This window comes from Streptomyces sp. NPDC007901 (genome assembly GCF_042959465.1).
Taxonomy (GTDB): domain Bacteria; phylum Actinomycetota; class Actinomycetes; order Streptomycetales; family Streptomycetaceae; genus Streptomyces.
This window is the reverse complement of record NZ_JBIBKW010000011.1, coordinates 1-57,671: the sequence shown is the minus strand read 5'-3', so window position 1 is coordinate 57,671 and position 57,671 is coordinate 1. Positions and strand designations below refer to the sequence as shown.

Annotated in this window: 47 protein-coding genes; 35 read left to right on the top strand and 12 right to left on the bottom strand. The window is 71.8% G+C overall.

The features are described 5' to 3' along the window. The first annotated feature begins 50 nt into the window (after positions 1-50). Genes ACFZDK_RS31775 through ACFZDK_RS31760 form a run of 4 tightly spaced genes read left to right on the top strand, consistent with a single transcriptional unit; the run spans position 51 to position 7,193 of the window. Complete coding sequence (locus ACFZDK_RS31775; protein WP_390977367.1) at positions 51-2,243, top strand: 1,4-beta-glucanase; 2,193 nt, start codon at positions 51-53, stop codon at positions 2,241-2,243. Then, on the top strand, positions 2,240-4,246 hold the full coding sequence (locus ACFZDK_RS31770; protein ID WP_390977366.1) for a beta-galactosidase: 2,007 nt from the start codon (positions 2,240-2,242) through the stop codon (positions 4,244-4,246). The genes ACFZDK_RS31775 and ACFZDK_RS31770 overlap by 4 nt, the downstream gene beginning before the upstream one ends. After that, complete coding sequence (locus tag ACFZDK_RS31765; protein ID WP_390977365.1) at positions 4,243-6,444, top strand: glycoside hydrolase N-terminal domain-containing protein; 2,202 nt, start codon at positions 4,243-4,245, stop codon at positions 6,442-6,444. The genes ACFZDK_RS31770 and ACFZDK_RS31765 overlap by 4 nt, the downstream gene beginning before the upstream one ends. Before the next feature lie 35 nt (positions 6,445-6,479). Next, positions 6,480-7,193 carry a hypothetical protein gene (locus ACFZDK_RS31760; RefSeq protein ID WP_390977363.1) on the top strand — a complete coding sequence of 238 codons (714 nt, stop codon included), beginning with the start codon at positions 6,480-6,482 and terminating at the stop codon, positions 7,191-7,193. Between the two features lie 60 nt (positions 7,194-7,253). Here the strand turns inward: ACFZDK_RS31760 and ACFZDK_RS31755 are convergent, their stop codons facing one another. From ACFZDK_RS31755 to ACFZDK_RS31745, 3 genes are all read right to left on the bottom strand, one after another. Further along, positions 7,254-8,441 carry a sulfotransferase gene (locus ACFZDK_RS31755; RefSeq protein WP_390977362.1) on the bottom strand — a complete coding sequence of 396 codons (1,188 nt, stop codon included), beginning with the start codon at positions 8,439-8,441 and terminating at the stop codon, positions 7,254-7,256. 129 nt (positions 8,442-8,570) lie between these two features. Next, positions 8,571-10,628, bottom strand: coding sequence for a TIM-barrel domain-containing protein (locus ACFZDK_RS31750; RefSeq protein WP_390977361.1), 2,058 nt, complete (start codon positions 10,626-10,628; stop codon positions 8,571-8,573). A gap of 102 nt (positions 10,629-10,730) precedes the next feature. Further along, the gene (locus ACFZDK_RS31745; protein ID WP_390977360.1) at positions 10,731-11,744 is read right to left on the bottom strand and encodes a substrate-binding domain-containing protein; all 1,014 of its coding nucleotides are present in this window, start codon (positions 11,742-11,744) and stop codon (positions 10,731-10,733) included. 232 nt (positions 11,745-11,976) lie between these two features. On the opposite strand from ACFZDK_RS31745, the gene ACFZDK_RS31740 reads away from it, so the two are divergent. The 3 genes from ACFZDK_RS31740 to ACFZDK_RS31730 all read left to right on the top strand — a co-directional run bounded on the left by ACFZDK_RS31740 (position 11,977) and on the right by ACFZDK_RS31730 (position 14,749). Further along, positions 11,977-12,297 (top strand): hypothetical protein, encoded by a 321-nt coding sequence (locus ACFZDK_RS31740; protein WP_390977359.1) that lies wholly within the window; start codon positions 11,977-11,979, stop codon positions 12,295-12,297. Further along, positions 12,258-12,668, top strand: coding sequence for a hypothetical protein (locus ACFZDK_RS31735; protein ID WP_390977358.1), 411 nt, complete (start codon positions 12,258-12,260; stop codon positions 12,666-12,668). Before ACFZDK_RS31740 ends, ACFZDK_RS31735 begins: the two co-directional genes overlap by 40 nt. A 146-nt stretch (positions 12,669-12,814) precedes the next feature. Further along, positions 12,815-14,749: an acyl-CoA dehydrogenase family protein gene (locus tag ACFZDK_RS31730; RefSeq protein WP_390977357.1), complete on the top strand. Its 1,935-nt coding sequence runs from the start codon at positions 12,815-12,817 to the stop codon at positions 14,747-14,749. A gap of 4 nt (positions 14,750-14,753) precedes the next feature. Here ACFZDK_RS31730 and ACFZDK_RS31725 read toward each other — a convergent pair whose 3' ends face one another. Further along, positions 14,754-15,212, bottom strand: coding sequence for a lamin tail domain-containing protein (locus ACFZDK_RS31725; protein WP_390977356.1), 459 nt, complete (start codon positions 15,210-15,212; stop codon positions 14,754-14,756). Between the two features lie 184 nt (positions 15,213-15,396). Here ACFZDK_RS31725 and dxr point away from each other — a divergent pair, with 184 nt between their 5' ends. The 6 genes from dxr to ACFZDK_RS31695 all read left to right on the top strand — a co-directional run bounded on the left by dxr (position 15,397) and on the right by ACFZDK_RS31695 (position 22,842). Continuing rightward, on the top strand, positions 15,397-16,668 hold the full coding sequence (dxr, locus tag ACFZDK_RS31720; protein WP_390977355.1) for a 1-deoxy-D-xylulose-5-phosphate reductoisomerase: 1,272 nt from the start codon (positions 15,397-15,399) through the stop codon (positions 16,666-16,668). 8 nt (positions 16,669-16,676) lie between these two features. Next, positions 16,677-17,969: a site-2 protease family protein gene (locus ACFZDK_RS31715; protein WP_390977606.1), complete on the top strand. Its 1,293-nt coding sequence runs from the start codon at positions 16,677-16,679 to the stop codon at positions 17,967-17,969. Positions 17,970-18,139: 170 nt separating this feature from the next. Next, positions 18,140-19,297 carry a flavodoxin-dependent (E)-4-hydroxy-3-methylbut-2-enyl-diphosphate synthase gene (gene ispG / locus ACFZDK_RS31710; protein ID WP_390977354.1) on the top strand — a complete coding sequence of 386 codons (1,158 nt, stop codon included), beginning with the start codon at positions 18,140-18,142 and terminating at the stop codon, positions 19,295-19,297. A 234-nt stretch (positions 19,298-19,531) separates the two neighbouring features. Continuing rightward, positions 19,532-20,380 carry a GNAT family N-acetyltransferase gene (locus tag ACFZDK_RS31705; RefSeq protein WP_390977353.1) on the top strand — a complete coding sequence of 283 codons (849 nt, stop codon included), beginning with the start codon at positions 19,532-19,534 and terminating at the stop codon, positions 20,378-20,380. A 136-nt stretch (positions 20,381-20,516) separates the two neighbouring features. Then, positions 20,517-21,047, top strand: coding sequence for a GNAT family N-acetyltransferase (locus tag ACFZDK_RS31700; protein WP_390977352.1), 531 nt, complete (start codon positions 20,517-20,519; stop codon positions 21,045-21,047). Between the two features lie 88 nt (positions 21,048-21,135). Beyond that, positions 21,136-22,842 carry a proline--tRNA ligase gene (locus ACFZDK_RS31695; RefSeq protein WP_390977351.1) on the top strand — a complete coding sequence of 569 codons (1,707 nt, stop codon included), beginning with the start codon at positions 21,136-21,138 and terminating at the stop codon, positions 22,840-22,842. Positions 22,843-22,938: 96 nt separating this feature from the next. Here the strand turns inward: ACFZDK_RS31695 and ACFZDK_RS31690 are convergent, their stop codons facing one another. Next, on the bottom strand, positions 22,939-23,361 hold the full coding sequence (locus ACFZDK_RS31690) for a hypothetical protein (RefSeq protein WP_390977350.1): 423 nt from the start codon (positions 23,359-23,361) through the stop codon (positions 22,939-22,941). A gap of 21 nt (positions 23,362-23,382) precedes the next feature. Between ACFZDK_RS31690 and ACFZDK_RS31685 the strand changes: the two genes are divergently transcribed. The 4 genes from ACFZDK_RS31685 to ACFZDK_RS31670 are packed head-to-tail and all read left to right on the top strand — an operon-like array spanning position 23,383 to position 26,342. Continuing rightward, positions 23,383-24,351, top strand: a complete 969-nt coding sequence (locus tag ACFZDK_RS31685; RefSeq protein ID WP_390977348.1) for an FAD:protein FMN transferase — start codon at positions 23,383-23,385, stop codon at positions 24,349-24,351. Further along, positions 24,348-24,923: a ferric reductase-like transmembrane domain-containing protein gene (locus ACFZDK_RS31680; protein ID WP_390977347.1), complete on the top strand. Its 576-nt coding sequence runs from the start codon at positions 24,348-24,350 to the stop codon at positions 24,921-24,923. The genes ACFZDK_RS31685 and ACFZDK_RS31680 overlap by 4 nt, the downstream gene beginning before the upstream one ends. After that, positions 24,923-26,140: an NADH-ubiquinone oxidoreductase-F iron-sulfur binding region domain-containing protein gene (locus tag ACFZDK_RS31675; RefSeq protein WP_390977346.1), complete on the top strand. Its 1,218-nt coding sequence runs from the start codon at positions 24,923-24,925 to the stop codon at positions 26,138-26,140. The genes ACFZDK_RS31680 and ACFZDK_RS31675 overlap by 1 nt, the downstream gene beginning before the upstream one ends. A gap of 1 nt (position 26,141) precedes the next feature. Then, the gene (locus tag ACFZDK_RS31670) at positions 26,142-26,342 is read left to right on the top strand and encodes a ferredoxin (RefSeq protein ID WP_355720756.1); all 201 of its coding nucleotides are present in this window, start codon (positions 26,142-26,144) and stop codon (positions 26,340-26,342) included. A gap of 60 nt (positions 26,343-26,402) precedes the next feature. On the opposite strand, the gene ACFZDK_RS31665 is transcribed toward ACFZDK_RS31670, so the two are convergent. The 3 genes from ACFZDK_RS31665 to ACFZDK_RS31655 all read right to left on the bottom strand — a co-directional run bounded on the left by ACFZDK_RS31665 (position 26,403) and on the right by ACFZDK_RS31655 (position 28,401). Next, a complete protein-coding gene (locus tag ACFZDK_RS31665) occupies positions 26,403-27,296 on the bottom strand; it encodes an aminoglycoside phosphotransferase family protein (protein ID WP_390977345.1) in 894 nt (297 codons plus the stop codon). A gap of 71 nt (positions 27,297-27,367) precedes the next feature. Then, the gene (locus ACFZDK_RS31660; protein ID WP_390977344.1) at positions 27,368-27,856 is read right to left on the bottom strand and encodes a DUF4439 domain-containing protein; all 489 of its coding nucleotides are present in this window, start codon (positions 27,854-27,856) and stop codon (positions 27,368-27,370) included. Then, positions 27,853-28,401 carry a hypothetical protein gene (locus tag ACFZDK_RS31655; RefSeq protein ID WP_390977343.1) on the bottom strand — a complete coding sequence of 183 codons (549 nt, stop codon included), beginning with the start codon at positions 28,399-28,401 and terminating at the stop codon, positions 27,853-27,855. Before ACFZDK_RS31655 ends, ACFZDK_RS31660 begins: the two co-directional genes overlap by 4 nt. A gap of 247 nt (positions 28,402-28,648) precedes the next feature. Here ACFZDK_RS31655 and rimP point away from each other — a divergent pair, with 247 nt between their 5' ends. The 9 genes from rimP to ACFZDK_RS31610 all read left to right on the top strand — a co-directional run bounded on the left by rimP (position 28,649) and on the right by ACFZDK_RS31610 (position 40,780). Further along, positions 28,649-29,158 (top strand): ribosome maturation factor RimP, encoded by a 510-nt coding sequence (rimP, locus tag ACFZDK_RS31650; RefSeq protein ID WP_390977342.1) that lies wholly within the window; start codon positions 28,649-28,651, stop codon positions 29,156-29,158. 2 nt (positions 29,159-29,160) lie between these two features. Further along, entirely contained in the window at positions 29,161-30,147 is a 987-nt protein-coding gene (gene nusA / locus ACFZDK_RS31645) for a transcription termination factor NusA (protein ID WP_355720742.1), read from the top strand. A 147-nt stretch (positions 30,148-30,294) separates the two neighbouring features. Further along, entirely contained in the window at positions 30,295-30,564 is a 270-nt protein-coding gene (locus tag ACFZDK_RS31640; RefSeq protein WP_359216149.1) for a YlxR family protein, read from the top strand. A gap of 154 nt (positions 30,565-30,718) precedes the next feature. Further along, entirely contained in the window at positions 30,719-33,844 is a 3,126-nt protein-coding gene (gene infB, locus ACFZDK_RS31635; protein ID WP_390977341.1) for a translation initiation factor IF-2, read from the top strand. Positions 33,845-34,084: 240 nt separating this feature from the next. Beyond that, positions 34,085-34,378: a DUF503 domain-containing protein gene (locus tag ACFZDK_RS31630; protein WP_046732584.1), complete on the top strand. Its 294-nt coding sequence runs from the start codon at positions 34,085-34,087 to the stop codon at positions 34,376-34,378. Positions 34,379-34,424: 46 nt separating this feature from the next. Further along, a complete protein-coding gene (gene rbfA, locus ACFZDK_RS31625; RefSeq protein WP_390977340.1) occupies positions 34,425-34,883 on the top strand; it encodes a 30S ribosome-binding factor RbfA in 459 nt (152 codons plus the stop codon). Beyond that, the gene (truB, locus tag ACFZDK_RS31620) at positions 34,880-35,785 is read left to right on the top strand and encodes a tRNA pseudouridine(55) synthase TruB (RefSeq protein WP_390977339.1); all 906 of its coding nucleotides are present in this window, start codon (positions 34,880-34,882) and stop codon (positions 35,783-35,785) included. Before rbfA ends, truB begins: the two co-directional genes overlap by 4 nt. A gap of 248 nt (positions 35,786-36,033) precedes the next feature. Further along, a complete protein-coding gene (locus tag ACFZDK_RS31615) occupies positions 36,034-39,711 on the top strand; it encodes a trypsin-like peptidase domain-containing protein (protein ID WP_390977338.1) in 3,678 nt (1,225 codons plus the stop codon). Between the two features lie 118 nt (positions 39,712-39,829). Then, the gene (locus tag ACFZDK_RS31610) at positions 39,830-40,780 is read left to right on the top strand and encodes a bifunctional riboflavin kinase/FAD synthetase (protein ID WP_390977337.1); all 951 of its coding nucleotides are present in this window, start codon (positions 39,830-39,832) and stop codon (positions 40,778-40,780) included. 67 nt (positions 40,781-40,847) lie between these two features. Here ACFZDK_RS31610 and ACFZDK_RS31605 read toward each other — a convergent pair whose 3' ends face one another. Continuing rightward, positions 40,848-44,381, bottom strand: coding sequence for an SCO5717 family growth-regulating ATPase (locus ACFZDK_RS31605; protein ID WP_390977336.1), 3,534 nt, complete (start codon positions 44,379-44,381; stop codon positions 40,848-40,850). A 554-nt stretch (positions 44,382-44,935) separates the two neighbouring features. Between ACFZDK_RS31605 and ACFZDK_RS31600 the strand changes: the two genes are divergently transcribed. Continuing rightward, positions 44,936-46,396: a PQQ-binding-like beta-propeller repeat protein gene (locus ACFZDK_RS31600; protein ID WP_390977335.1), complete on the top strand. Its 1,461-nt coding sequence runs from the start codon at positions 44,936-44,938 to the stop codon at positions 46,394-46,396. 57 nt (positions 46,397-46,453) lie between these two features. On the opposite strand, the gene ACFZDK_RS31595 is transcribed toward ACFZDK_RS31600, so the two are convergent. Beyond that, on the bottom strand, positions 46,454-46,747 hold the full coding sequence (locus ACFZDK_RS31595; RefSeq protein WP_359216168.1) for a DUF397 domain-containing protein: 294 nt from the start codon (positions 46,745-46,747) through the stop codon (positions 46,454-46,456). A gap of 266 nt (positions 46,748-47,013) precedes the next feature. On the opposite strand from ACFZDK_RS31595, the gene rpsO reads away from it, so the two are divergent. The 5 genes from rpsO (at position 47,014) to ACFZDK_RS31570 (ending at position 52,505) form a co-directional block, all read left to right on the top strand. Then, positions 47,014-47,301, top strand: a complete 288-nt coding sequence (rpsO, locus tag ACFZDK_RS31590) for a 30S ribosomal protein S15 (protein WP_033529274.1) — start codon at positions 47,014-47,016, stop codon at positions 47,299-47,301. 358 nt (positions 47,302-47,659) lie between these two features. After that, complete coding sequence (locus ACFZDK_RS31585; protein ID WP_390977334.1) at positions 47,660-49,882, top strand: polyribonucleotide nucleotidyltransferase; 2,223 nt, start codon at positions 47,660-47,662, stop codon at positions 49,880-49,882. After that, positions 49,879-51,258 carry an insulinase family protein gene (locus tag ACFZDK_RS31580; protein WP_390977333.1) on the top strand — a complete coding sequence of 460 codons (1,380 nt, stop codon included), beginning with the start codon at positions 49,879-49,881 and terminating at the stop codon, positions 51,256-51,258. The genes ACFZDK_RS31585 and ACFZDK_RS31580 overlap by 4 nt, the downstream gene beginning before the upstream one ends. A 26-nt stretch (positions 51,259-51,284) precedes the next feature. Further along, positions 51,285-52,037, top strand: a complete 753-nt coding sequence (gene dapB, locus ACFZDK_RS31575; protein ID WP_390977332.1) for a 4-hydroxy-tetrahydrodipicolinate reductase — start codon at positions 51,285-51,287, stop codon at positions 52,035-52,037. A 15-nt stretch (positions 52,038-52,052) separates the two neighbouring features. Then, positions 52,053-52,505 carry a hypothetical protein gene (locus tag ACFZDK_RS31570; RefSeq protein WP_390977331.1) on the top strand — a complete coding sequence of 151 codons (453 nt, stop codon included), beginning with the start codon at positions 52,053-52,055 and terminating at the stop codon, positions 52,503-52,505. Between the two features lie 45 nt (positions 52,506-52,550). On the opposite strand, the gene ACFZDK_RS31565 is transcribed toward ACFZDK_RS31570, so the two are convergent. Then, complete coding sequence (locus tag ACFZDK_RS31565) at positions 52,551-53,105, bottom strand: hypothetical protein (protein WP_390977330.1); 555 nt, start codon at positions 53,103-53,105, stop codon at positions 52,551-52,553. A gap of 93 nt (positions 53,106-53,198) precedes the next feature. Further along, on the bottom strand, positions 53,199-53,435 hold the full coding sequence (locus ACFZDK_RS31560; protein WP_390977329.1) for a hypothetical protein: 237 nt from the start codon (positions 53,433-53,435) through the stop codon (positions 53,199-53,201). A 201-nt stretch (positions 53,436-53,636) separates the two neighbouring features. Here ACFZDK_RS31560 and thyX point away from each other — a divergent pair, with 201 nt between their 5' ends. From thyX to ACFZDK_RS31545, 3 genes are all read left to right on the top strand, one after another. Then, positions 53,637-54,377, top strand: coding sequence for an FAD-dependent thymidylate synthase (gene thyX / locus ACFZDK_RS31555; RefSeq protein ID WP_390977328.1), 741 nt, complete (start codon positions 53,637-53,639; stop codon positions 54,375-54,377). A gap of 211 nt (positions 54,378-54,588) precedes the next feature. Continuing rightward, positions 54,589-55,488 carry a 4-hydroxy-tetrahydrodipicolinate synthase gene (gene dapA / locus ACFZDK_RS31550; protein WP_390977327.1) on the top strand — a complete coding sequence of 300 codons (900 nt, stop codon included), beginning with the start codon at positions 54,589-54,591 and terminating at the stop codon, positions 55,486-55,488. Between the two features lie 158 nt (positions 55,489-55,646). Beyond that, on the top strand, positions 55,647-57,332 hold the full coding sequence (locus ACFZDK_RS31545; protein WP_390977326.1) for an RNase J family beta-CASP ribonuclease: 1,686 nt from the start codon (positions 55,647-55,649) through the stop codon (positions 57,330-57,332). The last annotated feature ends 339 nt before the right edge of the window (positions 57,333-57,671 follow it).

Genomic DNA, 57,671 nt, shown 5'->3' with positions numbered 1-57,671 from the left:
CAGCCTCCACCCCCGACCACCAACCCACCCACGCCCACCGAAGGTTCCCCATGCCCACCCTGAGCCGCAGAACCGTCCTTGCCGGTACGGCAGCAGCGACCGCCGTCACCGCCCTGCCCACCTTCACGGCCACCGCCCACGCGGCCGAGCCCCAGCCGCGGGCGTACCGCTGGCGCAACGCGGTGATCGGCGGCACCGGCTTCGTCACCGGTGTCCTCTTCCACCCCACCACCCCCGGCCTCGCCTACGCCCGTACGGACATCGGCGGCGCCTACCGCTGGGACGACCGGGCCGCCCGCTGGACCCCCCTCACCGACCAGCTCGGCTGGGACGACTGGAACCTCCTCGGGGTGGAGGCGCTCGCCGTCGACCCCGCCCACCCGGACCGGCTCTACCTGGCCCTCGGCACCTACGCCCAGTCCTGGGCCGGCAACGGCGCGATCCTGCGCTCGGAGGACCGCGGCGCCAGCTGGACCCGGACCGACCTCACCGTGAAGCTCGGCGCCAACGAGGACGGCCGGGGCATGGGCGAGCGTCTCCTCGTCGACCCGCGGGACAGCGACACCCTGTGGCTGGGCACCCGGCACGACGGACTGCTCAGGTCGACGGACCGCGGGGCCACTTGGGCGGCGGCGCCCGGCTTCCCGGCCACCCCCGCCGCCTCCGGCCAGGGCGTCAGCCTGCTCGTCGCCGTCGGCCGCGCCGTCTACGCCGGCTGGGCGGACGGCGACGGCGGCGCGAGCGCCGTCAACCTGTACCGCACCTCCGACGGGACGGACTGGCAGGCCGTGCCCGGGCAGCCCACCGGCACCGCCGCCAAGGTCCCGATCCGCGCTGCTTACGACCGCCACGCCCGCGAGCTGTACGTGACGTACGCCGACGCCCCCGGTCCCAACGGCCAGGCGGACGGAAGCGTGCACAAGCTGGCCGTCGGCAGCGGCCGGTGGTCCGACGTCACCCCGGCCGCACCCGGCGGCAGCGACACCTTCGGCTACGGCGGGGTCGCCGTGGACGCCCGTCACCCCGGCACCGTCGTCGTCTCCACCAACAACCGCTGGGCGGCCGTCGACACCCTCTACCGGACCACCGACGGCGGCCGGACGTGGACGTCCCTCAAGGACTCCGCTGTCTTCGACGTGACCGAGACTCCCTTCCTGAAGTGGGGCGGCGACCAGCCCAAGTTCGGGTGGTGGATCCAGGCCGTGGCGGTGGATCCGTACGACTCCCGGCACATCGTGTACGGCACCGGCGCCACCCTCTACGGCACCCGCGACCTCGTCCACTGGGCCCCGCGGGTCCGCGGCCTGGAGGAGACGTCCGTGGTCCAGCTGGTGTCGCCCCCGGTCGGGGAGGCACACCTGCTGAGCGGCTCAGGGGACATCGGCGTGATGTACCACGAGCGGCTCACCGCGTCTCCGTCCCGCGGTATGGCCACGAACCCCGTGTTCGGGTCGGCGACGGGGCTCGCGCAGGCCGCGGGCAGGCCGGCGTACGTGGTCCGCACCGGCTGGGGCGACCACGGCAACGGCGCGTACTCGAACGACGGGGGCCGGACCTGGGCGCCCTTCGCCGCCCAGCCCTCCCTCGCCCACGACGCACCGGGGCCGATCGCCACCACCGCCGACGGCAGCGCGCTGCTGTGGTCCTTCGTGCACTGGGACGGGACCAAGTACCCCGCCCACCGGTCGGACGACAACGGCGCCACCTGGACCGAGATCTCCTCCTTCCCGAAGGGCGCCACGCCGGTCGCCGACCCGGCCGACCCGACGCTCTTCTACGCGTACGACACCGACACCGGAACGCTACAAGCCAGCACTGACAGTGGCCGTTCGTTCACGGCGCGTGCGACCGGGCTGCCCGCCGGGGACAGCCAGTTCCAGCTGGTCGCGGCGCCCGGCCGGTCCGGCGACCTGTGGCTGAGCGTGAAGTGGAACGGCTTGTACCGGTCCACTGACGGGGGTGCCACCTTCGCCAAGGTCGGCAGTTGCCGGGCCGCCTACACCCTCGGCTTCGGCAAGGCGGCGCCCGGCGCCGACTACCCGGCGATCTACCTCGTCGGCTCCACCGAGGCCGTCACCGCCATCCACCGCTCCGACGACGAGGCCGCGACCTGGACCCGTATCAACGACGACCGGCACCAGTGGGGCTGGACCGGGCAGGCCGTCACCGGCGACCCGCGCATCCACGGCCGGGTCTACCTCGCCACCAACGGACGCGGCATCCAGTACGGAGAACCGGTATGACGGCCGAACGCAGGCGCCCCGGACTCTCCGACACCACCCGGGGCCGCATCCTCTTCGGCGGTGACTACAACCCCGAGCAGTGGCCCGAGGAGACCTGGCAGGAGGACGTCCGGCTGATGGGGGCCGCCGGCGTCAACTCCGTGACCATGGGTGTCTTCTCCTGGGCGAAGCTGGAACCCCAGCCGGGGGAGCGGGAGTTCGGCTGGCTGGACCGGCTCATGGACCTGATGCACGACCATGGCATCGGCGTCGTCCTCGCCACCCCGACCTCCTCCCCGCCGCCGTGGCTGGGACGGCTGCACCCGGACACGCTGCCCCGGGACGCCGACGGCCGTACCGAGTGGTGGGGCGGCCGCCAGCACTTCTCCCACTCCAGCGCCACCTACCGCCGCTACGCCGCCGCCATCACCGAGGACCTCGCCGCCCGCTACGGCGGCCACCCCGCCCTCACCATGTGGCACATCAACAACGAGTACTGCACCTTCGACCACGGCGACGAGGCCGCCGCCGCCTTCCGCCGCTGGCTGCGCGAGCGCTACGGCACCCTCGACGCCCTCAACTCGGCCTGGGGGACGGCGTTCTGGAGTCAGGGATACGACACCTGGGACGGCATCCTGCCCGCGCGTCACGCCCACTACCTGAAGAACCCCACCCAGGTGCTGGACTTCCGCCGCTTCACCTCCGACATGCTTCTGGAGTGCTACACGGCCGAACGGGACATCGTGGCCCGGCACACCCCGCACATCCCGGTGACCACCAACTTCATGCCGCTCTGGATCGGCCAGGACGCCTGGCGCTGGGCCGAGGAGGAGGACGTCGTCTCCGTCGACCTCTATCCCGATCCGCGTGATCCGCTGGGCGCGCAGCACGGCGCGCTCGTCCACGACCTCACCCGATCGCAGGCGCGCGGCCCCTGGATGCTGATGGAGCAGGCCGCGGGGCCGGTCAACTGGCGTGGCGTGAACCACCCCAAGCCGCGCGGGCTCAACCGTCAGTGGTCCCTCCAGGCCGTGGCCCGGGGAGCGGACGCCGTCTGCTACTTCCAGTGGCGGCAGTCGAGGCAGGGCGCGGAGAAGTTCCACTCCGGGATGGTCAGCCACGCGGGGGAGGAGGGCCGTACGTACCAGGAGGTCAAGCAGCTTGGCGCCGAACTCGCGCGGATCGGCGCGGAAGTGGCCGATCGTCACATCGGCGCGGACATCGCCGTACTCCACGACTGGCACTCCTGGTGGGCCGGCGCCCACGAAGGCCGCCTCTCCACGGAGGTGGACCTCCCCGACGTCCTGCACGCCTGGCACCGCGCCCTGTGGGAGGCGAACCTCACCACCGACTTCGCCCATCCCGAACACGACCTGTCCGCCTACAAGCTGGTGGTCGTCCCTCAGCTCTACCTGCTCACCGACACCGCCGTCGACAACCTCCTCGCCTACGTCCGGATCGGCGGCACCCTCGTCAGCGGCTTCCTCACCGGCGTCGCCGACGAGGACGACCGGATCCGCCCCGGTGGCATGGACGCGCGGCTGCGCGAACTGTTCGGCATCCGCACCCTGCACGAGTGGTGGCCGCTGGACGCGGGGGAGACCGTCGCGTGCGAGGGCTTTTGCGGGACCCTGTGGTCGGAGGAGATCGAGGCCGCGCCCGGGGTCGACGAGGCGGTGGCCTACAAGGGCGGCGAACTCGACGGACTCCCGGCCGTACTGCGCAACGGGCGGGCCTGGTACGTCTCCACGCTCCCGGAACCGGAGGCGCTGCGGGAGCTGGTCGGCGGGATCGCCGCCGGGGCGGGTGTCCGGCCCGTGCTCGACGGGCTGCCGACCGGGGTGGAGGCGGTCCGCCGGGGTGAGCTGCTGTTCCTGTTCCACCACGGGCGGGAGGCGGTGCGGGTCCCGGTGCCCGGCGCACACCAGGACCTGCTCACCGACTCCCTCGTCATTGACGAGATCGTTCTCGGCCGGTACGGAGTGGCGGTGCTGAAGTCACGACGATCACCGGAGCTGCCATGACCACCACCGGCCCCGTCCACGGAACCTGGGAGCCCGCCCCGGCCGCCCGCTGGGAGGACGGCTTCCTGAGCGGCAACGGCCGCCATGGCGCCCTCGTGTTCGGTGATCCGAACGACGACCGCGTCATCGTCACCCATCACACCCTGGTCCGCCCGAACGGCGGCGAACACGCCCGCCCGCCCCGGCTGGCCGCCGGACTCGCGGACGTGCAGGACCGGTTGCTCGCCGGGGACCTGAAGGCCGCCGAGGGCCTCACCGACGGCCGCCCCCTCCAGTGGGTCCAACCCTTCCACCCCGCCTTCCAGACCCGGCTGCGCCGCACAGCGACCGGCGGCGCCGACGGCTATCGCCGCTCCGTCGACTTCACCACCGGCGAGGTCATCGCCACCGCCACCGACTGGGCCAGCCGTGTCTTCGTCTCCCGCGCGGACGACGTGGTCGTGCAGCGGATCACCACCACCGCCGACCTCGACATCTCCCTCGACCACCGACTCCCCGGCGCCCCGCAGGCCCTGGGCGTCGGCCACGGCGCCCTCCGCACCCCCGAGGGCGCCCTGCTCAGCCTCCGCGCCCGCTACCCCGACAGCGACCGCGCCTACACCGGCGTCACCCTCGTCGCCGTCACCGGCGGCACCGCCGAGCTCTCCCCGCCCGGTGTCCGGGTCGCCGGCGCCTCCACCGTGCTCCTCCTCACCCGCGTCCGCCGCCACACCGGCGAGCTCGACGTCGGCGCGGAGGCGCGGGAGCTGCGCGAACTGCTCGCCGACGGGCAGTCGTACGACTCCCTCCTCGCCCGCCACCTCGACCTGCACCGCACCGCCTACACCCGGGTCACCCTCGATCTGGGCGCGGATCCGGCCGAACGGGCGCTGCCGGGCTCCGAGTTGATCAAGCAGCCGTCGAAGGCCGCCCTGCTGGAACGGCTCTTCGCCGCCGGCCGCTACCACCTGCTCTCCGCCTCCGGCCTCAACCCGCCCCGCCTGACCGGGCTGTGGACCGGCGACTGGGACACCGCCTGGTCCGGAGCCTTCACCAACGACGCCAACGTCAATCTCCAGACCGCCTCGGCGGCCATGGCCGACCTGCCCGAAGTCACCGGAGCACAGGCCACCCTGATTCATCGTCAGGTGGCCGACTGGCGGGAGAACGCCCGCGCGGTGTTCGGCGCCCGGGGCGTGGTCGCACCCGCGCACAGCGACGGGGAGTCCGGGCTGTCGTACCACTTCAGCCGCGAGTACCCCCTGCACCTGTGGACCGCCGGCGCCGACTGGCTGCTCAAGCCGCTCGTCGACCACGACGAGATCCGCGGCGAGCGTGATCCGCGCACGGCGGCCGTGCTCGCCGAAGTCGCCGCGTTCTACGAGGACTTCCTCACCCGGTCCGACGCCGACGGGCGGATCGTGGTCGTCCCCTCGTACTCGCCCGAGAACCGGCCCGCCAACGCGAGCTGGGGAGCCATCAACGCGGCGATGGACCTCTCGGCCGCCCGGCACGCCCTGCGTACGGCCGCCGACTACCACCCGGGCCCGGACGCCGACCGCTGGCGCGCCCTCGCCGACCGGCTGCCCGCACACCGTGTCAACGCCGACGGCGCGCTCGCCGAATGGGCCTGGCCGGGGCTCGACGACAGCTACGACCACCGCCACCTCAGCCACCTCTACGGCGTCTGGCCGCTCGACGAGATCACCCCGTACGACACCCCGGACCTCGCGGCGGCCGCCCACCGCGCGCTCGAACTGCGCGGCGCCGAGAACGACTCGGCGCACGGGCACCTCCACCACGCGCTCGTCGCGGCCCGGCTGCGGGACGGCGAACGGGTCGCAGCCGCCCTCGCCCGGGTCCTGGACGGCGATTTCTTCCACGCCTCCCTGATGAGCTCCCACTACCCGGACCTCGACGTCTACAACGCCGACGCCGCGCACACCCTGCCCGCCGTACTGATCGAGGCCCTCGTCCAGTCCACCCCGGACCGCCTGGTCCTGTTCCCGGCACGGCCGCGGGCGCTGCCCGAAGGCCGGCTGCACGGCATCCGCACCCGCTTCGGAGCCGTACTCGACCTGTCCTGGACCCCCGACGGTGCGCGAGCCGTCGTGAAGCCGCACCGGACGCTCCGTATCGACCTGTGGACTTCCTCCGGCGGTCGGCCGCTCGACCTCGTCGCCGGAGAAGACCACGTCCTCACCCTGGGGACGTGGTAGCCACCGCACCTCCCCCCACCCATGGAAGGGACACCATGGCAACACGCACGCTCAGCAGGGTCGCCAAGGCCCTGATCGCCCCCGCGCTCGCCCTCGGCGCCACCGTCGGCCTCGCCTCGGCCCCCGCCTCGGCCGCCGTCTGGAGCTCCTGCGACCAGTGGGGCAACACCACGCTGAACGGCTACACCCTCTACAACAACATCTGGGGCTCCGGCGCCGGCAGCCAGTGCATCTGGGCCAACTCCGGCACCAACTGGGGGGTCTGGGCCAACCACCCCAACACCAGCGGCATCAAGTCCTACCCCAACGCCAAGGCGGTGATCAGCAAGTCGATCACCTCGCTGTCCTCGCTCTCCAGCAGCTACAACGTCACGGTCCCGTCGTCCGGCGCGTACAACACGTCGTACGACATCTGGGACACGGGCTACAAGTACGAGATCATGCTCTGGATGAACTACACGGGCGCCGTCGGCCCGCTCGGCACCTCGCAGGGCACGCTCACCCTGGGCGGCCACACCTGGACCGTCTACAAGGGCAACAACGGCTCCAACGATGTCTTCTCGTTCGTGCGCACCTCGAACTCGTCCTCCGGCACCGTCAACGTCCTGCCGATCCTCAAGTGGATCAAGGACACCAAGGGCTGGTTCGGGAACGTCACCATCGGTGACTTCCAGTTCGGCTTCGAGATCACGTCCTCCTCCGGCGGGCTGGACTTCGCCGTCAACAGCGAGAGCGTCAGCAGCAGTTGAGCGACCGGGCCGGCCCCGCGTGCGGTGCGGGGCCGGCCCTTTGTGCGGTCCTTTACGAGGTCACGCCCGGTCGACCTCGGTGCGCAGCGCGTTGTAGTCGGCGAAGGCCGTGTCGACGTCCGCGCGGGTCAGGCCGTAGCGGGCCAGGTCGTAGGAGTGGACGCGGGTGCCCGGGGGGCGGGTGGTGACCGCGGGGAGGCGGGCCGCGTCGGACTCGGTCCAGCGGGCGCCGACGGCCGCGTAGAGCTTCGGGGCGCCCGCCGCCGGGTCGGCGCCCAGCCAGGAGTAGGGCACGTCGACGAGGGACTCGCGGGGGATGCGGGCGCGGGCGGCTAGGCCGCGGGCGGCGGAGCGGGCCAGCAGCTCCAGCCAGGTGGCGCCGATCCAGCCCAGGTCCAGGGGGCGGGTGTTGACCGCCATGCCGTGCTCGACCAGGCTGCAGAACGAGGCCACGGCGGTGGCCGGATCGCGGTGCGTCCACACGATCGTGGCGTCCGGGAAGACCGCGCGCAGCGCGTCCAGGTTCTCCAGGTGCAGCGGGGACTTCAGCACCCAGCGGCGGCGCGGACGGCCGTACTGGAGCACCTGGTAGATCTGCTTGAGGTAGCGGTAGTCGGGCACGAAGTCATGGGTCTCGTGCCAGGGCAGGTACTCCGGGATCACCGCCTGGGACAGCGGCATCACCGTGTGCGGCAGCGCGAAGGTGCACTCCTCCGGACCCTCGGGGCGCAGCGCGTGGATGTGCCGGAAGCGCGGGGCGAACAGGTTGATCCCGCCGACCAGACGGCGGGCGGTCGCGATCGCCTTCTCGCGTTCCGCCGCGTCGGGTTCGAGGTCGGGGGTCAGTAACTCCCAGAGCAGCGGGCAGCGGTGGTCCTCGGAGAGGGACAGCACGCCGTGCGTGAGCGTGGTGGCGGTACGGGGCAGGCCCACCACGAACACCGGTCGCTCGACGGGTTCCCGCTCGATGGCGGGGTGCTCGGCGAGCAGCCGGCGGATCCGGGCGCGGTTGGCCAGATGGCGGCCGACGTGCCCGCGCGCGGACAGCCAGCCGACCGGGGTGAGGTGTTCGGCGCCGGACCAACATCGCAGCAGGTGACGGAAGTCGTCGGTGAACCGCTCGTCGCCCGCCGCCTGCCCGGCGGTGTCGAGCAGGCGGTCGAAGGCCCGGTCCGGGGTACGGCGGGAGCGGGCGGAGGGCCTGAGGAGCAGATTCGCGAGCGTGAGGGAGAGCGGTCCTGAGGACACGGCAGCGGGCACGGTGACGGAACCCTTCGTGGGGGGACAGCGGGAGGGGATACTGACTACCCCCTCCAACTGCCCCATCACACCGCTGAGTTGAGACATTTACCGGCTGGTAACGACAACTGGCCGGAGCTACTCCGTCACCGGCAGTTCCGCCCCGTCCCGGAGGAACAGCGGAATACGATCCAGCGGCGCGTCCACCGTCACCGTCGTACCGCCCGCGTACGACTCGCCCGTCCACGCGTCCGTCCAACGGGCGCCCGCCGGCAGATACGTCGTCCGGGCCGTGGCGCCCGCCGTCAGGACCGGCGCCACCAGGAGGTCCCGGCCGAACAGGTAGGCGTCGTCCACGGTCCAGGCCGTCTGGTCCTCGGGGAACTCCAGGAACAGCGGCCGCAGCACCGGCAGGCCCTCCTCGTGGGCCTCCCGCATGACCTCCAGGACGTACGGCCTGAGGCGTTCGCGCAGCCGCAGGTACTTCTCCAGGATCGCGCCGGCCGCCTCGCCGTACGACCACACCTCGTTCGGGCCGCCGGTCATGTCGGGGCCCAGCGGCATGCCGGGGTCGCGGAAGCCGTGCAGGCGCATCAGCGGGGACAGCGCGCCGAACTGGAACCAGCGGACCATCACCTCCCGGTACGCCGGGTCGTCCGGGTCGCCGCCGTGGAAGCCGCCGATGTCCGTGTTCCACCAGGGGATGCCGGACAGGGCCGTGTTGAGGCCGGCCGCTATCTGGCGGCGCAGGGAGGCGAAGTCGGTCGGGATGTCGCCGGACCAGACGGCGGCGCCGTAGCGCTGGCTGCCCGCCCACGCCGAGCGGTTGAGGGTGACGATCTCCTCCTCGCCGTGCGCGCGCAGGCCCTCGTAGAAGGTGCGGGCGTTCTCGGCCGGGTAGCTGTTGCCCACCTCCAGGCCGGGGCCCGTCCAGTAGCGCAGGTTCTCCTGGAAGCCGGGCTTCAGCTCGGGTTCGCAGGCGTCCAGCCAGAAGGCGGTGATGCCGTACGGGTCGAGGTAGTTCTCCTTGATCCTCGACCACACGAAGTCACGGGCGTCCGGGTTGGTGGCGTCGTAGAAGGCCACCTGGACGGTCGACGCCACCCCCTTGTCCGGCCAGTCGGCGTGCGCCATCGGGCCGTACTGGGTGCCGATGAAGTAGCCGCGCTGTTCCATCACCGGGTGGTTCTCGGACAGCGGAGAGACCGACGGCCAGACGCTCACCACCAGCTTGATGCCCAGCTCCTCCAGCTCGCGGACCATCGCGGCCGGGTCGGGCCACTCCTTCGGGTCGAACTTCCACTCGCCCAGGTGGGTCCAGTGGAAGAAGTCGCAGACGATCGCCGAGATGGGCAGGCCCCGGCGCTTGTACTCCCGGGCCACGGAGAGGAGTTCCTCCTGGGTGCGGTAGCGCAGCTTGCACTGCCAGAAGCCCGCCGCCCACTGCGGCAGCATCGGCGAACGGCCGCTCACCGCGCTGTAGTTGCGCTGGCCGTCGGCCGGAGTGCCCACCGTGATCCAGTAGTCGAGCTGGCGCGCCGAGTCCGCCACCCAGCGGGTGCCGTTGCCGGCCAGCTCCACGCGGCCGATCGCCGGGTTGTTCCAGAGCAGGGTGTAGCCGCGGCTGGAGACCAGCACCGGGATCGAGACCTCGGCGTTGCGCTGGATCAGGTCCAGGACCAGGCCCTTCTGGTCCAGGCGGCCGTGCTGGTGCTGGCCCAGGCCGAACAGCTTCTCGCCCTCGTAGGCGGCGAACCGCTGCTCCAGGCGGTGGTGGCCGTTGCCGACGGCGGTGTAGAGGCGGGAGCCCGGCCACCAGAAGTGGGCGCGCTCCTCGGCCAGCACCTCGGAGCCGTCGTCCGTGCGCAGGAAGCGGACCAGGCCCTCGGCGGAGACCTCGACGGTCAGGCCGCCGACCGTCAGCCGCCCCTCGCCCTCGACGACCTTGACGGTCGACTCGGTGGCCGGGCGCTCGTCGAGCAGGGCGCCCGGCAGACCGTCGAGGACCGGGCCGCCGAGCCGGGCCCGCACCCGGACCGCGTCCGGTCCCCACGGCTCGATCCGCAGCGTCTCCTGACGGCCGCTCCACTCCAGGGCACCGTCCCGCTCCCGGAAGGTGCCGACGGTGGGGGAGGACTGCGCCAGGCTGACCTTGGGCTGGGTGTCCGCGTTCTGGTTTTCGGCAGGCTGATTCATGTCACGTGCTCCTGGAGGAGTGCAGACAGGGGGGTGCCCTGGCAGGGGCAGAGGGTGCCCCGGCAGGGCAGGGCACTGCGGACGAGCCGGAAGGGGAACGGTTCAGGAGCTGGCCGGCGCCGGTCCCGTGCTCGCCCGTACCGTCAACTCGGGTGTGATCAGGACGACTTCGTCACTGCCCCGGCCGTCCAGCTTGGCGACCAGGTGCTCCACGGCGTATCGGCCCATCTCCTGGGCGGGGATGGCGACCGAGGTCAGCCGCACCGAGGCCTGGACGGCGACCTGGTCCGGGCAGATCGCCACCACCGACACGTCCTCGGGCACGGCCCGGCCCTGCTGGCGCAACAGCGCGAGCAGCGGCTCCACCGCGGACTCGTTCTGGACGACGAAGCCCGTGGTGCCCGGGCGCTCGTCGAAGACCCGGGCCAGGGTGGCCGCCATCGCGTCGTACCCGCCCTCGCACGGCCGGTGCAGCACCCGCAGGCCCAACTCCCGGGCCCGGGACCGCAGTCCGTCGAGGGTGCGCTCGGCGAAGCCGGTGTGCCGCTCGTAGACCGCGGGGGCCTCGCCGATGACAGCGATGTCACGGTGACCGAGCTTCGCCAGGTGCTCCACGCACAGCGCGCCGGTCGCCCCGAAGTCGAGATCGACGCAGGTCAGCCCGGAGGTTGAGGCGGGCAGCCCGATGAGCACGGAGGGCTGGTCGGTCTGGCGCAGCAGCGGCAGCCGCTCGTCCTCCAGCTCCACGTCCATCAGGATCATGGCGTCGGCCAGCCCGCTGCCGGTGACCCGGCGGACCGCGTCCGGGCCCTCCTCGCCCGTGAGCAGCAGGACGTCGTAGCCGTGGATGCGGGCCGTGGTGGCCACCGCGATCGCGATCTCCATCATCACCGGCACGTACATGTCCGTACGCAGCGGGACCATCAGCGCGATGATGTTCGACCGGCTGCTGGCCAGGGCGCGGGCGCCCGCGTTCGGGTGGTAGCCCAGCTCCCGGATGCTCTGCTCGACCCGCTGCCGGGTGGTGGTGGAGATGGACCGCTTGCCGCTGAGGACATAGCTCACCGTGCTCGCCGAGACTCCGGCGTGCTGGGCGACCTCGGCGAGGGTGACCATCCAGCTCTCCAAGCTTTGTGAAGCGCTTCGACAGTGCGCATTGCTGACAAGGGCGAGTGAGGGTGTATCGACAGTAGCTTCAGTGGGGGTGGGTGTCCATAGGCTGTCGAAGCGCTTCGACACCCAATTCACGGGCCGCTCTCGGCAACCTTTCGGGAGGGCGGCGGCCGCAAACAGGTCGTACGGCCGTCAGACGGGTCGTACCCGAACCGTCCCCCGGAAGGACCCCCTGATGCAACACCGCAGACCACGCCTGTCGAAGAAGGCGAAGACGCTCCTCTCGGCGGCGGTCGCGCTCGCGGCCGCAGCGGGCGTCGGCGTGGCGCAGGCCGGCGAGTCGAGCAAGAAGTGCACCGCCTTCGACACCGTCACGCTCGGCAAGTACTACGTCGACAACAACCTGTGGGGCCAGGACAAGGGCACCGGCAGCCAGTGCGTCTGGGACAACTCCCGGTCGACAGGGCGACCACCGGGCTGCCCCTCCGGGTCGGCGACCGCAAGAAGGTCACCGCCATGTGGAACTTCACCCTCAGTTCGAACCCGGGCACCATGAACGTGGCCTACGACCTGTGGCTGCACGGCAAGAGCACCGCGGACTGGCAGGACCGGCCCACCGACGAGGTCATGATCTGGCTCAACCGTCAGGGCGGCGCCGGACCGCTGGGCACCAAGTACGGCAGCGCCAGCCTCGGCGGCGCGATGTGGGACATCTACCGGGGCGACACCGGCTGGAAGGTCTACTCCTTCGTCCGCCGCGCCAACACCACCGGCGCCACGCTGAACCTGGACGGCTTCACCCAGGCCCTGGTCCGCCGCAAGCTGCTGAGCAACGACAAGGGCGTCTCCGGCATCGAGTCCGGCAGCGAGGTCTTCAAGGGCTCGGGGCGGCTCGACACCACGGCGTACTCCGTCGACATCGGCTGAGCGGTCCCGGCCGCGATGGCCGGTCCGTCCTCCGATCGGACCGCGAGGACTGGTGGGGGCGGCCCGTTTCGGGTACCAACGATCCAGTAGCACTGGTCGGTAACGAACGGTCGTCAACGTCCCCTTTCGCGCCGAGGTGAGCCTCAATGTCCGCCCCCACCACCAAGAAACCCACCGTCACCGAGCGGGAGGCCCGCCAGGTGGCGGAGGCCGCCCGGGAACAGGACTGGCGCAAGCCCAGTTTCGCCAAGGAACTGTTCCTCGGGCGCTTCCGGCTCGACCTCATCCACCCTCATCCGCTCCCGGCGGACGAGGACGTACAGCGCGGCGAGGAGTTCCTCGGTCGGCTGCGCGAGTTCTGCGAGACGAAGATCGACTCGGCGCTCATCGAGCGCGAGGCGCGCATCCCCGACGAGGTGGTGGCCGGTCTCAAGGAGATCGGCGCCCTCGGCATGAAGATCGACACCAAGTACGGCGGCCTGGGCCTCACCCAGGTCTACTACAACAAGGCCCTCGCCCTGGTCGGCTCGGCCAACCCGGCGGTCGGCGCGCTGCTCTCCGCCCACCAGTCGATCGGCGTCCCGCAGCCGCTGAAGATCTTCGGCACCCAGGAGCAGAAGGACGCCTTCCTGCCCCGCTGCGCCCGCACCGACATCTCGGCGTTCCTGCTCACCGAGCCGGACGTCGGCTCGGACCCGGCGCGCCTGGCGACCACGGCCGTACGCGACGGGGACGACTACGTCCTCGACGGCGTGAAGCTGTGGACCACCAACGGCGTGGTCGCCGACCTGCTCGTGGTCATGGCCCGGGTCCCGAAGTCCGAGGACGGCAAGGGCGGTATCACGGCCTTCGTGGTCGAGGCGGACTCCGAGGGCATCACGGTCGAGAACCGCAACGCCTTCATGGGCCTGCGCGGCATCGAGAACGGCGTCACCCGCTTCCACCAGGTCCGGGTCCCGGCCGCGAACCGCATCGGCCCCGAGGGCGCGGGCCTCAAGATCGCGCTCACCACCCTCAACACCGGCCGGCTGTCGCTGCCCGCGATGTGCGTGGGCGCGGGCAAGTGGTGTCTGAAGATCGCCCGGGAGTGGTCGGCGGTCCGTGAGCAGTGGGGCAAGCCGGTCGCGCTGCACGAGGCGGTCGGCTCCAAGATCAGCTTCATCGCGGCGACCACCTTCGCGCTGGAGGCGGTCGTCGACCTGTCCTCCCAGATGGCCGACGAGAACCGCAACGACATCCGGATCGAGGCCGCCCTCGCCAAGCTCTACGGCTCCGAGATGGGCTGTCTGATGGCGGACGAGCTGGTCCAGATCCGCGGCGGCCGGGGCTTCGAGACGGCGGAGTCCCTCAAGGCGCGCGGCGAACGCGCGGTCCCCGCCGAGCAGATCCTGCGCGACCTGCGGATCAACCGGATCTTCGAGGGCTCCACGGAGATCATGCACCTGCTGATCGCGCGCGAGGCCGTCGACGCCCACCTCTCGGTCGCCGGCGACCTCATCGACCCCGACAAGTCCCTCCAGGACAAGGCGAAGGCGGGCGCGAACGCGGGCGTCTTCTACGCCAAGTGGCTGCCGAAACTGGTCGCGGGCCCGGGCCAGCTCCCCACGTCGTACGGCGACTTCAAGCACGGCGTGGACCTCTCCCCGCATCTGCGCTACGTGGAACGCCACTCCCGCAAGCTGGCCCGCTCCACCTTCTACGCCATGTCCCGCTGGCAGGGCCGGATGGAGACCAAGCAGGGCTTCCTCGGCCGGATCGTGGACATCGGCGCCGAGCTGTTCGCGATGAGCGCGGCCTGTGTCCGCGCCGAACTGCTGCGCCGCCAGGGCGACCACGGACGCGAGGCCTACCAGCTCGCCGACGCGTTCTGCCGGCAGGCCCGCATCCGCGTCGACGAGCTGTTCACCCGTCTGTGGTCCAACACCGACGACCTGGACCGCAAGGTCGTCAAGGGCGTGCTCGGCGGCTCGTTCGAGTGGCTGGAGCGGGGCGTCGTCGACCCGTCGGGCGAGGGCCCGTGGATCGCCGACGCGACGCCCGGGCCGGCCACCCGGGAGAACGTCCGCCGTCCCCTGAAGTAGCGATTCAGCAGTACTTGTCGCTCGGATCCCGCGTCGTCCAGGAGCAGGAGTCGACCTTGGTGCCACTCGCCTTGGTCAGCGTCGCCGTGTCGCTGGTGTTGTTCCACACGTAGGCGCGGCGGTTCTGGAACTTGTTCGACGCGGTGTCCGTGCCCCGGCCGGTGTGCACCTTCATCGTCTTGTGGGCGCCGATCCTGACGTCCTTGAACACGTACCGGTGGTTGGAGACGTCCTTCAGGACCCAGCCCTTGAGCGAGACGGCCGAGCCGCTCGTGTTCTTGATCTGGACCCACTCGGCGTTGAGGCTCGCATTGGAGCGGTCGTCGCTGCCCGGGCTGTCGAACCAGACGTGGTAGACGGTCACGCCGCCGGCGGCCTGGGCCGGGGTGCTGAGCAGGGTGCCGGTGAGCAGCGCGGCGCCCGCGAGCGCGGGCACGGCGGTGCGTATGCGCACAGTACGCATGGAGAGATCCCCCCTGGATCCGAATCGAGCCGTTCATCCGACGGCTCGACAGAAGTGTTATCACATGATCTTCACCTGAACCTCACAAAGGGAATTCCGCTCCATACGGCGCCAAGAGCCGATAAGGCACCCGCGTGAGGGACGCGCTGTCCGCCGGGCCGCCGGTTGCGGCAACAATGGGGGGATGACCGACAGTCCCGCCCGTCCGGCACCCCTTGCCGACCCCCACCTCGTCTACGACCCGCTCGCGGGCGACGGCCCGAAGGACGTGGTGATCCTCGGCTCCACCGGATCCATCGGCACCCAGGCCATCGACCTCGTCCTGCGCCACCCCGACCGCTTCCGGGTCACCGCCCTGTCCGCCAACGGTGGCCGGGTCGCCCTCCTCGCCGAGCAGGCGCGCCGGCTGCGGGTACGGACCGTCGCGGTCGCCCGCGAGGACGTCGTACCGGCGCTGCGCGAGGCCCTGGCGGGGCTCTACGGCCCCGGTGAGCCGCTCCCCGAGATCCTCGCCGGACCCGACGCGGCCACGCAGGTCGCCGCCTCCGACTGCCACACCGTCCTCAACGGCATCACCGGCTCCATCGGCCTCGCGCCGACCCTCGCCGCCCTGGGGGCGGGCCGCACCCTCGCGCTCGCCAACAAGGAGTCGCTGATCGTCGGCGGTCCGCTGGTCAAGGCGCTGGCCAAGCCCGGCCAGATCATTCCGGTGGACTCCGAGCACGCGGCTCTGTTCCAGTCGCTGGCGAGCGGGACGCGCGCGGACGTGCGGAAGCTGGTCGTCACGGCGTCGGGCGGCCCGTTCCGCGGGCGCACCAAGGCCGACCTGGCCCGGGTGACCGTCGAGGAGGCGCTCGCCCACCCCACCTGGGCGATGGGACCGGTCATCACGATCAACTCCGCCACCCTGGTCAACAAGGGGCTGGAAGTCATCGAGGCGCACCTCCTCTACGACATTCCCTTCGACCGCATTGAGGTCGTCGTACACCCGCAGTCGTATGTCCACTCGATGGTCGAGTTCACGGACGGATCCACGATCGCGCAGGCGACGCCCCCCGACATGCGTGGGCCGATCGCCATCGGTCTCGGCTGGCCCGAACGGGTCCCGGACGCGGCGCCCGCCTTCGACTGGAGCAAGGCCTCCACCTGGGAGTTCTTCCCACTGGACAACGAGGCCTTCCCGTCCGTGAACCTCGCCCGGCACGTCGGAGAGCTCGCGGGCACCGCCCCGGCGGTGTTCAATGCGGCCAACGAGGAGTGCGTCGAGGCCTTCCGGACCGGTCTGCTTCCCTTCAACGGGATCATGGAGACCGTGACCCGGGTGGTCGAGGAACACGGCACCCCCCGTACGGGAACTTCACTCACCGTGCCGGACGTACTCGAAGCGGAGACCTGGGCACGGGCCCGGGCCCGGGAACTGACAGCACAGAAGGCGACCGCGGAGGCGCGTGCATGACAGCCCTGATGATGATCCTCGGCATAGTCGTCTTCGTGATCGGCCTGCTGGTCTCGATCGCCTGGCACGAACTGGGCCACCTCTCCACCGCCAAGCTCTTCGGCATCCGCGTCCCGCAGTACATGGTCGGCTTCGGCCCGACCATCTGGTCGCGGCGCAAGGGCGACACGGAGTACGGCATCAAGGCCATCCCGGCCGGCGGCTACATCCGCATGATCGGCATGTTCCCGCCCGGCGCGGACGGCCGGGTCACCGCCCGCTCCACCTCGCCCTGGCGCAGCATGATCGAGGACGCCCGCTCGGCCGCCTTCGAGGAGCTCCAGCCCGGCGACGAGAGCCGCCTCTTCTACACGCGCGCCCCCTGGAAGCGCGTGATCGTGATGTTCGCGGGCCCCTTCATGAACCTGGTCCTCGCGGTCGCCCTCTTCCTCACCGTCCTGATGGGCTTCGGCATCAGCCAGCAGACCACCACGGTCAGCTCGGTCTCCCAGTGCGTGATCGCGCAGAGCGAGAACCGCGACACCTGCAAGAAGACCGACGCGGCCGCCCCGGCCGCCGCCGCGGGCCTCAAGGCGGGCGACAAGATCCTCTCCTTCAACGGCGTCCGGACCACCAGCTGGAACCAGCTCTCCGACCTGATCCGCGCCACCCCCGGCAAGGAGGTCGCGATCGTCGTCGACCGCAAGGGCCAGGACGTCACCCTGCACGCGAAGATCGCCACCAACCAGGTCGCCAAGAAGGACTCCAGCGGCCAGATCGTCGAGGGCCAGTACGTCACCGCCGGCTTCCTCGGCTTCAGCGCCGCCACCGGCATCGTCCGCCAGGACTTCGGCCAGTCGGTGACCTGGATGGGCGACCGCCTCGGCGAGGCCGTCGACTCCATCGCGGGCCTGCCCGGCAAGATCCCGGCCCTGTGGGACGCGGCCTTCGACGGGGCCCCCCGCCAGCCGGACTCCCCGATGGGCGTGGTCGGCGCGGCCCGCGTCGGCGGCGAGATCTTCACCCTCGACATCCCGCCCACCCAGCAGCTGGCCATGGCGTTGATGCTGGTGGCGGGCTTCAACCTCTCCCTTTTCCTGTTCAACATGCTCCCGCTGCTGCCGCTGGACGGCGGCCACATCGCGGGCGCGCTCTGGGAGTCCCTGCGCCGCAACCTGGCCAGGCTGCTGCGCCGCCCGGACCCCGGTCCGTTCGACGTGGCGAAGCTGATGCCGGTGGCCTACGTGGTCGCCGGAGTCTTCATCTGCTTCACGATCCTCGTCCTGATCGCCGACGTGGTTAACCCGGTGAAAATCTCCTAGCCATACGACGTTCGAAGCGGCCCGGAACGCTCTGTTCCGGGCCGCTCCCATTGAGTGGGTTTACGGATGGGGGATGTGCTCGCCCCCGGCCCGGTGCCGTAATCTCGAAGCCTGGAACCCGCTTCAGACGGGACCTGGACCTAGATCCACGACTTGGGGTTGCACAGCAGATGACTGCGATTTCTCTCGGCATGCCGTCCGTTCCGAGCAAGCTCGCCGAGCGCCGGAAGAGCCGGCAGATCCAGGTCGGCTCCGTGGCGGTCGGCGGAGACGCCCCGGTCTCGGTCCAGTCGATGACCACGACCCGTACGTCCGACATCGGCGCCACCCTCCAGCAGATCGCCGAGCTGACGGCCTCCGGCTGCCAGATCGTCCGGGTGGCCTGCCCCACCCAGGACGACGCTGACGCCCTCTCGACCATCGCCCGCAAGTCCCAGATCCCGGTGATCGCGGACATCCACTTCCAGCCGAAGTACGTCTTCGCCGCGATCGAGGCCGGCTGCGCCGCCGTCCGCGTCAACCCCGGCAACATCAAGCAGTTCGACGACAAGGTCAAGGAGATCGCGGCGGCCGCCAAGGACCACGGCACCCCGATCCGCATCGGCGTCAACGCCGGCTCCCTGGACCGCCGGCTGCTCCAGAAGTACGGCAAGGCGACCCCCGAGGCCCTGGTCGAGTCCGCCCTGTGGGAGGCGTCGCTCTTCGAGGAGCACGACTTCCGCGACATCAAGATCTCGGTCAAGCACAACGACCCGGTCGTCATGATCGAGGCCTACCGTCAGCTGGCCGCCCAGTGCGACTACCCCCTCCACCTCGGCGTCACCGAGGCGGGCCCGGCCTTCCAGGGCACGATCAAGTCGGCCGTCGCCTTCGGCGCCCTCCTCTCCCAGGGCATCGGCGACACGATCCGGGTGTCGTTGAGCGCTCCGCCGGTCGAGGAGGTCAAGGTCGGCAACCAGATCCTGGAGTCCCTCAACCTCAAGCAGCGCGGCCTGGAGATCGTCTCCTGCCCGTCCTGCGGCCGCGCCCAGGTCGACGTCTACAAGCTCGCCGAGGAGGTCACCGCCGGCCTCACCGGCATGGAGGTCCCCCTGCGCGTCGCCGTCATGGGCTGCGTCGTCAACGGCCCCGGCGAGGCCCGCGAGGCCGACCTCGGCGTCGCCTCCGGCAACGGCAAGGGCCAGATCTTCGTCAAGGGCGAGGTCATCAAGACCGTCCCCGAATCCAAGATCGTCGAGACCCTCATCGAAGAGGCCATGAAGCTCGCCGAACAGATGGAATCCGACGGCGTCGCCTCCGGCGAACCCTCGGTCTCGGTCGCCGGCTGACCAGGTTGAGCGCCCCGAAAGGGGCGCGGGGAACTGCGCGACCAGCCACCCACCACCGGCACTCGCGATCCGGCAGGCCTCCCCGAGCGATAGGGCGGCATAGCGGGGGGCTGGGGGCGGCAGCCCCCAGAACTCGGGACCGCAACCTACCGCAACCCACACGAGGCGGCGCGGCTCAGCTTCCGCAGGTACAGTGCGGAGATCAGCAGAACCCCTCAGCGTGAGGCCCCGCACGTGTTGACGCAGACCACCTCACGGGTGCTCGAACCGAGTGACCTGGACGCCGCGCTCGCCGTACTCGACCGCGAGCCGGTCGCGAACGCCTTCGTGACCTCGCGCGTCCAGGTGGCCGGCCTCGACCCCTGGCGCCTCGGTGGCGAGATGTGGGGCTGGTACGAGGACGGCATGCTCACGTCCCTCTGCTACGCCGGCGCCAACCTCGTCCCGATCTGCGCCACCCCCCGCGCCGTCCGCGCCTTCGCCGACCGCGCCCGCCGGGCCGGCCGCCGCTGCTCCTCCATCGTCGGCCCCTCCGAGGCCACCGCCCAGCTCTGGCGCCTCCTGGAACCGCACTGGGGCCCGGCCCGCGAAGTCCGTGGCCACCAGCCGCTGATGGTCACCGACCACTTGCCCGCCGACATCGCCCCGGATCCCTACGTCCGCCGCATCCGCAAGGACGAGATGGAGGCGATCATGCCGGCGTGCGTGGCGATGTTCACCGAGGAGGTGGGCGTCTCCCCGATGGTCGGCGACGGCGGCCTCCTCTACCAGGCGCGGGTCGCCGAACTGGTCGGCTCCGGCCGCTCGTTCGCCCGGCTCGACGAGCACGGCAAGGTCGTCTTCAAGGCGGAGATCGGCGCGGCTACGGCCGAGGCCTGCCAGATCCAGGGCGTCTGGGTGGCCCCCGAGTACCGCGGCCGGGGCCTGGCGGCCCCCGGCATGGCGGCGGTCCTGCGCTACGCCCTCGCCGACGTGGCCCCGGTCGTCAGCCTCTACGTCAACGACTTCAACACGGCGGCGAGAAGGACGTATACGCGGGTCGGCTTCCAGGAGGTCGGCGCGTTCATGAGCGTGCTGTTCTAGCCGAGGCCAGGGAAAACGCGCCCCCGCAAGGGGCGCGAGGCTGTATTTGACCTTGCGGCTACCGCCGCGTGAGCGCGACCAGCCACAACCCACGCGCACCCGGACGACAACGCTCCACCCCCTGTACGCTCCCCGCATGGACCTCGTGATCGGCCCCCTGGACCTCCCCGCCCACGTCGACGAGGCCCTCGCAGTCCAGGCGATCGCCTTCGGCCTCGGCCCCGACGAGGTAGCCGTCCGCCGCCAGATCGTCCTCCGCCACATGCAGTACCCCGGGGCCAGAGCCCTCGGCGCCACCGCGGAAGGCCTGCTCGTCGGCTTCGTCTACGGCATGCCGAACAGCCGCACCCACTGGTGGTCCACCGTCGTGGAGCCCTACCTCCGCGCCCAGGGCAACGCCCACTGGCTCGACGACTCCTTCGTCATCACCGAGCTGCACGTCCACCCCCGCTACCAGAACCGCGGCGTCGGCCGCCGGCTGATCACACAGATCACCGACAGCGCCACCGAGCTCCGCTCGATCCTCTCCGCGATCGACACCGACAGCCCGGCCCGCGGCCTCTACCACTCCCTCGGCTACACCGACCTGGCCCGTCAGGTCCACTTCCCGAGCGCCCCGAAGCCGTACGCCGTGATGGGCGCCCCGCTTCCGCTGCGCCGCCGCTGAGCCGATCGCCGACAACGGATTTCCACCGGCACAGCAAGCCCGGCTAACCTCCTAGCCATCAACGTTTCCCGGCAGGAGTACGAGAACCATGGCGAACGCACCGGTCCAACGCATGTCCCAGTTGATGGCGAAGACGCTGCGTGACGACCCGGCGGACGCCGAGGTCCTCAGCCACAAGCTCCTTGTCCGCGCCGGCTACGTCCGCCGCACGGCCGCCGGCATCTGGTCGTGGCTGCCGCTCGGTCTGAAGGTGCTCTCCAACATCGAGCGCGTCGTCCGCGAGGAGATGGACGCGATCGGCGCCCAGGAGGTGCTGCTCCCGGCCCTGCTGCCCCGCGAGCCCTACGAGGCGACCGGCCGCTGGGACGAGTACGGCGCCGAGCTGTTCCGCCTCCAGGACCGCAAGGGCGGCGACTACCTCCTCGGCCCCACCCACGAGGAGATCTTCACGCTCCTGGTGAAGGACCAGGCGTCCTCGTACAAGGACCTGCCGGTCATCCTCTACCAGATCCAGAGCAAGTACCGGGACGAGGCCCGTCCGCGCGCCGGCATCCTGCGCGGCCGTGAGTTCCTGATGAAGGACTCCTACTCCTTCGACCTCGACGACGACGGCCTGGCCCGGTCCTACGCCCTGCACCGCCAGGCCTACCAGCGCATCTTCGAGCGCCTCGGCCTCGACTACCGCATCGTCGCGGCCACCGCCGGCGCCATGGGCGGCTCGAAGTCGGAGGAGTTCCTGGCCCCCGCCGAGGCCGGCGAGGACACCTTCGCCGACTGCCCGAACTGCGACTTCGCGGCGAACACCGAGGCGATCACGTACACGCTGAAGCCGGTCGACGCCACCGACGTGCCCGTGCTGGAGGAGATTCCCACCCCGGACACCCCGACCATCGAGACCCTCGCCGCCTACCTCGGCGTCCAGGCCTCCGAGACCCTGAAGAACCTCCTGGTGAAGGTCGACGGGGAGATCGTGGCCATCGGCGTCCCGGGCGACCGCGAGGTCGACATGGGCAAGGTCGAGGAGCACTTCGCCCCGGCCACCGTCGAGCTCGTCACCGAGACCGACTTCGCCGGCCGCCCCGACCTGGTCCGCGGCTACGTCGGCCCGCAGGGCCTCGGCGAGAAGGTGAAGTACCTCGCCGACCCGCGCGTGGCCCCCGGCACCTCCTGGATCACCGGCGCCAACAAGGCGGGCACGCACGCCAAGAACGTCGTGGCGGACCGTGACTTCACCGTCGACGAGTACGTCGACGTCGTCGTCGTCCTGGAAGGCGACCCCTGCCCGAAGTGCGGCACCGGCCTCAAGCTGGACCGCGCCATCGAGATCGGCCACATCTTCCAGCTGGGCCGCAAGTACGCCGACGCGCTCAAGCTCGACGTCCTCGGCCAGAACGGCAAGCCGGTCCGCGTCACCATGGGCTCCTACGGCATCGGCGTCTCCCGCGCCGTCGCCGCCCTCGCCGAGCAGACCGCCGACGAGCACGGCCTGGTCTGGTCCCGCGAGGTCGCCCCGGCCGACGTGCACGTGGTCGCCGCCGGCAAGGCCCTGCAGACCGAACTCGCCCTGGACGTCTCCGAGAAGCTGCGCGCGGCCGGCCTGCGCGTCCTGGTCGACGACCGCGCCGGGGTCTCCCCGGGCGTGAAGTTCACGGACGCCGAGCTCATCGGCGTCCCGCAGATCCTGGTCGCGGGCCGCCGCTCCGCCGAGGGCGTCCTGGAGCTCAAGGACCGCAAGACGGGCGAGCGCGAGGAACTGACGGTCGACGAGGCGATCGCCCGCCTGACCGCCAACTGACCCCAACTCCCGTCACGAGGGCCGCCGGTGACCTCCGGCGGCCCTCGCGTCTTCTCAGGAACGTCTCAGACGGTTCTTCCGATCCGTATGGGTACCTCACAGAGTTCTCTCAGGCCGATACCCGAACGTAATGCGTGACAGACAGTCACGCAGGAGGGGATCGGTCATGACCGAGAGAGAGCAGCGGGGGGCGGCCGCGGCCGTCCGCAGGGGAACCAGGCGTACGGCGGCCCTGGCGGCGGCGGTCACGCTCGCCGCGTCGGCCGGGGTGTTCGCCCTGGTCGGCACGATGCAGTCGGACGCCGAGACGACGGCGAGCAGCGGCAGCGGTACGACGACGAGCAGCAGCACCGCTGAAAGCAACTCCGGCTCCAGCAAGGACAGTTCCTCGGCCTCGGCCTCGACCTCGTCCTCGTCGTCGTCCTCGTCGTCGTCCTCGTCGTCTTCTTCGTCTTCTTCGTCGTCGTCCTCGGACCTCCAGTCCTCCTCCGACGGACTCACCTCCGGCAGCGGCTCCACCGACTCCACCTCGGGGGCGTCATGACCGCCCGCGCCCTCCGGACGACGGCCGCCGCCGAGTGGCGCGCCCTCGGCACCACCGTCCGCCTGGTCGTCACCGACCCGGCCCTGCTGGACTCCTGCAACCTGCTGCTCGCCCGGCAGCTCGCCGAGGTGGACGCGGCCTGCAGCCGGTTCCGCGGCGACTCCGAACTGGCCGCCCTCGACACCACCCACGGCTGCCCGGTGCGGGTCAGCCCGCTGCTCGCCGAGGCTCTCGCGGTCGCCCTGCGGGCGGCCGAGGCCACGGACGGCGCGGTGGACCCGACCGTCGGCTCGGCGATGGAGGCGATCGGCTACGACCGCGACTTCACCCTCGTCCGCGAGGACGACCGCCCGGTCTCCCTGCGCGTGCGCCGCGCCCCGGGCTGGCGCCGGGTCACCCTGGACGAGGAGACGGGCACGGTCACCGTCCCCGAGGGCGTCCGCCTCGATCTGGGCGCCACGGCCAAGGCCTGGGCCGCCGACCGGGCCGCGCGGACGCTGGCCCGGGCCGCCGGCTGCGGGGTGCTGGTGAGCCTCGGCGGCGACACGGCCGTCGCGGCCGAGCCCCCGGCGGGCGGCTGGCAGATCCGCGTCCAGGACATCACCGGGCCGGTCGACGAACAGCCCGCGCAGGGGTCGTACGACACCGTCGGCCTGCGTTCGGGAGGCCTCGCCACCTCCGGCACCACCGCCCGCCGCTGGCAGCGCGGCGGTCACGACCTGCACCACATCGTCGACCCGCGCACCGGCCTGCCGGTCCGCTCCCCGTGGCGTACGGTCTCGGTGGCCGCCGCGAGCTGCGCCGACGCCAACGCGGCGACCACGGCCGCCCTGGTCAAGGGCGCGGGCGCGGAACGCTGGCTGACCCGCCTGGGCCTGGCCGCCCGCCTGGTCACCCACCGGGGCACCGTCGTCACCACACCGGGCTGGCCCGTCTCCGCCCCGGCGCTGGAGGCGGCGGCATGACCTCCGAGACCCTCTGGTACGCCAACCGGGCCACCGGCGCCGTCTGCCTGGTCCTCTTCACCGTGGTCGTGCTGCTCGGCATCGCCGTCCGGCTGCGCGGCCGCCTCCCCGGCCTGCCGCGCTTCGGCACCATGAGCCTGCACCGCACGCTCTCCCTCTCCGCCACCGCCTTCCTGGCCCTGCACATCACCACGGCGGTCGTCGACGGCTACGTCAGCATCAGCCCCCTCGACGCCCTCGTCCCCTTCGTCTCCGACTACCAGCCGCTCTGGCTCGGCCTCGGCACGGTGGCCTTCGACCTGATGCTCGCGGTCCTGGTCACCAGCCTGCTCCGGGACCGCCTGGGCCACCGCGCCTGGCGGGCCGTGCACTGGCTGGCGTACGCCTCCTGGCCGGTCGCCCTCGTCCACGGCATCGGCATCGGCACGGACACCGGCACCGACTGGATGACCTGGCTGACCGTGGCCTGCGTGGCGACGGTGACCACCGCCTTCGCGCTGCGCACCGCGCACGCCGTCCGGGCCGCCCGCCGGACCCCCGCCGCCCTCCTGCACACCGAAGGGGCCCACTGATGACCGCGCTCTTCCCCGACGTCTACATGTCGCCCCGGCTGCTGGCCCCCGGCGGCGCTCCGGCCGACCTCGCCACGCACGAGCAGCGCTACGGCCCGCTCGCGCACGGCGACCCGGCCGCCCTGCTGCGCACCCTCGCCGAATCCGGCCTCACCGGACGCGGCGGGGCGGGCTTCCCCGCGTACCGGAAATTCGTCGCGGTCGCCGACGCGGCCCGCCGCACCGACCGCGCACCGGTCGTCGTAGCGAACGGCGCGGAGAGCGAACCGGCCAGCCACAAGGACAAGACCCTGCTCCGGCTCTCACCCCACCTGGTGCTGGACGGGCTCCAGCTGGCCGCCGAGGCGATCGGCGCGGCGGAGGCGTACCTCGCCGTCGAGGACGGCGCCTCCTACCTGGAGTCGGCCCTCGCCCAGCGCCGCGACCCGGTCCGCGTCCAGGTCGTACGCCTGCCCGCCCGCTTCCTCTCCGGCCAGGCCTCGGCCCTGGTCCGGTATCTCTCCGGCGGCGCGGCCCACCCCGCCCACCCGATCCCACCGGTCCGCGAACGCGGGGTGCGCCGCGCCCCCACCCTCGTCCAGAACGTCGAGACCCTGGCCCACCTGGCCCTGATCGCCCGCTACGGCGCGGAGTGGTTCCGCACGGCAGGCACCCCCGGCGAACCCGGCAGCGTCCTGTGCACCCTGCACGCCCCCGGCCGTGAAGTCCGCGTCGTCGAGGCCCCGTTCGGCATGCCGGTGGGCCGCCTGCTCCCGCTGGAGGGTGCCTCCGCGGCCCTGATCGGCGGCTACCACGGCACCTGGATCCCGGCCGCGGAGGCGGCACAGGTCCCGCTCTCCGCCGCCCACCTGGGCGCGGGCGTCCTGGCCGCTCTCCCCAGCGACCGCTGCGGCCTGGCCGAAACCGCCCGCGTCCTGCGCTACCTGGCCCTGCAGTCGGCGGGCCAGTGCGGCCCCTGCCTCAACGGCCTCCCGCGCATCGCCACCGCCTTCCGGACCCTGGCCACCCCCGGCCCCCAGGGCACGACCCGCACGGACATCTCCCGCTGGGCGGGCCTGACGGCGGGCCGAGGCGCCTGCCACCACCCCGACGGCACGATCCGCCTGGTCCGCAGCGCCCTCACCACCTTCACCACGGAACTCGACGCCCACGCGAACGGCTTCTGCACCTCCTCCGACCACACCCCCCTGCTGCCCGTACCCACCGAAAAGATCTGACATGGACCAGCACATCGACATCGACTGGACCTCCTGCCAGGGCCACGGCCTCTGCGCCGAACTCCTCCCCGAGCACATCACCCTGGACGAATGGGGCTACCCACTGGTCGACGGCCGCCCCATCCCACCCCGAACGAGGAAACGAGCCCGCAGAGCAGCGGCTGACTGTCCGGTCCTGGCTCTCAAACTGAGGGGAGAGTAATGACCCAGGGGCGCGAGGAACTGCGCGACCAGCCCCCACCGAACCGGCACCCGAAAACCGTCAGACCCACCCGGCGAATTCAAGCAACAGCTCCGCATCCCTCGGCCGCCCAACCCTCCGCGCCCGCACCCCCGACTCCACCGCCCGGAACAGCGTCCACCCCCGCAACCGCTCCTGGTCGACCTCCAAGGACTCCGCGAGCCGCTTGATCCGCCGCCGGGTGATGGACGCCCCGGAGGGGGACGCGATCAGGTCCTCCACCCGGTCCCGTACCAGCCGCGCCAGATCGAACGCGCACTCCCCGACGACCGGATCCGGCCCCACCGCCAGCCACGGCATCCGCTCCCCGGCCAGCACCTTGCTCTGCCGGAACGTGCCGTGCAGCAGCCGCCGCTCCGGCGGCGCGGCCAGCAGTTCCTCCCGGGCCGTGAGCGCCGCGTCGACCAGCGGCACCACCTCCGGGTCGGCCGTGGCCCGCATCACCGCCGCCTGCCGCCCGGTGCGCTCGGCCACGGTCTCGAAGGGGTGATCCGCAGGCGGTTCCACCCACAGCCGCCGCAACGTCCCCGCCGCCTCCAGCAACGCCTTCGCCTCGGGCAGCGACCGCACCGACACCTCCGGATGCAGTCGCTCCAGGAGCAGCACCCCCGCGGCCCCGTCGGCCTCCAGCAACTGCACCGCACCGAGCCCGCCCCAGTGCGCCAGCGCGGCCGCCTCGCTCTCCGGCCGGGCCCGCCGCGGCGCCAGTTTCAGCACGGCCGGGGTCCCGTCCGCCCGCCGTACCAGCAGGACGAGGCTGCTGCGCCCGCCCGGGACCTGCACCCGTTCCACGGTCAACTCGCGTAGCGCGACGGCCTGTTCCGCCGCACCCGGCAGCTTCTCCAGCCACTCGTCACCGTCCGGCGCCGTCTCACCGAGCGCCCTCGACAGGCGCCGCGGCGGTTCGAAAGCCATACGCGAGTCGTTCCCTTCCTGCTTCAAGTCCTGCTTCAAGTCCTGCCTCGAGCCCTGCTCCAGGCTCTGTGCTAGGGAGTCGCCGAAGCCGAAGGCGAGGCGGAACCACCGGCCTCGCCCAGCGGCGCGCCCCGCTCGGCGAGCCCAGGGAAGGCTACGCTCTCCCCGCGCCAGCGCACCGCCCGCACCGCGGCCTCCCGCAGCGCCCCGGCCGCCGACCCGCGCCGCGCGCCCGCGGACGCCCGGACCAGGTCGGAGTACACGTCGGCGACCCGGTCCTCCAGCTCGGCGGCGAGCCGTACGGCCGTCGCCGAGTCCGTCACGGCGAACGGCAGCGCGTACGCCGCGCTCGCGGCGACGGGCTCACCGCCCAGGTCCCGCACCGCACGGGCGAGCGCGTCCCGGCCGGCCCGGTGCGCGTCGTACGCCGAGCGCGCCTCGGCCAGCCGCCCCGCGCCGATCCGGCCGCCGACGACGCCGTACCCGTACACCGCCGCGTGCTCCGCCGACAGCGCGGCCTGCAGCGCCGTCAGCTCGCCGGCCTTGGCCTGGTCGCTCACTGGTCCCCCTTCGTCAGCAGGTACGCGTGCCCGGCACCGGCCGCTGCCACCCCGGCCAGCAGCCGCGCCAGCTCGCCCGGCACCTCCAGCAGCGCCTTGGCCCGCTGGTCGGCGAGGCTCCGCTCGGCGGTGGCCAGCGAGGCGAGCGCGGACTTCTCGTCGGCGGGGACGTCCGGCGCGGCGGACGCGGAGGCCGACGGCGAACCCGTCGCCGTGCTCCCACCGGCTTCCTTCTCCTTCTCCTTCGCCGCGCCCTCCCGGAACGCGGCCGCGTGCGCCGCGACCTCCGCCCGCAGCGGCCGCAGCCGCTCCGCGAGCGTCGGATGGGCGGCGAGGACGGCGTCGTAGCGCCGGAGCAGCCCCTCGCTGTCCCGGGCCGCACGCGCGCGTGCCCGCGCGGAGAGCGACGGGCTGCCACCGCCGCTCGCGGAGCCGGAGTTCGAGTCGGTGGCACAGCCCGCCAGCACGGCGGCCGAGGCCGCCGAAACGATCAGGCTCCTTCTGCGTACTCCCCAGGGGGTACGCGAGGGCGGGGGGAACGACACGACAGACGTCCTCGGGGGGCTCGTACGAACACACGGGCGGGAGGGCGGCCCGCCGTGATCACGTTACCCGCGCATCCCGTCGACCGGCGTCACCGGCTCGACAGACCGCGGGCGCCCGGGCTCCTGGGGCGCTGCGGCCCCGCCGCCGGCGGCACATGTGGACGGCAACACACCCTGCGACCCGATACCCTTTGACCAGACGCGCGACCCATCCCACAACAGCACACGCGGCCGAGGAGTCACCCGGATGAGCACCACCCAGAGCGAGAGGCTGCGAGAGCTCCTGGAACCGCTCGTCACCTCCCAGGGACTGGATCTCGAAGAGATCGCCGTGGACTCCGTCGGACGCAAGCGCGTGCTGCGTGTGGTCGTCGACTCCGACACCGGGGCGGACCTGGACCAGATCGCCGATGTGAGCCGTGAGCTCTCGGCGAAGCTCGACGAGACGGACGCGATGGGCCAGGGGGAGTACACCCTCGAGGTCGGCACCCCCGGCGCGGAGCGCCTCCTGAGCGAGCACCGGCACTATGTGCGTGCCGTGGACCGCCTGGTGAGGTTCCAGCTGGCCGAGGGCGCGGAGCTGGTCGCCAGGATTCTGGACGTCGACGACGAGGGCCTCGATCTCGAGGTGCCCGGAGTCAAGGGCCGCAAGGCCACCACTCGCAGGCTCGGCTTCGCCGAGATCGACCGGGCGCGGGTGCAGGTCGAGTTCAACCGCAAGGACAAGAAGGACATGAAGGAAGAGGAGGAGGCGTAGCCGTGGACATCGACATGAGCGCCCTGCGGGGCTTGGTTCGGGAGAAGGAGATCTCCTTCGACCTGCTGGTCGAGGCGATCGAGTCGGCCCTCCTCATCGCCTACCACCGCACCGAGGGAAGCCGCCGCCACGCGCGCGTGGTGCTCGACCGGAACACCGGGCACGTGACCGTGTGGGCGAAGGAGGATCCCGAGGACCTGGAGGAGGGGCAGGAGGCGCGCGAGTTCGACGACACCCCGTCGGGCTTCGGGCGGATCGCCGCCACCACCGCCAAGCAGGTGATCCTGCAGCGACTGCGCGACGCCGAGGACGACGCCACGCTCGGCGAGTACGCCGGCCGCGAGGGCGACATCGTCACCGGGGTGGTCCAGCAGGGCCGCGACCCGAAGAACGTGCTCGTCGACATCGGCAAGCTGGAGGCCATCCTGCCGGTGCAGGAGCAGGTGCCCGGCGAGACCTACCAGCACGGTCTGCGGCTGCGGTCGTACGTCGTCCGGGTGGCGAAGGGCGTCCGCGGTCCCTCCGTCACGCTCTCCCGTACGCACCCGAACCTGGTGAAGAAGCTCTTCGCGCTGGAGGTGCCGGAGATCGCCGACGGGTCCGTCGAGATCGCCGCCATCGCCCGCGAGGCCGGTCACCGGACGAAGATCGCGGTCCGCTCCACCCGTTCGGGTCTGAACGCCAAGGGTGCCTGTATCGGCCCCATGGGCGGCCGGGTCCGCAACGTGATGGGCGAGCTGAACGGCGAGAAGATCGACATCGTCGACTGGTCGGACGACCCGGCCGAGATGGTGGCGAACGCGCTGTCCCCGGCCCGCGTCTCCAAGGTCGAGGTCGTGGACCTGGCGTCCCGGTCGGCCCGGGTGACCGTGCCGGACTACCAGCTGTCGCTGGCGATCGGCAAAGAGGGACAGAACGCCCGGCTCGCCGCCCGGCTCACCGGCTGGCGGATCGACATCCGTCCGGATACCGAACAGGTGTCCGAGTAGATCATCGGGCGGGTGACGCCCACCCCGGTCCGGGGTTCACCCGGACGGGGGGAATAGTTCCCAGCCGCAGGTGGCTTGGATTACGACAACGGCCGTTCGATCTTTGCCCCGAAGGGGTGAGGTCGGTACGGGGAGGTAGACTTAGCGGTGTCTGGCCGGACGCGTGCCCGCGCATGCCCTGAGCGCACCTGTGTGGGGTGCAGGCAGCGAGCGGCCAAGACCGAACTGCTGCGGATCGTGGTGGTCGAGGACGAATGCGTCCCCGATCCTCGCGGTACGCTGCCCGGCCGGGGTGCATATGTACACCCCGCCCAGGTCTGTCTGGACCAGGCGGTACGCCGCCGGGCACTCCCGAGGGCGCTCCGCGTCCCGGGCCCGCTCGACGTAAAGGCGTTGCGCCGGTACGTCGAGCAGTAACACCGTAAGAAGCGTCGTCCGGAACGTCCGTGCGGCTCTGGTACCCCGCGAGTTGGAAGTAGGTCGAGATTGCGATGAGCACTCGATGAGCACGCGATGAGTACGCCCATGAAGTAGCGACGGTCCGGACACACCCGGACCTAAAAGGAGCGAAGTGGCTAAGGTCCGGGTATACGAACTCGCCAAGGAGTTCGGGGTTGAGAGCAAGGTCGTCATGGCCAAGCTCCAGGAACTCGGTGAATTCGTCCGTTCGGCGTCCTCGACGATCGAGGCGCCCGTTGTACGCAAGCTGACCGACGCCCTCCAGGGCGGCGGCAGCGGCAAGCCTGCCCCGCGCAAGGCTGCCCCCAAGCCCGGCGCGCCCTCTCCGGCGCAGTCGGCCCGTCCGGGTGCCCCGAAGCCGGGTGCACCGCGTCCGGCCGCCCCGCAGCCCCCGGCCGCGCCCGCGGCTCCGGCGGCTCCCGCGGCTCCGGCCCCGGTCACCCCCGCGCCGGCCGCCTCCGGCCCGCGTCCGGTTCCGGGTCCCAAGCCCGCCCCGCGCCCGGCTCCGGCCGCGCCCGAGTTCACCGCCCCGCCGGCCCCTCCGGCCGCCGCGGCACCGAGCCCGGCCGCCGCACAGGGCCCGCGTCCCGGTGCCGGCCCGCGTCAGGGCCAGGGTCAGGGTCAGGGCGCCCCGCGTCCCGGCGGTCGTCCCGCCCCCGGTCAGGGCCAGGCCCGTCCGGGTCAGGGTGCCCCGCGTCCCGGTGGCCAGGGCCAGCGTCCGGGCGGTGCCCGTCCGGCCGGTCCGCGTCCCGGTAACAACCCCTTCACGTCCGGTGGCTCCACCGGCATGGCCCGTCCGCAGGCCCCGCGCCCGCAGGGCGGTCCGCGCCCGGGTGGCCCCGGTGCCCCCGGTGGCGGTCCCCGTCCGCAGACGCCCGGCGCCCAGGGCGGCGGTCCGCGTCCGCAGGCTCCCGGCGGTTCCCGTCCGAGCCCGTCCGGCATGCCCCGTCCGCAGGGCGGTCCGCGTCCCGGCGGCGGCTCCGCGGGTCCGCGTCCGAACCCCGGCATGATGCCGCAGCGTCCCGCTGCCGGCCCGCGTCCCGGCCCCGGTGGCGGCGGTCGCGGTCCCGGCGGTGCGGGTCGTCCCGGCGGCGGCGCCGGTCGTCCCGGTGGCGGCGGCGGCTTCGCCGGCCGTCCCGGCGGCGGTGGCGGCGGTGCCCGTCCCGGTGGTGGCGGCGGCTTCGCCGGCCGTCCCGGTGGCGGTGGCCCCGGCGGTGGTGGCGGCGGCTTCGGCGGCGGTCCCGGTGGCGGTGGCGGCGGCGGTCGTCCCGGCTTCGGCGGTCGTCCCGGCGGTCCCGGTGGCCGTGGTGGCACGCAGGGCGCCTTCGGCCGTCCCGGCGGTCCGGCGCGTCGCGGTCGCAAGTCGAAGCGGCAGCGTCGCCAGGAGTACGAGGCCATGCAGGCCCCGAGCGTCGGCGGCGTGATGCTGCCGCGCGGCAACGGCGAGACCATCCGTCTCTCCCGCGGCGCGTCGCTCACCGACTTCGCGGAGAAGATCAACGCCAACCCGGCGTCCCTCGTCGCGGTCATGATGAACCTCGGCGAGATGGTCACGGCCACGCAGTCCGTCTCCGACGAGACGCTCCAGCTCCTCGCGGGCGAGATGAACTACGCGGTTCAGATCGTCAGCCCCGAGGAGGAGGACCGCGAGCTGCTCGAGTCCTTCGACATCGAGTTCGGCGAGGACGAGGGCGACGAGGACGACCTGGTGGTCCGTCCCCCGGTCGTCACCGTCATGGGTCACGTCGACCACGGTAAGACCCGACTGCTCGACGCCATCCGCAAGACGAACGTCATCGCGGGCGAGGCCGGCGGCATCACCCAGCACATCGGTGCCTACCAGGTCTCCACCGAGGTCAACGACGAAGAGCGCAAGATCACCTTCATCGACACCCCGGGTCACGAGGCGTTCACCGCCATGCGTGCCCGTGGTGCGAAGTCGACCGACATCGCGATCCTGGTCGTCGCGGCCAACGACGGCGTCATGCCGCAGACGGTCGAGGCGCTCAACCACGCCAAGGCGGCCGACGTCCCGATCGTCGTCGCGGTCAACAAGATCGACGTCGAGGGCGCCGACCCGACCAAGGTGCGCGGTCAGCTGACCGAGTACGGCCTGGTGGCCGAGGAGTACGGCGGCGACACCATGTTCGTCGACATCTCCGCCAAGCAGGGTCTGCACATCGACTCGCTGCTGGAGGCCGTGGTCCTCACCGCGGACGCCTCGCTCGACCTGCGGGCCAACCCGCACCAGGACGCGCAGGGCATCTCCATCGAGTCCCGTCTCGACCGCGGCCGCGGTGCCGTGGCGACGGTCCTCGTCCAGCGAGGCACCCTGCGGGTCGGCGACACGATGGTCGTGGGCGACGCCTACGGTCGCGTCCGCGCCATGCTCGACGACAACGGCAACAACGTCGCCGAGGCCGGCCCCTCCACGCCGGTGCAGGTCCTGGGTCTCACCAACGTCCCGGGTGCCGGCGACAACTTCCTCGTGGTCGAGGAGGACCGTACGGCCCGCCAGATCGCGGAGAAGCGTGCGGCGCGCGAGCGCAACGCGGCCTTCGCGAAGCGCACGCGCCGCGTGTCCCTGGAGGACCTGGACAAGGTGCTCAAGGCCGGCGAGATCCAGCAGCTCAACCTCATCATCAAGGGTGACGCTTCTGGTTCCGTCGAGGCCCTGGAGTCCTCCCTGCTCCAGCTGGACGTCGGCGAAGAGGTCGACATCCGCGTCCTGCACCGCGGCGTCGGTGCGGTCACGGAGTCCGACATCGACCTGGCGATGGGCTCCGACGCCATCGTGATCGGCTTCAACGTCCGCGCGGCCGGCCGCGCGGCGCAGATGGCCGAGCGCGAGGGTGTGGACGTCCGGTACTACTCGGTCATCTACCAGGCGATCGAGGAGATCGAGGCGGCCCTGAAGGGCATGCTGAAGCCGGAGTACGAGGAGGTCGAGCTCGGTACGGCGGAGATCCGCGAGGTCTTCAAGTCGTCCAAGCTGGGCAACATCGCCGGTGTCCTCATCCGCTCGGGCGAGGTCAAGCGCAACACGAAGGCCCGCCTCGTCCGCGACGGCAAGGTCATCGCGGAGAACCTCAACATCGAGGGCCTGCGCCGCTTCAAGGACGACGTCACCGAGATCCGCGAAGGCTACGAGGGCGGTATCAACCTCGGAAACTTCAACGACATCAAGATCGACGACGTCATCGCGACGTACGAGATGCGCGAGAAGCCGCGGGTGTAACACCCACGGTTGGTGCCGGCCGACGGGATTTCGGTTCCGTCGGCCGGCGCTTTTCCGGTCGGCCGACGGAACCGCCACGGGGCTCTGGCCCGAACCCCGACCTGGCGGGTGGGCGAAGGTCCGGGTCCGGGGCGGAGCCCCGTGACGACTGGGGAAAGTCGGTCGAGCCCCCGGCAGGGACGGGGTACCGTTCCTGACAGGGCCATCGATCCCGTACCGGCGGGTTAACCGGATACATACATGTACGTGGGGACCCTGTCCTTCGACCTCCTCCTCGGCGACATCCACTCGCTGAAGGAGAAGCGCTCCGTCGTCCGCCCGATCGTCGCCGAACTCCAGCGGAAGTACGCCGTGAGTGCCGCCGAGGTGGACCACCTGGACCTTCACCGCAGGGCCGGTATCGGCCTCGCCATGGTCTCCGGAGACGCCGCGCACCTGACCGACGTACTCGACCGGTGCGAACGGCTGGTCGCCGGCCGCCCCGAGGTGGAACTGCTGTCCGTGCGACGGCGATTCCACGGCGACGACGACTAGACCTGAGACTTGAGAACGACAAGAAGAAAGAACGGGAGACGGACCAGTGGCCGACAACGCGCGGGCTAAGAGGCTGGCGGACCTCATCCGAGAGGTGGTGGCCCAGAAGCTGCAGCGCGGGATCAAGGACCCGCGGCTCGGCACCCACGTCACCATCACGGACACCCGGGTCACAGGTGACCTCAGGGAGGCGACCGTCTTCTACACGGTGTACGGCGACGAGGAGGAGCGGAAGGCGGCCGCCGCCGGTCTGGAGAGCGCCAAGGGCATTCTCCGGTCCGAGGTCGGCCGCGCCGCCGGCGTGAAGTTCACGCCGACCCTCGCCTTCGTCGCGGACGCCCTCCCGGACACCGCCCGGAACATCGAGGACCTCCTCGACCGGGCGCGCCAGTCCGACGCGAAGGTCCGCGAGGCCTCCGCGGGCGCCGACTTCGCCGGGGACGCCGACCCGTACAAGAAGCCGGGCGAAGAGACGGCCGACGAGACGGACGACGCCACCGAATGACCAGCAAGCCCACCCCGCCCGACGGCCTTGTCATCGTCGACAAGCCGTCGGGCTTCACCTCGCACGACGTCGTCGCCAAGATGCGGGGCATCGCCCGCACCCGCCGTGTCGGGCACGCCGGCACCCTCGACCCCATGGCCACGGGCGTCCTCGTCCTCGGCATCGAGCGGGCGACCAAGCTCCTCGGGCACCTCGCCCTCACGGAGAAGGAGTACCTGGGGACCATCCGCCTCGGGCAGGACACGGTCACGGACGACGCCGAGGGCGAGATCACCTCGTCCACCGACGCCTCCAAGGTCACCCGTGAGGCCGTCGACGCCGGCATCGCCAAGCTGACCGGCGCCATCATGCAGGTGCCGTCCAAGGTCAGCGCCATCAAGATCGACGGTGTCCGGTCGTACAAGCGCGCCCGGGACGGCGAGGACTTCGACATCCCGGCCCGCCCGGTGACCGTCTTCTCCTTCGCCGTGTACGACATCCGGGACGCCGTCGCCGAGGACGGCACCCCCGTCCTCGACCTGGTCGTCTCGGTGGTCTGCTCCTCCGGCACCTACATCCGCGCCCTCGCCCGCGACCTCGGCGCGGACCTCGGCGTCGGCGGCCACCTCACCGCGCTGCGCCGGACGCGCGTCGGACCGTACAAGCTGGACTCCGCACGGACCCTCGACCAGCTCCAGCGGGAGCTGACCGTGATGCCGATCGCCGAGGCCGCCGGGGCCGCCTTCCGGCGCTGGGACGTCGACGCCAAGCGGGCCGGGCTGCTGCTCAACGGCGTACGCCTGGAGATGCCCGAGGAGTACGCGGACGCCGGTCCCGTCGCCGCGTTCGACCCCGAGGGCCGCTTCCTCGCGCTCGTCGAGGAGCAGAAGGGCAAGGCCAAGAGCCTCGCCGTCTTCGGCTGAACCACCCGGTGTGCCCGTGGAGCGGCGACCACGAGGTCTGGCGCCGCCGCCGCTCCACGGTCCCCCCTCGGTTCCCCCACCCCTAGGGTGTATCCACCCGCCCCGGGCTATTCACCCGACCGAGCAGGCGCTCGGAGTGAACCGGGGGAGCGGAGGGGGGCGCGTTCACCGCCCGCTCTGTCCCGCTGATCATTTCGCGCCTACGGTCGAAGACGAGGGCACGGGTGTACGGGCGGGGAGGTTCGATCATGGCGGTACGCGGCCCGCGGACCGGGAGCGGTCGCCGGACGGCGGACGCTCCGCGGGAGGCGCGGCAGGACACGGGCACGGGGCCGGACGAGCGACTGGTCCGGGTCCGCGACCTCGCCGGGCGCCCGCGCGGCACCGGCTTCCTGGCCGACCACCACGGGACGCTGATCACCAGCCACGAGGCCGTCGACGGCCTCGCCCGGATCGTGCTGCACGCGGCCGGCGGCCGCACCTGCGTGGTCGCCTCGGACGCGGTCACCCCGCTGCCCGCCCACGACCTCGCCCTGATCCGCACCGAAGGCCTCGGCGTGGACCCGCTCCCGATCACCGTGCGGGAGCGCATCCCCGCCGGCACCTACGTCCGCATCGCCGCCGACCGCTGGCGCGAGGCCCGGGTGCTGGCCGCGACCCAGGTGACCTACACCGCCACCGACCGCTTCCACCTCCTCGAGGACGCCCTGGAACTGGCGATCGGCACGGCGGGCCGCGACGCCCTGCGCCTGGGCGGCGGAGCGGCCGGCGGCCCGGTCCTGGACGCCGAGACCGGAGCCGTCCTCGCCGTCCTCGGCACAGCCCTCCAGTCCGGCCAGCGCGACGTCGGCTTCGCGGTCCCCCTCCACCACCCCGACAGCACCCCCCTGACCGACCTCCTCACCCGCAACGCCGCGACAGTCCCGGCCTACGGCCCCGACCTGAACCTGGCCGGCGTCCTGGAACTGACCGCCACATCAGTGGGCCAGGACGGCCCCCCGGGCACCCTGGCGGGTTACGTCGGCCGTGCAGTGCCCCGCACCGGAGCGCCCCAAAGGGGCGCGGGGCGTATCGATATGCGGCTCCGCCGCGTGGGCGCGACCAGCCACAACGCACCCGGAGCCCCCATCGCACCTTCCGTGGCACTCTCCGCGGAACACAACGACCCCGTGCAACCCGTGCAACCAGTCGAACGAGCGGCCATCTCAGAGGAACTGTCGGCCTTCGCCGAAGGCACCCGCACCGCACGCGCCACCGGGACCGTCCTTGCCCTGGTCGGCTCCCCGGGCACCGGCCGTACCACAGAACTCGCCGCACTCGCCGCCCGCCGCAACCGCGAAGCGACCCCCACCCTCTGGCTCCGCGGCGCCGACCTCAAGGACGCCGACGACTCCGTGGCCGACGCGGCCCGCCGCTCCCTGGAGCGCGCCGTGCGCATCGTCGCCGCCTCCCGCTCCCAGCTCCCCGGCGACCTCGGAGACCTCACCGTCGAACGGCTGGCCCGCCTCGCCGCCCGCGCCGGCCGCCCGCTCCTGCTCCTGCTGGACGGCCCCGAGGAGATGCCCCCCGTCCTCGCCCACCGGCTGCCGGCCTGGACCGCGGGCACCGCGGACTGGCTGCGCGACACCGGCGCCCGCCTCCTCCTGGCCTGCCGCGAGGAGTACTGGGAGCGCGCCGGCACCGAGTTCCCGCCCGACCTGCTGTACCAGGGCACCGATGAACCCTCATGCGTCCGGCTGACCGACCTCACCCCCGACGAGGCCCGCCGCGCCCGCTCCCGCTACGGCATCCCCGACGGCCTCCTCACCGACCGCGACGCCCGGCACCCGCTCGCCCTGCGCCTGCTCTCCGAGGTCCGCGCCGCCCTCCCGGGCGCCGACGCCCCGGCCGACGGCCCGCTCGACCGGCACGACGTCTTCGCCGCCCACCTCGACCTGATGTGCCTGCGCATCGCGGTCCGGCTGGCCGCCGAGAACGGCCTCCGTGGTACGGCCGTACGACGGCTCGCCGCCCGGGTCTCCGGCCAGGTGCACGAGGCCGCCCGGCGCAGCCTCGGCCCGGGGCAGGGGGAGCTGGACCGGGAGTCGTTCGAGGCGGTGTTCCCCTGGGGACCCGTCCCGGCCCACCTCGGCGCCGGCTCCGGCTGGGCCTCCGCCGTGCTCACCGAGGGCCTGCTGATGCCCGCCGGCGGCGGCTACCGCTTCGCCCACGAGGAGCTCGCCGACTGGATCCAGGGCATGCACCTGGACCTGGACGAGGCCCTGCACGCCCTCGTCCACCGCCCGCGCACCCCTCAGGGCGCCCACCCCCTGCCCGTCCCGCACCACCGGGTCGGCCCGGTCGTGCAGGCCCTGCTGCTCCTCGACCGCGAGTACGGCCCGTCCCAACTCGCTCCACGCCTGGACGAGTTGGCACACGCCCTGGACCTGGACCCCGGCTCCTGGTGGGCCGCGCGGCTGCTCGCCCAGACCCTGCTGCGGCTGCCCGACGTCACGCCGTACACCGGGGTGCTGCGCATGCTCGCCGACCGGGTCGTGGGTCGGCAACGCACCGCGCCCGCCGAGTTCGGACCGGACTTCTGGACCGCGCTCGCCCTCCCGGACGCCGAACGCTTCGATCTGCTGCGGCGGCTGGTGCTCGCGGACGAGCCGCTGCCGGAGACCGCGGGCGTCGGGCGCTTCGGCGCCCGGCCGGTGGCCGAGGAGGCCCAGGGCCGGGAGGAGCCGCGCTACCTGGACGCCGTCGCCCGGCTGCTCGCCGCCGACCCCGCCGTCGTACAGCCGTATCTCACCCGGTGGTTCGACGACGAGCGGCCGCTGCCCGCGATGCCGCACGCCACCGTCGCGACCGCGGCCCAGGCGCTGCTGCACACCCATCGGCGCCGGGCGCTGGACGACCTGACCGAGGTGCTGGTGGACGCGGCACACCGGCGCGGCGACGAACTGCTCGGCGTCCTCGCCGAGGACGAGCCGTCGGCGCTCTGCCGGGCCGTCGACCGCTGGGCGCACGACGAGCGCCCGGCCCGCCGGGTGGCCGCCGTGGCCTACGGGCTGCGCGCCGCCCCGCACGTCCGCAGCGCGCCCGACCGCGAACTCCTCCGCTACGCCGCGCTCGCCCTGCTCTCCCGCCCCGCCGACTGCACCCTGCACGGCGGCGCCCTCGCCCTCCTGGTCCGCGACCCGCGCACCCGCGCCCGCCATCTCGCGCAGGCGCTACGGCACTTCACCGCCGGCGACCTCCAGCTCACGCCCGCCGCCCTGGTCCCCGCCCTGGCCACCCACCCCGACGAGGTCCTGGAGGCCTTCCGCGTCCGGCTGCGCGGACCGGACGCCGGACCGGTGCTGCGCACCCTCGCCGAGGTCACCGTGCCCGCGCACGCCCAGCGGATCACCGAGATCGTCCTGGAGGCCGCCGAACTGCGGCCGGAGCTCGCCGGGCAGGTGGCCGGGTTCGTCGAACGCCGCCTCGACCGCGGCGCCGAGGCCCGTGCCGTACTCCTGCCGCTGGTCACCGGGCTGCTCGACGACGGCCCCGAGCCGGTGCGGGCCGCCCTCGCGACCGTGCTCGGCGCGGCCGGCCCCGCCGCCTCGCGCCCGCTGCGCCGGGAACTGCTGGAGTTCCTGCTCGCGCGTGAGCGCGACCCGGGCGTCCTGGACGCGCTGCTGCACGCGGCCGCCGCCCAGCGCGGGGAGGACGGCGACCAGATGCGGGAGCTGGTCCGGCGCACCGGGCTGCTGCTGGTCCGCACCCCGGACGGCGCGACCCGGTTCGACCGCGGACTGGTCGACCTCGGCCGGCACGTGCCCGGATTCGCCGCGCTGATGGCCCGCTGGCTCACCGACACCCCGGACGAATGGGCCGCGGTGGTCGGCCCGAGCACCCGGCGGATGCTGGGCAATCTGGCGGGCGTCCGGGTCCCCGCGTGACCGCGGACACGTGCGCCCGGTCACAGCGACCGTGCCGGTGTGAGCCGAGTGCGCCAAACATGGCACCCTTAGACCTGCGTAAGAGGGACAACGGACACAGGTTCGAGGAGCGGACACAGTGCAGCGCTGGCGTGGCTTGGAGGACATCCCCGAGGACTGGGGGCGCAGCGTCGTCACCATCGGTTCCTATGACGGGGTGCACCGCGGTCACCAGCTGATCATCCGGCATGCCGTGGACCGCGCCCGGGAGCTGGGCATCCCGGCCGTCGTCGTCACCTTCGACCCCCACCCCAGCGAGGTCGTCCGCCCCGGCAGCCACCCGCCGCTGCTCGCCCCGCACCACACCCGCGCCGAGCTGATGGCGGACCTGGGCGTGGACGCGGTGCTGATCCTGCCCTTCACCACCGAGTTCTCGAAGCTGTCGGCCGCCGACTTCGTGGTGAAGGTCCTGGTCGACAAGTTGCACGCCAAGGCGGTCGTCGAGGGCCCCAACTTCCGTTTCGGCCACAAGGCCGCGGGCAACGTGGAGTTCCTGATCGAGCAGGGCAAGGTGTACGACTTCGAGGTCGAGGTCGTCGACCTGTTCGTGCGCGGCGAGGCGGGCGGCGGCGAGCCGTTCTCCTCCACCCTGACCCGGCGCCTGGTCGCCGAGGGCGATCTCGCGGGCGCCCGCGAGATCCTGGGCCGCCCGCACCGGGTGGAGGGCGTGGTGGTCCGCGGCGCCCAGCGCGGCCGTGAGCTGGGCTTCCCCACCGCCAACGTGGAGACCCTCCCGCACACCGCCATCCCGGCCGACGGCGTCTACGCCGGCTATCTGCACGCCCAGGGCGAGATCATGCCCGCCGCGATCTCCGTCGGCACCAACCCGCAGTTCGACGGCACCGAGCGCACGGTGGAGGCGTACGCCATCGACCGCGTCGGCCTCGACCTGTACGGCCTGCACGTCGCCGTCGACTTCCTGGCCTACGTCCGCGGCCAGGCCAAGTTCGACTCCCTCGACGCCCTGCTGGAGCAGATGGCCGAGGACGTGAAGCGCTGCCGGGAACTGGTGGCGGCCGAGGACGCCTGACCTCCGGGTCTCCCACGCCGAAGGGCGGCCGGTGCGCTGACGCACCGGCCGCCCTTCGGCGTTTCGGCTACTGCTGCGGGGGCGGTCCCTGCGGGGGCTGCGGCTGCTGGGGCGGCTGCGGGGCCCCCGCCTGCTCGGGCGCGGGCGGCACGGGCTGACCGCCGGGCTGACCGGGCTGGCCCGGCTGCGGGAAGCCGTAGCCGCCGGGCGGCGGGGTCGGGGGAGCGACGGGCGGCTGGGCACCGGCCTGCGGGTAGCCGTATCCCGGCTGCGGCTGCGGCTGCGGCTGCGGGGGCTGCGTGGGATACGGCTGCTGTACCTGCGGGGGCTGCTGCGGCGGATAGGGCGGCTGGGCGGCGGCGGGCTGGGGCTGGCCGTAGAGCTCCTGCTGCGGCGGGTACGGCTGCTGCGGCTGGGGCGGCTGCTGCGGATACGGCTGTCCGGGCGCGTACGGCTGCGGCTGACCCGGCGCGTAGTGCTGCGGGCCGGGCTGGCCGGCGAAGGGCTGGCCGGGCATCGGCGGGGCGGCCACCGGCGGCGGGTTGCCGTCGCTGGTCCACAGGCCGTGCATCTGCTGGTGCCGTACGAAGTCCTCGGCGACCATCGCGGCGAGGTTGAAGTACGCCTCGCGCACCTTCGGCCGCATCATGTCGAGGTCCACCTCGGCACCGGCGGACAGATGCTCGTCGAAGGGGACGACCACGACACCCCGGCAGCGGGTCTCGAAGTGCGACACGATGTCCTCGACCTTGATCATCTTTCCGGTCTCGCGCACCCCGGAGATGACCGTGAGGGAGCGCGACACCAGGTCGGCGTAGCCGTGCGCGGACAGCCAGTCCAGGGTCGTACTCGCACTGCTCGCACCGTCCACCGACGGCGTCGAGATGATGATCAGCTGGTCGGCGAGGTCGAGCACCCCGCGCATGGCGCTGTAAAGCAGACCGGTACCGGAGTCGGTGAGGATGATCGGGTACTGCTTGCCGAGCACGTCGATCGCGCGCCGGTAGTCCTCGTCGTTGAACGTGGTCGAGACGGCCGGGTCGACGTCGTTGGCGATGATCTCCAGGCCGGACGAGGCCTGCGAGGTGAAGCGCCGGATGTCCATGTAGGAGTTGAGGTACGGGATCGCCTGGACCAGGTCACGGATGGTGGCCCCGGTCTCCCGGCGCACCCGGCGGCCGAGGGTGCCGGCGTCCGGGTTGGCGTCGATGGCGAGGATCTTGTCCTGGCGTTCGGTGGCGAGGGTCGAGCCGAGCGCGGTGGTCGTGGTGGTCTTGCCGACCCCGCCCTTGAGGCTGATCACCGCTATCCGGTAGCAGGACAGCACCGGCGTGCGGATCAGCTCCAGCTTCCGCTGCCGCTCGGCCTCCTCCTTCTTACCGCCGATCTTGAACCGTGAGGACGCGGCGGCGGGCCGGCCGCTCTTGGCCTTCTGCTTCTTGTTGTTGAGCAGCCGGTCGGACGACAGCTCCACGGCGGCGGTGTAACCGAGCGGCGCGGCACCGGGGTTGGTCATCTGCCGCTGGTCGTGCTGGATGGGCTGCGGCCAGGCCGCACCGGCACGGGGGTCGACCGGAGGCTGGGGGGCGTGCGGTGCCTGGGGCGGCGTCTGAGGTGCCTGGACCTCGTACTCGGGCCGGGGGGCCGGAGCGGGCTGGGCGGCGCGCGGGTCCTGGGGGGCCTGCGGCTGCTGGGGCGGTTGCGGTGCCTGCGGTGCCTGCGGTGCTTGCGGGAAGCCGTAGCCGCCGGGCTGGGCCGGGGGTACCGGGGGCTGCGCGGCGGGCTGGGGGAAGCCGTAGCCGGTGGGCGCGGGGGCCTGGGGCACGGGGGCGCCGGGGTAGCCGTAGCCGCCAGGTGCCTGCGGCGGGACGGGGGCGCCCGGCTGCGGGAAGCCGTAACCGCCCTGCGCGTCGGGCGCGGGGGGCTGCGGGGCCGGCGGCTGCTGCGGCGCGTACGGCTGGCCGGGCTGTGGGGGCGCGGGCTGGTGCCAGGCGGCGGGGGCGGGCTGCGGAGCCTGCGGCTGGAAGGGCTGCGGCGGCTCGGGCGCACCTGCGGGACCCTGCGCGGCGGTCGGCTGGGGCTGCGGCGGCCCCGGCGTGGGCTCGGGCGCCGCCGTCGGCCGGGCCGGCCACTGGGCGGCGGGCGCGGGGGCCGCGGGCTGGTACGACGGCGGCAACGGCGGCACCACCGCGGGCGGCGCCGGCGGTGCGGCCCAGGGGGTGGCCACGATGTCCTCGGGAGCCGGGGGCGCGTCCTGGGGCGCGGGAGCGGCGGGTACGGCGTCCTGGGGCGCGGGGGGCGCGTCCTCGGGCTCCGCGCTGCCCTCGGCGGCGACGGGGGCTACGCCATCGTCGGTCGCCGTGTCGGGCTCGTCGTCGGAGCTTTCCTCCTCCTCGCCGTCGACGACCGCGTCCTGGTGTTCGTCCTCGTCCTCGTCGTAGCCGTCGGCCGGGGCGGGCTCGTCCGTTTCGGCGGCGTCGAGGGAGACCTCCTCGTCGCTGTCCTCTGCGGCCTGCTCGTCCTCGGAGTCGATGACGTCGCCGGGGGCGTCGAGCGAGTCGGCCACGTCGGCCACGTCGACGGACGCGACCGGCTCGAGGGCCTCGGCCGCCTCCTCCACCTCGGCGTCCGCCGGGGGCACGACGACGTCGGCTTCCTCCTCCTCGACACGACCCTGCTCGGCGGCCTCGGCCATCTCACGCTTCAGCGCGACGGCGGAGAACCGCATCGTCGCCCCGCTCTCCAGGTCACCGTTGTCCGGCTCCGGCTCTGACACCAGGTCCGGCTCCGGCTCCGGCGCGGGCTCGGCTGCCTGCTCCTCGGCGGCAGGCCGCTGCGGCTCGAAACCGACCGGCAGCGTCGGCACGGCGGTAGGGCCGGCGACGGGCGCGGCGGGCGCGACGGGCTCGGCGACCGGCGCCGGCGGAGCGACCGGTGTCGGTGGTGCCACTGGCGCCGGCGCCGGCGGAGTGAAGGGCGCACTCGGCGCGGCGGCGGCCGGAGGCGTGAACGGCGCTCCGGGCGTCGTCGTAGGCGGCGGGGTGAAGGGTGCCCCCGGTGTTGACGTGGGCGCAGGAGTGAACGGCGCTGCGGGCGTTGACGCAGACGGCGGAGTGAACGGCACCCCGGGCGTCGAAGCGGGCGCCCCCGGCGCGGGAGCGGGCGGCTGCGTGAAAGGCGCACCCGGCGTCGAGGTAGGCGACGGAGTGAACGGCCCCGGCGCCCCACCCCCCTGCTGGGCATGCGGAGGGGGCGTCAGCCCGGGGATCGGCGCACCCGGCGGGAACGGTGAACGAGGATGACCGGCAGGCGTCGTACCGGAGCCGGGCGCACCCGCACCCGCACCCGCACCCGCATCAGCCCCCGGCCCACCGCCGGCCGCGCCGGTCCCGCCACCGGAATCCGCCGCATCCGCCCCCGGCCCGCCGGGACCGTCGACCGCACCCGGTCCAGGCCCCCCGGCCGCGTTCTGCGTGTACCAGGCGGGCGGGGCGTAGTCGATGGTGAACTCGCCCGTCATCTCGTTGAGGGACTCCGCGTCGGGCTGGTCATCGCCGGGTGTGGCCCAGCCCCCGCGCGTCCCGTCCCGATCGCTGCTCACAGTTCCTCCTGGTGTGGTCGAGCACCCTCATGCCGTGCCGGCGCGACGACCGTGTCGTGTCGTTCTCAGCATCCGTATTCGTGTGAGGTAGTCCGATCCACCGGCTCTCCCCCCGGGAGCACCGACGCCGTGTTCACGGTCCTGACGTCGCGCCCCCTCCCAGCCTAATCACCACGAGCCGCACCTCGGCAGGCCCGTCCGTCTCTCTCCGGACGTCCACCTGGTCACACGGTGCCCGGAAGTGGTGTGCACAGCCTTCCTCTTGCCGAACAAACCATGAACAAAACGGGCAAGAAACGCCAGTTCGGGCGTCGAGTCCGTGGTGAGGGCGGGGGATAGGGTGAGCGCGTGTTCGCGTGAGCACAGACGAACTGGCCCCGGAGAACGGGACATTGCGCGCGGATGCAACGGGGGACGGGGGAGTACGACGTGAGCACGGGCAAACGCCGCAGCCTTCCCGGAAGTTCTGCCGTACGCGTAGCGCGCAGCAGAGAAGAGAGGGAACGTTCGGCGTGAGCTTCGGCCCACCTCCATCCATTTACACCCAGTCCGCGTTGGCCGCCGACGGCGAGCGCAGGAAGCGGCGCAGGCGTCTGTTCGGCACGGTGGCGGCCGTCGTGGCCGTCGCGTTGGCCGCGGGCGGCGCGCTGTTGCTGTCCACGGGCGACGACACCCCGTCCGCCGCCGGGCGGACCGCCGCGCCCGCCGCGGACGAGATACGGCAGACCACCGAGAAGGCCCCGGCCTCGCCCGAGGGCCAGGTGGTGGTCGACCACTACGAGCAGGACCTCCCCAAGGAGAGCGCCCCCAGCCCGCGTTACGCGCCCGGCACCTGGGCCACCGGCAGGATCCTGGCCAAGGGCATCGGCACGAGGATCGTCGGCATCCGGATCGAACCCGGCACCGACGACACGGCCTGGACCCTCCAGCTCGACGGTCACCTCTGCGCCACCAGCGGTCATGTCACCGTCGACGGCCGTACCGCGGTCGTGGTGCAGCCGAGCAGCCGCAAGGGCACCAAGGACGCGGGCATCTGCGACGAGGTGGTCTTCGTCGACCTGAACACCGGCAAGAAGCTGTGGAGCGCGCGGATGCCCTCCGCCCGCGAGGCCTATGTGACCAACACGAACCTCACGCTGGCCAAGGGCGTCGTCGCCGTGGGCTGGGGGCACGGTTCGGTGGCGTACGACATGAAGAGCGGCCGGCGGCTCTGGAACAGCACGACCGGCGCCAAGTGCGTCGACAAGGGCTTCGCCGGCGGCGGCGCGCTGCTCGCGCTGGAGAGCTGCGGCGAGGGGTCCGACTCCACGTACCGGGTGCAGAGGCTCGACCCGCGCACCGGCCGGGCCCGCTGGACGTACAAGGTCGCCGCCGGTGTCCAGGACGTCTACCTCCCCTCCGCCGATCCGCCCGTCCTCGCGGTCGCGGCCGGCGACATCCTGGTGACCGACCTCATCACCCTCGACGGCGACGACGGCACCAAGCTCGCCACGATCTCCATGGGCGGTGACGCCTACGACCCCCGGTGCGGCGACCGCTACTTCTCGGCGGGCTTCTTCGGCGACCTGGAGAACTGCGACGGGGTGGTCGTCGGGCGCGACCAGGTCTTCGTCACCAGCAAGGAGCAGTCCGACATCGACCAGCCGGAGAACTGGATCGTCGCCTTCGACCGCACGACCGGCAAGACCGAGGGCAAGCTCGACGGGCGCTCCCTGGAGCCCGTCGTCCCGCTGCGGATGAGCGGCGACCGGCTGCTCGTCCTGCGCAGCAGCCTCAGCGACATCGAACCCTCCGCCGTGCTGAGCTGGGACCCGCGCACCGGCCGGCAGACCCCGTACCTGCTCTTCGGCCTCCCGTCCGACGAGCAGGGCGAGCTCGGCGACCCGACGCGGTCGGACATCGTGGTGGAACGGGGCCGGGTCTTCTTCGCCAAGCGGGAACTCGCCGCCGACGACAAGCACCCCAAGGACGCCGTGCTGTCCGTGCTCGGCATCGGCGGCGCCGGGAACAGCTGACCGGCGGGCCGGGTCCGGCCGGGGCGGCACCCGCGCGTGCCGCCCCACGTCCGCCGGCTACTGGGCGGCGAGGCCCCCGTTGCGCTCGTTCGGCTCCAGGTCGAACTCCCCGTCCCGCGCGCCCAGCACGAACGCCGTCCACTCCGCCTCCGTGTACCGCAGCACGGTGTCCGGGTCGAGGGACGACCGCATGGCCACCGCCCCCTCCGGCAGATAGGCGATCTCGACCCGCTCCTCGTCCTGCTCGGTACCGGGCGCGCAGTGCCACTCGACGCCCGAGATGTCGAGCGCGTAGAGCTCGTCCCGTTCCCGCTCCTTGCGCGCCTTCATCTCCTCAGCCGTCTCGCTCATCCCGCAGCGACCCCTTCCCGACGTACGTAGGCTGTGACGGTCACACTACTGGCGGTCGTATCGGCTCGTCGGGGCTTGTGGATCCCCGGTCGGAGCCGTCCACCGGCACTGGTACCCTGGACGACGGCCGTTTGTGTACGCACCTCCGGAATCCCCAGCGGACCCCGGAGGCAGCGCCCAGCGGACCTCGCCACCCGAGTAGTGGAAGCTTCCCCGCGATGAAGACCGGGGGCGCTCGGTGGCCACTCACAGCCTGAGGAGTACGCGTGTCGCTCGACGCCGCCACGAAGAAGCAGATCATCTCGGAGTTCGGTACCAAGGAGGGTGACACCGGCTCCCCGGAGGTCCAGGTCGCCATGCTCTCGCGCCGGATCTCCGACCTGACGGAGCACCTCAAGACCCACAAGCACGACCACCACTCCCGCCGTGGTCTGCTGATCCTGGTCGGTCAGCGCCGTCGCCTCCTGCAGTACCTGGCGAAGAAGGACATCCAGCGCTTCCGTACGCTGGTCGACCGCCTGGGCATCCGCCGTGGTGCGGCGGGCGCCAAGTAAGACGCCGTGAAGGGAGCGGTTCCCGGAGACACCCGGGACCGCTCCCTTTGCCGTACGTGCTGCAAACAGTGCCGGGCGTACTACCGCACGCACTGCGGTACGTGCGGAAACGTGCGGAGTGTCACTCACGCTTTGTAGTGTGGTAGCACAACGCAGTACGGACGACACAGCACGACAACGAACTAGGAGAAGCGCACCCAAGCCGCCGCCGGTCCTCGGTAGTGGCCCCCGGGGGGAAGCGAGCCCCGGGTGCTTCGATCGAAGACCGGCCCGCACGACCGGCGCGCTTCTCCGCCACCGTCCCCCTGCCACACGGGCAGGGAGTGACGAAAGACGACAAGTAACGGAGAAAACGCTAGTGGAGAACGAGACCCACTACGCCGAGGCCGTCATCGACAACGGCGCCTTCGGCACCCGCACCATCCGCTTCGAGACGGGCCGCCTGGCCAAGCAGGCCGCCGGCTCCGCCGTGGCGTACCTGGACGACGACACCATGGTGCTGTCGGCCACCACCGCCTCCAAGAACCCCAAGGACCAGCTCGACTTCTTCCCCCTCACGGTGGACGTCGAGGAGCGGATGTACGCCGCCGGCAAGATCCCGGGTTCCTTCTTCCGCCGTGAAGGCCGGCCGAGCGAGGACGCGATCCTCACCTGCCGTCTGATCGACCGCCCGCTGCGCCCGTCCTTCAAGAAGGGCCTGCGCAACGAGATCCAGGTCGTCGCCACCATCATGGCGCTCAACCCCGACCACCTGTACGACGTCGTCGCGATCAACGCCGCGTCCGCGTCCACCCAGCTGGCCGGCCTGCCCTTCTCCGGCCCGATCGGCGGCGTCCGCGTCGCGCTGATCAACGGCCAGTGGGTCGCCTTCCCGACGCACTCCGAGCTCGAGGACGCCGTCTTCGACATGGTGGTCGCCGGTCGCGCCCTGGAGGACGGCGACGTCGCGATCATGATGGTCGAGGCCGAGGCCACCGACAAGACCATCCAGCTGGTCAAGGGCGGCGCCGAGGCGCCCACCGAGGAGGTCGTCGCCGCCGGTCTGGAGGCCGCGAAGCCCTTCATCAAGGTCCTCTGCAAGGCGCAGGCCGACCTCGCCGCGAAGGCCGCCAAGCCGACCGGCGAGTTCCCGATCTTCCTCGACTACCAGGACGACGTCCTGGAGGCGCTGTCCGCCGCAGTCCGCCCGGAGCTGGCCTCCGCGCTGACCATCGCGGGCAAGCAGGAGCGCGAGGCCGAGCTGGACCGCGTCAAGGGTCTCGCCGCCGAGAAGCTGCTCCCGGAGTTCGAGGGCCGCGAGAAGGAGATCTCCGCCGCGTACCGCTCGCTCACCAAGCAGCTGGTCCGCGAGCGCGTGATCAAGGAGAAGAAGCGCATCGACGGCCGCGGTGTCACGGACATCCGTACGCTCGCCGCCGAGGTCGAGGCAATCCCGCGGGTGCACGGTTCCGCGGTGTTCGAGCGTGGCGAGACCCAGATCCTGGGCGTCACCACCCTCAACATGCTCCGGATGGAGCAGCAGCTGGACACCCTCTCCCCGGTGACCCGCAAGCGCTACATGCACAACTACAACTTCCCGCCGTACTCCACCGGCGAGACCGGCCGCGTCGGCTCCCCGAAGCGCCGCGAGATCGGCCACGGCGCCCTCGCCGAGCGCGCCCTCGTGCCGGTCCTGCCGACGCGCGAGGAGTTCCCCTACGCGATCCGCCAGGTCTCCGAGGCCCTGAGCTCCAACGGCTCGACGTCCATGGGCTCGGTCTGCGCCTCCACCATGTCGCTGCTGAACGCCGGTGTGCCGCTGAAGGCTCCCGTCGCCGGTATCGCCATGGGCCTGATCTCCCAGGACATCGACGGCGAGACGCACTACGTCACCCTCACCGACATCCTCGGTGCGGAGGACGCCTTCGGTGACATGGACTTCAAGGTCGCCGGCACCAAGGAGTTCGTGACCGCCCTCCAGCTCGACACCAAGCTGGACGGCATCCCGGCCTCCGTCCTGGCCGCGGCCCTGAAGCAGGCCCGTGACGCCCGCCTCCACATCCTCGACGTGATGATGGAAGCGATCGACACCCCGGACGAGATGTCCCCCAACGCCCCGCGGATCATCACCGTCAAGATCCCCGTGGACAAGATCGGCGAGGTCATCGGCCCCAAGGGCAAGATGATCAACCAGATCCAGGAGGACACCGGCGCCGAGATCACCATCGAGGACGACGGCACCATCTACATCGGTGCCGCCGACGGCCCGTCCGCCGAGGCCGCCCGTACGACCATCAACGGCATCGCCAACCCGACGATGCCCGAGGTCGGCGAGCGCTACCTGGGTACGGTCGTGAAGACGACCACCTTCGGTGCGTTCGTCTCCCTGCTGCCCGGCAAGGACGGTCTGCTGCACATCTCGCAGATCCGCAAGCTGGCCGGCGGCAAGCGCGTGGAGAACGTCGAGGACGTCCTCGGTGTGGGCCAGAAGGTCCAGGTCGAGATCGCCGAGATCGACTCCCGCGGCAAGCTCTCCCTCATCCCCGTGATCGAGGGCGAGGAAGGCTCCGACGAGGACGCGAAGGACGACACCGACAAGTGACGTCGAGCAGCTCTACGACGACGGCCCGCACCTCCTCGGAGGCGCGGGCCGTCGCCCGTACCCAAACCCTGATCAAGGGCGAGAACGGCATCGGCACGGTCCGCAAGACCACCCTCCCCGGCGGCCTGCGCATCGTCACCGAGACCCTGCCCTCGGTCCGCTCCGCGACCTTCGGCATCTGGGCCCACGTCGGCTCCCGCGACGAGACCCCCGCCCTGAACGGCGCCACCCACTACCTGGAGCACCTGCTCTTCAAGGGCACCACGCGCCGCTCCGCCCTGGACATCTCCTCCGCCATCGACGCGGTCGGCGGCGAGATGAACGCGTTCACGGCGAAGGAGTACACGTGCTACTACGCGCGCGTGCTCGACACCGACCTGCCGCTCGCCATCGACGTCGTCTGCGACATGCTGACGGGCTCGCTGATCCTCGAAGACGACGTCAACGTCGAGCGGGGCGCGATCCTCGAAGAGATCGCCATGACCGAGGACGACCCCGGCGACTGCGTGCACGACCTGTTCGCGCACACCATGTTCGGCGACAACGCCCTCGGCCGCCCGGTTCTCGGCACCGTCGACACCGTCAACGCCCTCACCGCCGACCGCATCCGCCGCTTCTACAAGAAGCACTATGACCCCACCCACCTGGTGGTCGCCGCGGCCGGCAACATCGACCACAACAAGGTCGTACGCCAGGTCCGCGCCGCCTTCGAGAAGGCCGGCGCCTTCAAGACGGCGGCGGCCGCCCCCATCGCCCCCCGCGACGGCAGCCGTACGATCCGCACCGCGGGCCGTGTCGAACTCCTCGGCCGCAAGACCGAGCAGGCGCACGTCGTCCTCGGCATGCCCGGTCTCGCCCGCACCGACGACCGCCGCTGGGCGCTCGGCGTGCTCAACACCGCCCTCGGCGGCGGCATGTCCTCCCGGCTCTTCCAGGAAGTCCGCGAGAAGCGCGGCCTGGCCTACAGCGTGTACTCGTACACCTCCGGCTTCGCCGACTGCGGCCTGTTCGGCGTCTACGCCGGCTGCCGCCCCTCGCAGGTGCACGACGTGCTCAAGATCTGCCGGGACGAACTCGACCAGGTCGCCGAGAACGGCCTGCCGGACGACGAGATCGGCCGTGCCATCGGCCAGCTCCAGGGCTCCACGGTCCTCGGCCTGGAGGACACCGGCGCGCTGATGAACCGTATCGGCAAGAGCGAGCTGTGCTGGGGCGAGCAGATGTCCGTCGACGACATGCTGGCCCGGATAGCGGCGGTGACCCCGGACGAGGTCCGCTCGGTCGCCCGCGAGATCCTGGGACAGCGCCCCTCGCTGTCGGTCATCGGGCCGCTCAAGGACAAACAGGCCGCACGCCTGCACGACGCCGTCGCCTGACACCCCACCGGTAAGGAACGAAGAAGATGAGCAAGCTGCGCGTGGCGGTCCTCGGCGCCCAGGGCCGGATCGGCTCCGAGGCGGTCAAGGCCGTCGAGGCCGCCGAGGACATGGAGCTGGTCGCCGCCCTCGGCCGGGGCGACAAGCTGGAGGCGCTGGCCGAGTCCGGCGCCCAGGTCGCCGTCGAACTCACCACCCCCGCCTCGGTCATGGGCAACCTCGACTTCTGCGTGCGCCACGGCATCCACGCGGTCGTCGGCACGACGGGCTGGACCGACGAACGCCTCGCGCAGCTGACGGGCTGGCTCGCCCAGTCCCCGGAGACCGGCGTGCTCATCGCCCCGAACTTCTCCATCGGCGCCGTGCTGACGATGAAGTTCGCGCAGATCGCCGCGCCCTACTTCGAGTCGGTGGAGGTCGTCGAGCTCCACCACCCGAACAAGGTGGACGCGCCGAGCGGCACGGCCACCCGCACCGCTCAGCTCATCGCCGAGGCCCGCCGGGCGGCCGGCACCGCCCCGGCCCCGGACGCCACGGTGACCGCCCTGGACGGCGCCCGGGGAGCCAGCGTCGACGGCATCCCGGTCCACGCGGTCCGCCTCCGCGGCCTCCTCGCCCACCAGGAGGTCCTCCTCGGCGGCGAGGGCGAGACCCTCACCATCCGCCACGACTCCCTCCACCACAGCAGCTTCATGCCGGGCATCCTGCTCGGCGCCCGCCGCGTGGTCACCACTCCGGGCCTGACCTTCGGCCTGGAGAACTTCCTCGACCTGGGCTGATACGAGACCTCTGACATGCGCGCGAAGATCTCCTACGCCATCACGGCCGCCGTCCTGCTCTTCTACTTCGTCCTGGTCGGCAGCCGTGGCGTGATGCTCATCCAGACCGGCACGCTCCTCACCGTCACCTTCGGCGTCGCGGTGCTGATCCTGCCGGTCATCGGCCTCTGGTTCCTCTGGAAGAACACCCAGTTCGTCCGCAAGGCCAACGCCCTCGCCACCGAGCTCGACGCCGAGGGCGGCCTGCCCGTGGACGAGCTCAAGCGCACCCCCGGCGGCCGGATCGACCGGGACTCCGCCGACGAGGTCTTCGCCAAGCGCAAGGCCGAGACCGAGGCCGCCCCCGACGACTGGCGCAGCTGGTTCCGCCTCGCCGTCGCCTACCACGACGCCCGCGACACCCCGCGCGCCCGCAAGGCGATGCAGCGCGCCATCGCCCTGCACGACGGCAGGTCACTGGAGGCCTGAGCGGCAGCGCCGCACACGGCACATCGCGGCAACCCTCCAGCGGAGCTAACCGCGCCCGTACTCCGAGGCCCACGCCTCCACCGCGTCCGCCGCGAGGTCGAAGGCCGACGAGCGGCCCACGAAATCCATCCCGTGCGTGGTCAGCAGCGGCGCGATGTCCTCCGCCGACCGGTCCTTGCGTACGAGGGTCAGCGCCTGCCCCTGGACCGTGCGCGGCAGCCCCAGCCAGCGCACGGGCTGCTGTGCCGTACGCACCGCGACGACCCGCTTCCAGGGCACGGTCCGCGTGTACAGCAGGCCCACCTGGCGCACTCCGTGCGCGCTCACCCACACACCCATGCGCAGTATCCGCAGCGCGGCGGCGATGATCAGCAGCGCGATGCCGAGAACCGCCCCGGCGGAGGACAGCGAACTGGTCAGGGCCAGCGCGACCGCCGCGAACAGCACGAACGAGGCGAGCAGCAGCCACAGGGCGGCCCCGCCCACACGCCACGGTCCGGGCCGGTAGGGGCGCCGCCAGCGCTCCCGGTCGTCGAAGGGCAGCGCGGTGTCGGGTGCCGCGTCAAAGGTGCGGTCGGCCGTCAGGAAGGGCAGGGGCACGGCTGGTCGTCCTCACTCAATCCATGCGTAGGCTGTGCCCGGTGAGGCTATCCGGCCATGTCCCCGCTCACCACTCACGGGGGGCTGGAAGAGTCAGTGCCCCTGGGAGGCCTGTGACTGCTGGGTCTGCGTGTCGGAGGGCGTGGACAGCGCCGGCATGGCGAGGACCAGGGAGCCCACGAGCCCGGCCACGAGGGTGAGCCCGAGCAGCCACCGCCCGGCTATCTGTCCGGCGGACGCCCGCTGACGGGGTGGGGGAGCGACATTGCTGCGGAACCTGTCGGCTTCGGCGAGGAAGGCGAACGGGACGGGTTCGCGCCGACGGAGCATGGTGGTGCTTCTCCTCTCGGGGATCGAAAGAATGTCTGTCATCTACACAGACGGGCGAGTGCCCCCAAAGGTGCCCGGTTTCGCCGAATTCACAGAAATTCGCCGCCGTATGTCGCGCCCCGGTACCGAACGCCCCGATGTCAGTGCCGGGCCGTAGAGTGGGCGCCGCCCGAGAGAAGTGATGGAAGGACCCTCCGAGCCGTGACCGACACCCCCGCCGACGACCTCAAGCCCAGCTTCCGCAGCGAAGTCACCGTCGACCTGGTCAAGCACAGCGCGGCCGACTCCGACGTGCTGTGGGCCGCCCGCGTCTCCACCGCCGGCGAGCAGTCCCTGGACGAGCTGAAGAAGGACCCGGAGCGCTCCAAGGGCCTGATCAACTACCTGATGCGGGACCGGCACGGCAGCCCCTTCGAGCACAACTCGATGACCTTCTTCATCAGCGCCCCGATCTTCGTCTTCCGCGAGTTCATGCGGCACCGCGTGGGCTGGTCCTACAACGAGGAGAGCGGCCGCTACCGCGAGCTCCAGCCCGTCTTCTACGTCCCCGGCGAGTCCCGCAAGCTCGTCCAGGAGGGCCGCCCGGGCAAGTACGTCTTCGTCGAGGGCACCCAGACCCAGCAGGAACTCGTCGGCCGGGTGATGGAGGACTCCTACCGGCAGGCGTACGAGGCCTACCAGGAGATGCTCGCCGCCGGTGTCGCCCGCGAGGTCGCCCGCGCGGTACTCCCCGTCGGGCTCTTCTCCTCCATGTACGCCACCTGCAACGCCCGCTCGCTGATGCACTTCCTCGGGCTGCGCACCCAGCACGAGCTGGCCAAGGTGCCGTCCTTCCCGCAGCGGGAGATCGAGATGGTGGGCGAGAAGATGGAGGCGGAGTGGGCCAGGCTCATGCCGCTCACCCACGCCGCCTTCAACGCCAACGGCCGTGTCGCGCCGTAACCCGGCCTTCTGCTCGCGCTCGGCACAGATGTACGGATCAGCCTCCTGAGGTGTCCGTATTGCGGCATTTAGCGAAGTTCATCTAGCCTGATCAAACGGACCCGGCACTGCTTGAACCCCCGAGCAGGCAGTGCCGGGCTCCGCATTTGTCCGGACTTTCCCCGCACCCCAAGGGCAGACCGCGTCGTGAGCACCGAGTAGCGTGTAACCCATGGCTCCGACCTCCACTCCGCAGACCCCCTTCGGGCGGGTCCTCACCGCCATGGTCACGCCCTTCACGGCGGACGGCGCACTCGACCTCGACGGCGCGCAGCGGCTCGCAACCCACCTGGTGGACGCAGGCAACGACGGCCTGATCATCAACGGCACCACCGGTGAGTCGCCCACCACCAGCGACGCGGAGAAATCGGAGCTGGTACGAGCGGTACTGGAGGCGGTCGGCGACCGCGCCCACGTCGTCGCCGGCGTCGGCACCAACGACACGCACCACAGCATCGAGCTGGCCCGCCAGGCCGAGCGCGACGGCGCCCACGGCCTGCTGGTCGTCACGCCGTACTACAACAAGCCCCCGCAGGAGGGCCTGTACCGGCACTTCACGGCCGTCGCCGACGCCGCCGGGCTGCCCGTCATGCTCTACGACATCCCCGGCCGCAGCGGCGTCCCGATCAACACCGAGACGCTCGTCCGCCTCGCCGAGCACCCGAGGATCGTCGCCAACAAGGACGCCAAGGGCGACCTGGGCCGCGCTAGCTGGGCCATCGCGCGGTCCGGCCTGGCCTGGTACTCCGGCGACGACATGCTCAACCTGCCGCTGCTCTCCGTGGGTGCCGTCGGCTTCGTCTCGGTCGTCGGCCACCTGGTCACCCCCGACCTGCGGGCGCTCGTCGACGCCTACACCTCGGGTGACGTCGTCAAGGCCGCCGAGATCCACCAGAAGCTGCTCCCGGTCTACACCGGCATGTTCCGCACCCAGGGCGTCATGACCACCAAGGCCGCGCTCGCCCTCCAGGGACTGCCCGCCGGGCCCCTGCGCGCCCCGATGGTCGAATGTTCGGCCGAGGAGATCGCCCAGCTCAAGATCGATCTTGCTGCTGGCGGGGTACAGATCTGACACAGACTTCGCGCGGCTGTCCGCGCAGCAAGGCTTCACAACTGAATAAGCGGGACCACCGGTGTGCCCGCACCCACACAACGACAACTGCTTATGCACGAACGTCACGCACGCCACGTGCCCGACCGGTACGTGGCGTGCGTGGTGAGGAGAGTCTTTTGAGTCATCCGCATCCTGAACTCGCCCCGCCGCCGAAGCTCCCCGAAGGCGCCCTGCGGGTCACCCCGCTCGGCGGCCTCGGCGAGATCGGCCGAAACATGACCGTCTTCGAGTACGGCGGCCGCCTGCTGATCGTCGACTGCGGAGTGCTCTTCCCCGAGGAGGAGCAGCCCGGAATCGACCTGATCCTGCCGGACTTCTCGTCCATCCGGGACCGCCTCGACGATGTCGAGGGCATCGTCCTCACGCACGGCCACGAGGACCACATCGGCGGCGTCCCCTTCCTGCTCCGCGAGAAGCCGGACATCCCGCTGATCGGCTCCAAGCTGACCCTCGCTCTCATCGAGGCCAAGCTCCAGGAGCACCGTATCCGCCCCTACACCCTGGAAGTGGCGGAGGGCCAGCGCGAGCGCGTCGGTCCCTTCGACTGCGAGTTCATCGCCGTCAACCACTCCATCCCGGACGCCCTCGCCGTGGCCATCCGGACCCCCGCCGGCATGGCCGTCCACACCGGCGACTTCAAGATGGACCAGCTTCCGCTGGACAACCGTCTGACAGATCTACACGCGTTCGCACGGCTGAGCGAGGAAGGCATCGACCTCCTCCTGGCCGACTCGACCAACGCCGAGGTACCGGGCTTCGTCCCGCCCGAGCGCGACATCACGAACGTCCTGCGCCAGGTCTTCGCCGGAGCCCGCAAGCGGATCATCGTGGCGAGCTTCGCCAGCCACGTCCACCGCATCCAGCAGATTCTGGACACGGCTCACGAGTACGGCCGCCGGGTCGCCTTCGTCGGCCGCTCCATGGTCCGCAACATGGGCATCGCCAGGGACCTCGGCTACCTCAAGGTGCCGCCGGGTCTGGTGGTCGACGTCAAGACGCTCGACGACCTCCCCGACCACGAGGTGGTCCTGGTCTGCACGGGCTCCCAGGGCGAGCCGATGGCGGCGCTGTCCCGGATGGCCAACCGCGACCACCAGATCCGCATCGTCGAGGGCGACACGGTCATCCTGGCCTCGTCGCTCATCCCCGGAAACGAGAACGCGGTCTACCGCGTCATCAACGGCCTGACCCGCTGGGGCGCCAACGTCGTCCACAAGGGCAACGCCAAGGTGCACGTCTCCGGCCACGCCTCCGCCGGCGAGCTGCTGTACTTCTACAACATCTGCCGGCCGAAGAACCTGATGCCGGTCCACGGCGAATGGCGGCACCTGCGCGCCAACGCCGAACTCGGTGCCCTCACCGGCGTCCCGCACGACCGCATCGTCATCGCCGAGGACGGAGTCGTCGTCGACCTCGTCGGCGGCAAGGCGAAGATCTCCGGCAAGGTCCAGGCGGGCTACGTGTACGTCGACGGCCTCTCCGTCGGGGACGTCGGCGAACCGGCCCTGAAGGACCGCAAGATCCTCGGCGACGAGGGCATCATCTCGGTCTTCGTGGTCGTCGACTCGTCCACCGGCAAGATCACGGGCGGTCCCCATGTCCAGGCCCGCGGCTCCGGCATCGACGACTCGGCGTTCGCCGACGTCGTCCCCAAGATCTCGGAAGTCCTGGAGCGCTCGGCCCAGGACGGCGTCGTGGAACCCCACCAGCTGCAGCAACTCATCCGCAGGACCCTCGGCAAGTGGGTCTCGGACACGTATCGGCGCAGGCCGATGATCCTCCCGGTGGTCGTGGAGGTCTGACCACCCGGAGCGGGGTCCGTCGATTTGCATCGAGGGACCCCGCTCCAGTACGTTTACGGCTCCGCCCGACCGGGAACCCCAGTGCTTCATGGGCTGGATCCGGTCCCCCCGGACCGGGTGGAAATTCCGACTCAGAACTTCTGATAAAGTCGGAACCGCCGGAAAGGGAAACGCGAGAGCGGAAACCTGGAAAGCGCCGAGGAAATCGGATCGGAAAACGGTCTGATAGAGTCGGAAACGCAAGACCGAAGGGAAGCCCGGAGGAAAGCCCGAGAGGGTGAGTACAAAGGAAGCGACCGTTCCTTGAGAACTCAACAGCGTGCCAAAAGTCAACGCCAG

Coding starts and splice junctions, on each gene's coding strand:
- ACFZDK_RS31775 (WP_390977367.1), top strand. CDS start 51: ATGCCCACCCTGAGCCGCAGAACCGTCCTTGCCGGTACGGCAGCAGCG.
- ACFZDK_RS31770 (WP_390977366.1), top strand. CDS start 2,240: ATGACGGCCGAACGCAGGCGCCCCGGACTCTCCGACACCACCCGGGGC.
- ACFZDK_RS31765 (WP_390977365.1), top strand. CDS start 4,243: ATGACCACCACCGGCCCCGTCCACGGAACCTGGGAGCCCGCCCCGGCC.
- ACFZDK_RS31760 (WP_390977363.1), top strand. CDS start 6,480: ATGGCAACACGCACGCTCAGCAGGGTCGCCAAGGCCCTGATCGCCCCC.
- ACFZDK_RS31750 (WP_390977361.1), bottom strand. CDS start 10,628: ATGAATCAGCCTGCCGAAAACCAGAACGCGGACACCCAGCCCAAGGTC.
- ACFZDK_RS31745 (WP_390977360.1), bottom strand. CDS start 11,744: ATGGTCACCCTCGCCGAGGTCGCCCAGCACGCCGGAGTCTCGGCGAGC.
- ACFZDK_RS31740 (WP_390977359.1), top strand. CDS start 11,977: ATGCAACACCGCAGACCACGCCTGTCGAAGAAGGCGAAGACGCTCCTC.
- ACFZDK_RS31735 (WP_390977358.1), top strand. CDS start 12,258: ATGTGGAACTTCACCCTCAGTTCGAACCCGGGCACCATGAACGTGGCC.
- ACFZDK_RS31730 (WP_390977357.1), top strand. CDS start 12,815: ATGTCCGCCCCCACCACCAAGAAACCCACCGTCACCGAGCGGGAGGCC.
- ACFZDK_RS31725 (WP_390977356.1), bottom strand. CDS start 15,212: ATGCGTACTGTGCGCATACGCACCGCCGTGCCCGCGCTCGCGGGCGCC.
- dxr (WP_390977355.1), top strand. CDS start 15,397: ATGACCGACAGTCCCGCCCGTCCGGCACCCCTTGCCGACCCCCACCTC.
- ACFZDK_RS31715 (WP_390977606.1), top strand. CDS start 16,677: ATGATGATCCTCGGCATAGTCGTCTTCGTGATCGGCCTGCTGGTCTCG.
- ispG (WP_390977354.1), top strand. CDS start 18,140: ATGACTGCGATTTCTCTCGGCATGCCGTCCGTTCCGAGCAAGCTCGCC.
- ACFZDK_RS31700 (WP_390977352.1), top strand. CDS start 20,517: ATGGACCTCGTGATCGGCCCCCTGGACCTCCCCGCCCACGTCGACGAG.
- ACFZDK_RS31695 (WP_390977351.1), top strand. CDS start 21,136: ATGGCGAACGCACCGGTCCAACGCATGTCCCAGTTGATGGCGAAGACG.
- ACFZDK_RS31685 (WP_390977348.1), top strand. CDS start 23,383: ATGACCGCCCGCGCCCTCCGGACGACGGCCGCCGCCGAGTGGCGCGCC.
- ACFZDK_RS31680 (WP_390977347.1), top strand. CDS start 24,348: ATGACCTCCGAGACCCTCTGGTACGCCAACCGGGCCACCGGCGCCGTC.
- ACFZDK_RS31675 (WP_390977346.1), top strand. CDS start 24,923: ATGACCGCGCTCTTCCCCGACGTCTACATGTCGCCCCGGCTGCTGGCC.
- ACFZDK_RS31670 (WP_355720756.1), top strand. CDS start 26,142: ATGGACCAGCACATCGACATCGACTGGACCTCCTGCCAGGGCCACGGC.
- ACFZDK_RS31665 (WP_390977345.1), bottom strand. CDS start 27,296: ATGGCTTTCGAACCGCCGCGGCGCCTGTCGAGGGCGCTCGGTGAGACG.
- rimP (WP_390977342.1), top strand. CDS start 28,649: ATGAGCACCACCCAGAGCGAGAGGCTGCGAGAGCTCCTGGAACCGCTC.
- ACFZDK_RS31630 (WP_046732584.1), top strand. CDS start 34,085: ATGTACGTGGGGACCCTGTCCTTCGACCTCCTCCTCGGCGACATCCAC.
- truB (WP_390977339.1), top strand. CDS start 34,880: ATGACCAGCAAGCCCACCCCGCCCGACGGCCTTGTCATCGTCGACAAG.
- ACFZDK_RS31615 (WP_390977338.1), top strand. CDS start 36,034: ATGGCGGTACGCGGCCCGCGGACCGGGAGCGGTCGCCGGACGGCGGAC.
- ACFZDK_RS31595 (WP_359216168.1), bottom strand. CDS start 46,747: ATGAGCGAGACGGCTGAGGAGATGAAGGCGCGCAAGGAGCGGGAACGG.
- dapB (WP_390977332.1), top strand. CDS start 51,285: ATGAGCAAGCTGCGCGTGGCGGTCCTCGGCGCCCAGGGCCGGATCGGC.
- ACFZDK_RS31570 (WP_390977331.1), top strand. CDS start 52,053: ATGCGCGCGAAGATCTCCTACGCCATCACGGCCGCCGTCCTGCTCTTC.
- ACFZDK_RS31560 (WP_390977329.1), bottom strand. CDS start 53,435: ATGCTCCGTCGGCGCGAACCCGTCCCGTTCGCCTTCCTCGCCGAAGCC.
- dapA (WP_390977327.1), top strand. CDS start 54,589: ATGGCTCCGACCTCCACTCCGCAGACCCCCTTCGGGCGGGTCCTCACC.